Source organism: Treponema primitia, assembly GCF_046533075.1.
GTDB classification, from domain to species: domain Bacteria; phylum Spirochaetota; class Spirochaetia; order Treponematales; family Breznakiellaceae; genus Termitinema; species Termitinema primitia_B.
Genome location: NZ_JAJQRB010000045.1, coordinates 111,729 through 166,748, shown reverse-complemented (window position 1 = coordinate 166,748; position 55,020 = coordinate 111,729). Strand labels below are relative to the sequence as shown.

Genomic DNA, 55,020 nt, shown 5'->3' with positions numbered 1-55,020 from the left:
CAGGGTAATAAAATCGCTGAACATAATCTCCACAATGGGGATAAGCCCGGTCATGGCGGCGCCCACGGCGCAGCCGGTGAATCCTAATTCGGAGATAGGGGTATCCTTGACCCGTTCGTCACCGAATTCTTCAAACATACCCCGGGAGACGCCGAAAGCCCCTCCATAGACACCCACATCTTCACCCATAAGGATAATCCGGTTATCCTTCCGCATTTCTTCGCTCATGGCCTCTTTAATAGCCTCGGCATAGGTTATTTCGCGCATATCCTGGTTCTCCTTACTGATCCCGGCTACAGGACAAACCCGTTTTTGGGTTTTTGGGTTCTAATATCGCCCTCGGCGTAGACATCATCAAAAATATTTTCGATCTTGGGCTCCGGGCTGGCATTTGCAAAGGCTACCGCCGCAGCCACATCGTCCTGGGCTTTTTTGTCAAGGGCGCTAATTTCCGCCTCGGTAAAGATCTTTTCTTTGATCAAATGCTCCCGGAAACGCTTAATGGGGCATTTGAGTTTCCACTCATTAACCTCTTCCTTGGTACGGTATACCTGGGAATCGCTCTTGGAGTGACCCATCCACCGGTAGGTGTTTAAGACCATAAACATGGGGCCGTTTTTAAGGATATATTCCCGGGCCTTCAGGGTTTCCTCATGGATCGCCAAAATGTCGTTACCGTCCACGTTGATGCCCTTCATCCCGTAGGACGCGGCCCGGGAAGCTATATCGGTGATATTCATCGACTTACTGATATGGGTGGACATACCGTAATAATTATTGGTACACACAAAAAGTACGGGCAATTTCCAGACCGAAGCGAGGTTTAAGGATTCGTGGAAAGCCCCCTCGTTGGTAGCCCCGTCGCCGAAAAAACAGACCGTGATATTGGGCTTCTTAAAGTACTTCTGGGACAGCGCCGCGCCGGTGGCAACCGGGATACCCCCGCCCACAACGCCGTTAGCCCCCAGGCTTCCCACGGAAAAATCGGCTATGTGCATACAACCGCCTTTTCCCTTACAGTACCCGGTTTCCTTTCCTAAAAATTCCGCCATCATCCGGTTAAGATCCATACCCCTGCCTATGGCCTGGTTATGCCCCCGGTGGGTCTGGGTTATCATATCTTCTTTTTCAAGGGCGGAACAAACGCCCACCCCGGTTGCCTCTTCTCCGATACAGAAGTGGGCGGTACCATGAACCTTGCCCTCCACAAATAACCGGGCGGCAGTTTCTTCAAAATTCCGGGTTTGGACCATTTTTAGGTACAAATCACCGTACAAGTCCTTGGATAACTTCATCCGAAAGTCCTCCTAATAAGTCGGTATCAATCAGAGCATATCGCTAAATTGGTTTCTTGTCAAATGTAAAATAATAAAAAAATACCTTTACATTTGATCGACAACCGGAGAGCGTTTGTTCTCAAAACCGTTGTAAAAAATTATAGAAATTATTTGACAAATGCTAAAAAATAGTTAATACTGAGTGGGAAATTGTGAATATGAAGGAGTATATTCTTAAATATGAAAATTGATGATATTTTACGGCAGGATTGTATTATTGAAAATCTTGTTGCGGACACTAAAGAAGAGGCCCTTACGAAAATGGGTGAAGTTTTGCTGGCGAAGGGATACGTTAAGGAAAGTTTTATACCCGCTATTCTTGAACGGGAAAGGAATTATCCCTCAGGGCTCCCCATGGAGGGTCATAAGATAGCCATCCCCCATACGGATTCCGAACATGTAAATCAATCGACCATATTTTTTGCCCGTTTAGCGAAACCCCTGGAATTTTCTTCCATGGGCGATCCGAACGAGAAGATCCAGGTTCAGCTTATCTCTATGTTTGTCTTAAAGGAAAAGAAAAAGATAGGGTATATCCTGGAGGTACTCATCAATACCTATCAGGATAATGCAACCCTGGAAGCGATACTTCAGGCAAAGTCGGTACAGGATATCTATGCCATCCTTCGAAAGGCGGTTGGCGCTAACATGACGGAGACAGAAGAGGAATGAAGGTTCTTACCGGCTTAACCGCTTCTCCTGGCATTGCTTCCGGTAAGGTCTACCTTTTTACTGCCCCGGCCCTTGCGTACGATCCCACTCAAAGGGGGTCCCCGGCGGAGGAAGAAAAGCGGTTGGAAGAAGCCTATGCGGCCGCCTTTGGGGAACTTGAAAACATCAAGAATACCCTCTCCAAAAGTTTGGGCGAAGAATTTGGTCACATTTTTCGGGCCCAGATGACCATGCTGGAGGATGATGATTTTAAACAGGAGATCGCCGATAGGCTGAAAGAAAATACCCTCTGCGCCGAAGCGGCGGTGGAGGCGGCCTACAGTACCTACGGCGAACTTTTTGCCGAAATGGCGGAAGACTCCTACAATATTCAGCGTTTGGCGGATTTAAACGACATCTGTAAAAGAATTTTGCGTAACCTTTTAGGAGTTGAAGAGGTCAGTCTCTCATCCCTTCCTCCGGGCAGCATCGTAGTGGCGGAGGAACTGTTCCCATCGGATACCGCAATGATGGATCGCGAGAATATCCGGGGCTTCGTTACCGAAAAGGGCGGCCTTACCTCCCATGTAGCTATTTTGGCCAAAAGCCTTTCCCTCCCTGCGGTGGTAGGAACTCCGGGGATTTTGAACGAGCTTACGAAAGACGATACCCTCGCCTTGGATGTCCGGGATTTTGAACAAGCCCTGGTTTATATAAATCCCGACAGCAAAAAACGGGAAGAATTTGCCGCCCTGGAAAGGGCCTATTATAAGCGCCGGGAAGAGCTCATGGTGATGAAGGACCTCGAACCGGTAACCCTGGACGGGAAAAAAATCACCCTTTCCGCAAACATCGGTTCTGTTGAAGACCTGATAAACGCCCAAAGTTACGGCGCCAAGGGGGTCGGCCTTTTCCGAACGGAGTTTCTCTTTTTAAGATCCGCCACGCTTCCCAACGAGGAAGAGCAGTACAAGGTCTATGCCGAGGCGGTAAAAAAGCTGAACGGCGGGATGCTCATTATCCGTACCCTGGATATAGGGGGTGATAAGGAGGTCAAAGCCCTGGTTTTGCCTAAGGAGGAAAATCCTTTTTTAGGGCTCCGGGGTATCCGGCTCTGTCTTAAGCATGAGGATCTCTTTCTCACCCAGCTCCGGGCGCTTCTTCGGGCGGCGGTTCATGGTGATATTCGGATCATGTTCCCCATGGTCTCTGCGGTGGCGGAATTACGGCAAGCCAAGGCGCTTATAGACCGGGCTGCGGCGGATCTTAAAAGCCGGGGTATCCCGCATAGACCGGACCCGCCCTTGGGGGTTATGGTGGAAACTCCCGCAGCGGTGTTTTTAGCCGACGAGTTAACCCGGGAGGGTAGTTTTGTCAGCATGGGTACCAACGATCTTACCCAGTATCTTCTTTCGGTGGACCGGGGGAATGAGGAGATCAGCGCCTACTACCGGACCTTTAGCCCAGCCATACTGAGGGCCATAGGTATGACCGCACGGGCAGCCCGGAAAAACGGAAAATGGGCGGGGGTCTGCGGCGAGCTGGCCAGTAATCCCCTGGCTATTCCGGTGCTTATCGGCCTTGGGGTTGATGAGCTGAGTGTTACCGCCCAGTTCCTTCCCCAGATCATCGCCCAAATCCGCAGCCTTAATTACAGCCATTGCAGGGAATTAGCCGAAAAGGCCGCTGCCATGGCGACCCAGGAAGAGGTAAAAGTGTTTCTCAAGAAGGAAACCTATACCTGAGGAATTTCCGGGCTTCCCGCTTCGTTCTTCATTATATTCCAGGGTAATATCGGTCTTTTATCTACCCCGGGCTTTGTGGAATCCCAAGCCCGCGCTTTTATGGAATCCGGATGGGTTTGGTATTCCAGCTTTAAAAGAAAGAGATACAATTCATCGGAATCATTGAATTCCTGCGTATGTATCCAAAACCGGCCCTTAAAAAAACCGGAATTATTAACCCGTAGAAATATTTTTCCGGATCCACGGAAGTCCTTTGCACGGAAGGATGTAATTTCACTAAATCGATATTTGGTACGGTGTCTAAAGGACTCAAAAGAAATACCATCCTCTTCCAGAATAACCTTACCCGGATTTGAACCGGAAATAAAAGTATTCCACACCGTATAAGCCGCCACACAGGCAATGAGGAGAAATATCTCCCAACGATTATTAGTTATAATCATGTAAAGGGATGCCATAAAAACAAGAATACAAAATAAAGCAGTAAAAGTAATTCTAATAAAATATGTTTTGGGGTTATAGATATATTCTTTTTTCATGGTTTTAAACACTTCTCCCAAGCCCGTAGAAAATCATCCATCCCTATACATAGGGATGGATGTGTATACTAGGAGTGAAGAGCCCTGGCTTCCTTAACAATCCGAACGCGATTAATAATAGCGAGACCAACCGCAATGATAGCCACAATACCGATACCAATATATCCAATACCATGGAGGCGTACAATAGCCCAGGTCAAGGGATTTGCACCATCACAAATACTGGAAATCTGATCCGCCCCGGTGGGAATCTGGAAACTGGCATTGATAGCCGCTTGGGTGATCATGGGCGCCAAATCGGTGGCTATCCAAAGACCGATAACCAGGGTTATAAGCCCAATAATAAGAGCCCGGAATCCGTTGTTCTTTACAATTGGAATGATCAGCACAAACATCCAGGGGATAACTGCGAGATCGGCAAAGGGAAGTACCCTGTTTCCCGGGAGGATTACCGCCAGGAATACCGTCAGGGGTACCAGTACCAGGGAGACCGCCAGGGTAGTAGGATGTCCGATGCCAATTGCGGAATCCAGACCGATGTATATCTTGCCGCGGTTCCGGAAATTTTTGGAAATAAAATCAGAAGCCGCATCGGAAATAGGGATAAGCCCTTCCATCAGCATGGCCGCCATCTTGGGGATCAGCACCAATACTGCGCCCAGGGTAACACCCAGGCCAAGAACACCGGCTGCATCTTTTCCCGCAACTATACCGATGATAAGGCCAATAACCGTACCTACCAGCATGGGTTCACCGAATACGCCGAACCGCTTCTGAAGCGTGGACATATCGATTTCGACTTTGTTCAGTCCGGGGATAATATCAATAAGCTTATTGAGTATAATCGCTCCGGGAACAAAGGCGGTGGTAAACCCGTGGGGCAGGGATATACCCGGAAGATCGTTGTATTTTTCCAAACCCGGCGCCGTATAGTCGCCCAGGACAAGGACGATAATTTCATTGAGGACAGCGGCAAGAATCCCAATACCCTGATTCCCGGTAAGAATAGCAACCAAGGCGCCGGTAAAGGCAAAATGCCAATAATCCCAGATATCAATATCAATAGTCTGGGTTGTATTGGTGAGCAGCATGATGATATTCACAAACAAACATACGGGGATAATTATTGCACCGACCCTGGACGCAAAGGCAATCGCCGCGGCGGCAGGCCAGCCGACGTCAAGCACCGAAAGAGAAAGCCCGAATCTCTGGGACATTTCTTGAACCGCAGGGCCAAGATTACTCCCCATCATTCCGATAACAAGGTTAAGACCTATAAAACCCACACCGACGGTCAATCCCGCTCTTAAGGATTTTCCAACGCCTGTTTTTAGAAGAAAGCCCATGATGAAAATGATAATGGGCATTACTACTGAAGCACCCAGTCCTGAAATAAACCCGAAGAAGTTTACAATACCTCCCCATAAAACATCCATAAAATACCTCCTCAAAAAATAAACCCTTCCCAATGGAAAGGTTATGGTACTCTATACGCTATTTTTCCAATTCCTTGACGATCTGTTCAATAACCGCTGCAACATTAATACCGGTTAAAAAGGGAATACCGTTTATTACAGGACATTGCGCTTCTTTGGGAACCTGGGTAGTGGCGACGCAAAAATCAAAGAGCGATGATTTACCTACAACCTCACCGATCTTGCATTGGGTAATTTTGTACTTACCCTCCCAACCCCTTTCGTTCAGGGCTTTGGTAAGTTTTACGTTTACCGCCGTTGAAGTGACAATCCCGGTACCGCACGCTAATAATATGCTTTTCATCCATTGGCTCCTTTTGATAATTATCAGTCTAGTGTAAATGAGGTTTTGGCATTTGTCAAATAAACGATTACAAAGATAAAAAAAGATAAACCATACCGGTGTACCTGCTTAACCGTACCCCGTCATTTGACAAAAAAGAAGAAACCCCCTATAATATCCCTAGTATTTCTCGGGTAGTTCTGGAATATTACGGTACGTGGAGGATACTATGAAAGAATTAACGTTTACCATCACCAACGAAACAGGGCTTCATTCCCGGCCGGCGGATGTGTTTGTCAGAACCGCCAAGCTCTATCAATCGGATATTCAGATAAAAAAGGGCGCGAAAACCGCCGGTGCAAAGGCTATCCTCAAGGTAATTTTATTAAATGTCTGTGAAAATGATGAAATCATCATCACCGCCGACGGTCCGGATGAGGACGCCGCCTTGGAGGATCTCAAGACCCTGATTGAATCGGACTTTACAAAATTGAACCCCAAGATTGAAATCTGACCACAGGTTAGTGAATTCCTCCTATGGTATGGCTTAAGAAATTGTCCTTGTCAGATCCTTCGGCATGGACGATTTGCCCTGTCCATAATATTTAAAGATTTCCACCGCTTGACGGGTTTGTTCCGGACTCAGGCACGCTACCTTATCACTCATACTATGGGCATAAACGTAGGTTTTTGCCGCCTCTTCGAGATAAATACAGGAGTACAAGGCCTCTTTCAAGGTGGCTCCAATGGCCATGACCCCATGACTTTTTAAAATTACCGCCAGGGAATCGCCCGCATTTTCTACGGTTTGTATCCCCATATCAATGCTGGCGGCGGATGAAAAAGGACATACCTTAACCGGTCCTTTAGTAGCATTAGGTAAGGTAGTAACAATGCAAGGTAACTCGTCGGTAACCAATCCTACCGCCGTTGCAAAAGGCTGGTGGGTATGGATAATAGCATTGATATGGGACATTTTTTTAAAAATATATAAAAGAGCCTCCGTATCTACCGATGCTGCCCGTTCACCCTCAATAATCTTTCCGTCAATTGTCATAACCAGTACATCGGAGCTCACCATGTCTTCGTAAACCATCCCCGAAGGGGTTACCAAAATTTCCCCCGAAGACATCCGCATACTCACATTTCCGCCTGAAAGAGCAATAAGCCCATATCGATCTAACTTCGTACCGGCCAGTCTAACCTCTTCCCGCTCTTTTTCAAACATCAGTATTAATCCCCCGTAATAAAAAGACGCTATGATGCGCAAGCGCACTTTTCGGTAATAAAAGTTTGGGCCGATTGCCGTGCCTTGGCATCCGCTTCAAGAATTGAAGGAAGATCCAGACACGGACATGGCCAGGCCATGCTTAACACATTTTCAACGATACGGGGTATGTCAAGGAATGCGGCGCCCTTTGCTAAAAAGGCGGCTACCGCTATCTCATTGGCAGCGTTATACACCGCCGGAGTTATCCCGCCGCTTCGTACCGCTTCATAAGCCAGGGGGAGCATGGGGAACCGTTTATTGTCCGGTTTTTCAAACTCCAGGGTAAGGTCATCAAACCCAAGCCGTCCAAATGCACAGGGGACACATTCGGGGAAATTCAAAGCTTCGTGAATGGGAAGCCGTATATCGGGTTTAGATAACTGGGCATATACTGCCCCGTCCGTAAGGCGTATCATCGAATGGATAATACTTTGGGGATGCACCACCACCCGGATTTGATCCACCGGTATATTAAACAGCCCCACCGCTTCAATTACCTCAAGGCCCTTATTCGCCAAGGTTGCTGAGTCAATGGTTATTTTAGGTCCCATCTCCCAAGTGGGATGAACAAGGGCTTCCTCGGGACTAATGTTCATCAGCGCTTCGGCCGAATGTTTTCTGAAGGGGCCCCCGGAGGCGGTTAAGAGAATTTCTTCAACCCGATCTATTCCGTGGGCATTAATCAGGTTGAAGATTGCGGAGTGTTCCGAATCTATGGGGATTACCCGCCCGCCGCCTTTGGCCGCCGCATCGAAAACTAAGGGCGCTGCCATTACGATGGTTTCCTTATTTGCCAGCGCCAGATCCGCTCCGGATTCCAGGCTCACCAGGGAAGGGACAAGCCCGGCCGCCCCGGTAATACCGTTCACCACGATATCCGCTCCGGAATTCCGAATAGCCTTGAGCAGATCCTGGTGACCGTACTTCAGACCATGTTCGATACCCTGATTTTGTCCGGACAATATTAATAAGGCGTCAGGAAATTCCCTGCCAAGTGTAAGGAGTTCATCACTGCTGGTATGGCTTGAAAAAAGGATAGGTTCAAATCTATCCCTTTCCGTACGAATGACCTCCAAAGTACTTCTACCAATTGATCCGGTGACCCCAAGAATCGCCACTCGTTTTTTCATATTGTTTCCTTATAAAATACAATCAAAAGAGAATCCAATAGAGGACATAGAACACCGGCGCAGCCAGGGCTATGGAATCTATGGTATCAAGAATACCGCCCCTGCCGGGAATAATGGTCCCCGAATCTTTAATATTGGAACTCCGCTTCATCGCCGATTCCCCCAGGTCGCCCAGGGTTCCGGCCAGACCGGAAATAAAGCCCAGGATAATCCCCGATAGGACCGCGGGAAGCAGCCGGGCGGGGAAGGTTTCGGGGGCAAACTGTACCGCCCCAATACCAATGAGGATTGAGGCAACAAAGCCGCCGATGAACCCGGCGACGCTCTTATTAGGGCTCGCCGGTATTATCCCCCGGTTCCCCTTACCAAAGAGCAGACCCACCGCCCAGGCAGCTGAGTCATTGGCAATAACCATAAGAAGAAACATGAGGATCACCACATCGGACCGGGAAAACAGACTCATCCGGATAACCCAGGCCATGAAGAGACCGGGGTAGATTATCACCGCAAAACCCGAGGAAACCCGGCTTATGATCGCTTCAAATTTATCCGCAGGGGAAAAGATCCGGGAAACCAGAAGCCAAACAGCCCCCAAGATAAGCGCTATGGAGATGGACTGACCGCTAAAGCCGAAGCTGACCATTAATGTCATGGCTATAGGGACCAGGCTGCCCAGAATAGCCGCTTCCCAGCGGGGTAGGGCGGGCGTCTTTTTTCTGAGCATATCCGAAAATTCTATTGCCCCCAGGGCGCTGAGGAGAATAACCACGACATTGACGACGATATGGTTCTTCTGCGGCAGGTATAGTACCAGGCAAACCGTGAGGGGCAGTCCAATAAAAAATACTAAAAGCCGCTGAACAAGTTTTGTCATCATTTGATAACACCGCCGAAGCGCCGTTCCCTCTTTTGAAAATCCGATATTGCCAGCCGAAGATCTTCCTCGGTCCAGTCAGGCCATAGTATATCAGATATATAATACTCCGAGTAGGCCGCTTCCCAAAGGAGGAAGTTACTGGTCCGCAATTCTCCGGCGGTCCTGATAATAAGATCCGGGTCCGGTATATCGGGATTGTCCAGATATTGGCTGATAAGATCCTCGGTGACCGCGGCTGCCTCGCCCGAAAACTTCGGTTCCCGGGCCATCCGCCGGACCGCCCGGCATATTTCGTCCCTGCCGCCGTAGTTCAGGGCAAGGATCACCTGGAGACCCGTAAAGTCTTTCGTATCCTCCAGGGCTTTTTGTATTTCCTGCCCAATATCCTCCGGCAGCCCGGGAAAATCCCCGGCGTGGCGAATGCGGATACCGTTCTGCCGGTAAAAATCCATCTCTTCGATCAGGTAACGCTTTACCAAACCCATGATGAACCCTACTTCCTCGGCGGCACGTTTCCAATTTTCCGTGGAAAAGGCATAGAGGGTAAGGTAGGCGATGCCCATATCACTGGCAGCTTTGACAATCCGCTTGGCAGTTTTAAGCCCCTCAAGGTGCCCCTGGGTACGGTTCTGATTCTGTTTTCGTGCCCAGCGACCGTTCCCATCCATGATAATACCAACATGGGCGGGAATAGAGTTTGTTGTTGTATCTAATTTGTCGTCCCTCAAAGCCAACCTTTATCCGGGAGCCTAAAACAAAATTGCGCGCAATTCTGTTAAACTTCCATTATTTCTTTTTCTTTTTCTTCCAGTACCTGATTGATCTTCGTGATGTAACTATCGGTTACCCTTTGCAATTCCTCGGTATGCTTGCTTTCCTCATCCTCGGTGATATCCCCGTCCTTGAGCAGCTTTTTGATCTCCTCGTTACCATCCCGGCGTATATTCCGCACCGCCACCCGGCTTTGTTCGGCCTGGGCTTTGGCCAGCTTGGCCAGTTCCTTCCTCCGTTCTTCCGTAAGGGGCGGCACTGAGATACGAATCACCTTGCCATCGTTGGAAGGGTTAAGTGAAAGCTCTGATGTACGGATAGCCTTTTCTATTTCCCCCATCAGGGCCTTATCCCAAGGCTGGATCACGATGAGCCGCGCCTCGGGGATGGAAATATTGGCCACCTGATTTAGAGGGGATTTTTCCCCGTAGGCATCTACCTTAATCTTGTCGAATAACGCTGCGGAAGCCCGGCCGGTTCTGAGTGACCCAAAACTATCTTTTAGACTCGTAACCGTTTTTTTCATCCGTTCTTCGGATGAAGAGATGGCGCTATGCATACTACTGGCCTACTTTAAAGTACACATAGTCATTTACCGTAATTGCCGCCCCAAGCTGCTTGCTCTTTTCGGCCAGGGCCTGGGCTACGGTCTGTTTCTCGTCCTTCACAAAGCCCTGATCCAAAAGGCAGATATCCGCCAAGTATTTGCTCACCTTTCCCTTAAGGATATTGTCCAGTACATTGGCAGGTTTCCCCTGGAGTTTTTCATCCTGCTCAAGCTGCTTGCGGAAGATATCCTCCTGTTCTTTCAGGAAGGCAGGGTCAACCTTGGTCTTGTCCAGGGCCACGGGGTTAAAGGCGGCGATATGGAGGGCCAGATCGAAGGCAAAGGTTTTCGCCTCTTCCTTCTGCAGGGCCTCTGCCTTATCCGCCCCCAGCTTTACCACCACGCCGATGTTACCGTCTCCGTGAATATAGGAACTTAGATATTCATTGGCGCCGGATTTGATGACCCTGATCCGCTTGAGGCTCATGTTTTCACGGATCTTGGTGGCCAGATCGGTAACCAGGCCGGCAAGCTCGCTATTCGGCTCTGTGTAGCCCTTTTCCAACACCTTGTCGGCGATGACCCCTCCCAAGATGATGAATTCGGGATTCCGGGCGACAAAGTCGGTCTCCGACGCCAGCTCTACCAGGACTGCGGCATTGTTCTCCACCTTAATGAATATCTTGCCTTCGTTGGTGGCCCTATCTGCGCGTTTTTCTACCGCAGCAAGCCCCTTTTCTTTTAACAGTTTTTCGGCCTTGGTAAAATCCCCTTCGGTGCTTACCAAAGCATTCTTACATTCCATCATTCCCGCCCCGGTTTTCTCCCGGAGTCTTTTAACATCCGATGCACTAATTTCCATATATATACCTTCCAAATTGTTTGAGACAAAAAATGAAACTTTTTGTCATTCTTCCCCAAAGACTTTATCTACGTCCACAGGAAGCTCGTCTTCCTCTGCAACTGGTTCCGCCACAACCGGCGCAACAACAGGCGCTTCCCCGGTATAGGCTTCAATGTCGACTTCCCGGTCTTCTTCCCTGATGGAGGCGTCGGTTAGGATATCTTCTATATCTTCGTCGCCCAGGGTTTCGATAATCTTGAGTCCCGCTTCGTTATCCGCTTCCACCACCGCATTGGCCACAATCTGGGTAAAGAGGGTGATCGCCCGGATGGCGTCATCGTTTCCCGGGATGGGGAAGTCGATGCCCTCGGGGTTACAGTTGGTGTCCACCACCGCCACTATGGGGATCCCCATACGTTGTGCTTCCGCCACAGCGATAGCTTCCTTTCGGGTATCGATGATAAAAAGGATCCCCGGAGGGTCCTTCATTTCCTTGATGCCCCCAAGGTTCTTTTCGAGCTTAGTCCGTTCTTTCCCCAGGGAAGCGATCTCTTTTTTGGTAAGATTTTCGAAGGTCCCGTCCACTTCCATCTTTTCGAGCTTCTTAAGGCGGAGCAGGGACTTCTTAATAGTAGTAAAGTTGGTAAGCATACCACCAAGCCATCGATTGTTCACAAAAAACATGCCGCAGCGTTCGGCTTCTTTCTGGATAGCCTGCTGGGCCTGCTTCTTGGTACCCACAAACAGGACCGTTTTCCCGGTTGTTACGGTTTTTCTGACCGCATCGTAGGCATCCTTAATAGCCTGGATTGTTTTTTGCAGATCGATGATGTGGATCCCGTTCCGTTCCGCGAAGATGTATTTCTTCATCCGCGGATCCCAGCGCTTGACCTGATGGCCGAAATGAACCCCGGATTCAAGCAAATTCTTCATGGTAACTACTGCCACAATTTCCTCCCGCGTCCGCTTTTCTAAGCTATCCCGATAAACCACTCCCGGCGGGGTATACCCATCCGAAAAAGAGGTGTAACCGGGCGCCGGATGCGACGCCTTCCCTATATCTCACCACCCACAAAAGGGGCGGCGGAATGTCAGTGTCCGGCCGTTGAGCTAAAGCCCTAAGCCTGATACTGCCTTATGGTTATGAAACCCCGTAGGAATAACCATTCTCTTTTAACATGACATAAAATTCGTGCATTGGCAAGCCCACGATGCCGCTATAGGATCCGTTTATCCCGGACACAAAACAGCCCGCCAGTCCCTGAATCTTGTATGATCCGGCTACCCCCTGCCATTCCCCGGTATTGAGGTACCATTCGATATCCTCTGACGGGATAGGGGCAAAGGTCACGGAACTGACCACGGAACGGCAATCAATATTTTTTTCCTTGCCGCTATAGAGCGCCATGGCAGTTATAACCTCATGATTCCGTCCCTGGAGCTTGGTCAGCATCTTCCGGGCATCCTCCCGGTCCTTGGGTTTGCCATATACATCCCCGTCCACCGAAATAAGGGTATCCGCCCCAAAAATCCAATTGGGAAGACGGCTGGAGAGAAGTCCGATGATGTTATTGACCTTCCGAACCGCTAATTCCTCCGCCAGTTCCCGGGGTTTTAGGTTTCCGTGATCCTCTTCGTCGATCCGGGCGGGCATAATACTGAAGGGTAAGCCGAGAAGTCTGAAAAATTCCTGCCTCCGCAAAGATCCGGACGCTAAAATAATAGGTTCCATATATTTCATAATATACTACCAAAAAGCGTAAAAAGTTACCACCCATTTAAGGATTTATCCGGTCCTGGGGTTTCCGCTTGACACCGGTTTTGAAATCCTGTATTCTGATATAGTTGTATTATAGAATTTATGAGAGATTAGCTCATCTGGATAGAGCGTCAGCCTCCGGAGCTGAAGGTGGCACGTTCGAGTCGTGTATCTCTCAAGGCCGTAAGTCATTACGGGGAAAGTAATTAGCGAGCCCATGGGGACGCGCAGGAAATAGAAAATTCTTGAAAACCATAACGAAAACCGTAACTTTTTTCGGATATGGGAAAAGGAGATCCTATGCGCGCCCCCTATGTGCTCTATCGTGAAGAAACCAAGTCCGGCCTCATCTGGTATGTGAAATTCTGGGACCCCGCAAAATCGTGTTATTCCTCCTGCCGCTCCCTGGGTGTCCCTGTTGAGGGTAAGCGGGAGCGCCGGAAAGAGGCTGAGGAAAAGGCGGCCCAACTATTCCGGGTCGAGCCCACCATCGACGCCACCGCCCCCCTGGTCCAGTACGTCACCCGCTTTTGGGCTGACGGCAGCGATTACCTCCGGGAAAAGGCTGAGGTGAAAAAAACGCCCCTGTCATCGGCGTACCTCAGGAATAACCGGGATATTATCCGCATGTACCTTGAGCCCTGGACGGGCTTCTCCGGCGTTACCCTGGGGAATTTTTCCCGCCCGGTAATCAGATCCCTCATGCTCTACCTCTCAGGCCTCGGCCTCTCCGGGCGCCGTATCAATGCGATCATGCAGGTTATCCGCGTCCCCCTTGCCGACGCCGCCGAAAACGAGCTGATACCCGCTTCCCCCTTTCGCAAAGCAGACAAGGCCTACCACAAAAAACGGGATAGGGGGATCCTCACCCCGGCAGAAGTACAGGCCCTGATAGACGCCCCGGCCGATGATATCTATGCCCGGATTTCCGTCCTTCTGGGCTGCCTCTGCGGTATGCGCCGCGGGGAAGTCCGGGGGCTCCAGTGGGACGATATCGCCGATGGACTCATCACGGTACAGCATAACCAGGTGGACGGGGACGGGATGAAATCGCCGAAAATCAAAGGGGGGATGGTCCAGGAAAATACGCGCCATGTCCCGCTTCCCGCCGACCTCTCCCGGCTCCTAGACAGGGTTCGCCCGATTAAAAAATCAAAGTATGTGATTGAAAGCAAGTTCCGCCATGCCGACCCGGTAAGCTCCGCCTATTTTAAATTCGCCCTTCAGCGGGAGCTTGAGGGTATCGGGATAACGGCCGGGAAGGTAGCGACGGAAACGGAGGAGGCGGTGCCCAGTGAACAGAAAAGCCGGAACCTTGTGTTCCACAGTCTCCGGCATACCTTCATATCTCACGCCCGCTTCCGGTGGGGATGGACGGACCTTGAAATACAGAAGGCGGCGGGGCATAGCGATATTGAGACCACGGGGATTTATACCCATGACGAAGTGATAGACTTTGCATCCATGCGGACGAAGCAGGAAGCGGGCATGGCTAAAAGCGGGTAGTTATGCGGTTATTATGCCACCATTGCATTGTCTGTTATCCACGTTGCACCCAAAATGATAGCCGACCCATTCGGGATAGCACTACTGGACCTAAGCACACCGTTAGAGAATATCTGGAAGTCAACTATCACGCCGTTTACAGAACCTTTAACCCAGATTGAATCTTCATCTTGTGTTGCGATTGAAGGCCTGTAACCTGTTGGAATGGTGACCAGTGTATCCCAGGATGCCAGAGCGGCATTGGTTGCCCTCCCGCTACATTGAGCGAACACCGTATTGCCAGAGCGTTGAAACGAGAATATTGCTCCCGTACCCATCGCTCTACTTTTTGCAACACTAGGCGTCCGATTTGCGGTTACAGCCTGAGACGTTATTTGAATACCAACTGATTCACCCGTTGCGTAGTCGATTGCCAAGCCTTGGAAATATGTTCCGTTTGCGTTGAATACTACGCAAAGGAAGCTTGAATTGGCTATCGTTCCCAATGCTCCAGAATAGCGGAATATTAGAGCCGTGCCAGTTGCAGGTGCGGCGGCTATCAAGGTAGCATAATTTAGCGTGGTAATCGCCGGAATAGATTGTGCAGCATAACTCAATGACCAGTTCACGCCATTGTCTGTTGAGGTTCTCCAAGTCAAAGCCCTGCCAGTTGCACCGTTTGTCTCAAATAGCATTTGAGCGACATTGTTGGCGGAGTTTCTAAACAAGAAACCAAGTTGCGTGGCAGTGTTACGGATAGGTGTTATACCAACTGTTCCAACTGTTAGCTGTCCGCCAGCTCCAGGGTCAAAAGTTTTTATACCAGTTACTTCCTGCGTCCCTGCAACCTGCACAAAATCGCTTATCGCCTTCGTTCCCGGCTGTGCGCCCGCATTAGCCGGGGCGGTGAGTAAATTGGTATTCCCGGTAGCCGTAAGGGCCACCTGTGCATTATCCGCCTTCGTCCCCTGCGCCGCTGTAGCAAAATCCGCGATAGCCTTAGTCCCCGGATTTCCCCCAGCCTGCGCCGGAGCCGTGAGCAGGTTTGTAGCCCCCGTGGACGTAATCTTCCCCTGCTTGTTGTCCAGGGCGTTTTGCGCTGCACTGGATATCGGCATATCAGCAGGTGCAAGGTTAGCCACATTCTCAAGCCCCACCTGCAACGCAGTAACACTGTGCGGGTTATCAGTTCGCCCGATGTGCGTGGTAAGCTGCTGGATTACATACTTGAGGTTGTTGCGGTATACCTGCAAGGTATCGCTCACCGTATGCTGCCCCACCGCCGGGAGCGCATCGGTAGCCGCCCCGTCCGCCAGAATCACGGTGATGGCTGCGGTCATGTTGCTGGTAGGGCTAAACGCCGTAGTCCCCCCGTCAATGCGCCAGCTATCGCCCGGCTGAACGCGGGTCCATGTCGGGGGTATTATGTCGTCGTCAGTAAAGGTAACATAGGCATAGCGCCCGGTTTCCGTCTCCGGGTACGCCGCCACAAAATCGGCGTAGGAACTAAACGGCGATCCTTCAAGCTCTGTAGATGTAAGCAATGCCGAAACCCGGTTATACAACGAGTTAATGGCATTAACCAGGGATGATTTGTCCTCGGTGAGTAATGCGGAAAGTAAGCCGGATCTTTGGTCAAAGTCCTGCATGTCAAACCAGCGATACAGGAGATTGATGTTTACCAGGGGGCCGATGTTTTCAGTTATGAAGAATTCATCGGTGATAATGTAGTTATCGTCGAGTATTTCGCCCTCATCCACCAGGATATGATCGGCCCCCGTTGCGTCGGTATATACCAGATCGTTGTTAGTCCGGGTGAGCTTCACATTCCCGGCGGTTAAGAGCTGCCAGTCGCCATGATAATCAAACGGGGCTTTGGGCTGGATGTGGATCCCCTTTATGTTGTTGCCCTCGGTAATCCCCTGCGCCAGCCGTATAAATATATTCGCCTTACTTTCAAGTATTTCGTTGATAGTAGCCGCCAGCGCCGCTACAGCATTCACAATACTTTCATCAATCGGCCCGCTGCTGATCGCAATCTCGTTTTCAGAAATCGCTTCAAACCCCAGCCGGGTAGATGAAATTGTTTTTACTTTTGAAGTCGCTTCCCCGGTTTCGACATCAGAATAAAACTCCTCAATGGAAATAGAAGCGCCATCCTCCGCTACCGTTTTCACGCCGACATCGGTAGCCACAAGCCGCTTGTTATCCGCGTCAAGGCGTATATTCTGTATCGCTACCTTCCCGGCGATAACGCTTTGGAGACCCGCGACATCGGCAGTAACTTCCCCCCGCAGCGCGTCAATTTCGCTGTTTATGAGAGAGCGCAGTTCCTCAAGGGCTTCCAATGCGCCCCCGATGTTATCAAGGTTATGCTGTGTCCCTGCAAACTTTTCCGAAAGCTCCGTATGCGTTGGTATCCTCGCCAAAGGGCCTGTATATTTATAAAGTTCGCTCGGGCCGATTCCTGTATATCCTGACATTTATGCTATCCTCCTGTATCGGTACACCACGATGAACGGCTGCAAGTTATTCACCGCTTCCGCTCCACCTGTTGACCCGGTATTCGTTGCACTGGTACTGTGGGTATGGTTCGCGGAATTATTCCCTGAACTTCCGCTGTAGGCGTTACCTCCGTAGTCGGTGGGGTCCCCGCTGATGTACTCCCGGGATTTTACTTGCCCGGAAGACCCTGAGGCGAAAGAACGATACCCGTTGAAGCTGTGACTGTGGTTAATGGTATGGCTGTGGTTTGCCGATTGGTTTCCCGTGGTTAATGCCGGAATACTGTGGGTATGGGATGGGAGGTTCGCTGTTGCAAGCGTAATAGATTTATTCCCGCCCGTTTTACCGATGGCGTTAAACTCCGTTTGCCCGGTGTCAATAGCCACAAGCGCCCGCCCTGCCCCAAATGCTTCCCATGTACCAAAGCCAAAATGAGTAGCGATACTCGCGGGGGTATTCAAATCGGCATCGGTGGTTTCGTAGATTGCGCCAACGGTGAAAATCCTTTCAAGGATATTCGCCATTGATAACACGCCACCTTCATAGGATAGTCCGTTGGCTTGCTGTACGCTGGTAATGGGGACAATCGAATCAATGATATTCGCCCGTTCATCGGTAAGGTTGTTATCCGTATGCACATAAAACGGGTCTTCAACCTTCGACTGCAACGCCGCGAAAAGTGGGCCACTCTGGAGGTTTACGGTAATCACGCCGTCGATGATAGAAATACTGTCAGAATCAGAATAGTTACTCAAATCAGAAAGCGGGATTGCGCCGATGGGAAGCGTCTTGGCAGCATCGGCGTAGAACACAAGGTTTGCACCCACCACACCCACGGCCTTGACGCCAGCAGCGGCGGTTATAAGGAGGCCGATTGCATCGTCAACTCCAGTTATGGTGTCTTCAAGAAGGTCAGCTGCCCGGTTGGGGTCGGTTCCGTCTGATAGGTTATGGCGGGGCGTGATGTTTGTATAGGTTCCCCGGGTACGGACCTGTAATGAGCTTAAACCCCCGGATATCCACGCGCCGCCAAGGGTAGATCCAATTTCGTCAAACGAAAAGTTTCCGATGTTTAGCCCTGAACACGCGCTTGAAATAGAAATCGTGTTGTATACCTGGTTAGCACCCGGCTGTACGCAGCTTCCGCCCTGTATGTCCACTATCCCCGTGGTGGTGGTTACCAGACCGTAGAACATCGTATTTTTTGCCCGGAAATTGCCCTGGGGTACATTCGTATACAGCTTTGAGGAATCGCTGATGGCCAGTGAGCAGTTGGGGTTCTGGTTTACAATCGTCGCGGTATTGCGCCCGTAGCAGTTTTCAAAGTAGGCGGAGAACGCGGCGGTGCCCTGAAGGGTAACGTTGAAAAAGAAGGTGCAGTGATAAAACGACATCTTTCCAACGGTGTACCCGGATACACTACCCTGGACAAAACAATCCTTGAACTCGATGTTTGCAGTCCCGTTAATGACCACATTCCCGGTAACGATAAACCCTGAAATCCGTATGTTCCCCGAGCCTACAATGGTAAGGTTCCCGGAAATGATTGAATTGATAACGTCAGTACCACTATCTGCCTGTAATGCAAGGTGCTGGATATTCGCAAGGGTAATCGCCTGGTTAATATCAGACCCTTCGGTAACATGGATTACAACATCATCATTATACCGGCTGCTTGTCTGCAAATCCGCGAAAGATACATAGGGGTTCAACGACGATCGGTTACTCGGCATAAACGATTCGGCATTGGTGTCAAGAAACAAATCCTGCGGTTCTGAATTCTTCGCCTGAGCATACCGGACATTCACGCCGGAAGTGTCGATGTTCCCGACTTCATCGGGCGTCACCCCGTCAACAGCTTTCGTTCTCCCCCGCAATGCCAGCTCATCCAAAAGCCCGGTAATCGCCTGCATGGGGTGAGCATCTTCCTCATCCCGGCCCGGTAAATCCCGGTGCATCACAAGGAGGTCGTCGTCCGTCCTGTAGTCCATCCCGGGAACAATCCCGCCCGCTTCTTTCAACTCCATTAACTCAGCGGTACTCATCTGATCACGCGTTTTGACATCTTTGGTATCGGGGTCCGGTAAAAGGCCGTCAACGGAGCTGACATCACCGCCAGGGCCGGGCGGAATCGGGGCGGCGTTTTGCATCTCGAATTCTACGACTAGGTTCTCATTCATGTGACGCGATCTCCTGACAAATAAAATCTGCGGGGTGGTAAAAGGGGGTTACGACAAAATGGCCGTCGATGGGGAATCCCGTGTCGTCAAGTACGGCCTGGGTGTAGATGGTGAAGTCCCAGCAGAAGCGGCCTACGGGGATGGCTTCCGATTCGGTGTTGGTCATGGCGAAGGTGAAACGGTTGTTGGTAATTTTACTGGCGTATTTATACAGCTCTTCCCCGCTTTTATCGCGGATACTGAGGCGGATATAGTCGTGGATGGTGAAGGCATAGGGGGAGCCGTCGGGGTACTTGGCGTCAAGGATGATGGTGAAATCAAACGTGTTGCCGAAATTGAGGCGGATGTTCCCGTGATCAAGTGTAACCATTCATGTTTCCTTACGTCATCACGACGTTAGTATTACTGTTGCGCTATCTACGCATATTTCGCTTCTATCGCAGGCGCCTTCTCCTCATACCACGCCACCGCGTCAAAGGGCTTCCGCTGTATCTGGTTGCGCCGTTCAAGCCGGGTCCCTTCATCCGCCAGCGCGTCAAGGGCGTTCTGCTTCGCGGCGGCTCTCTGGGCCGGGGTAAGGGCTGCAATCCGGTCCCGCTCGGTCTGGGCGTTTATCTCATCGTGCTGGGCGACGCTCAGGTCATCGGGGAGTATGGCGCCTTCAGGGAGCGGCCGGCCGGGAAGGTCAACGGCTACCTTTATCCACACCTCATGGATCTTGCTCCAGTACTCCACACCATGCCAATCGGGGATAGTCTCCCCGGTAACGGTAAGCTTCTCATGCTCGCCCAGGGCGTCAAACTGCGCTTGCAATGCAGCGGCCTCCTCATCGGTGATATGCTTCTGGCCGGGGCCGGGGTTTAGGTAGCAGGGGTTATCCAGAAAGATCTGGTCATGCGCGGCGCGGTGGGCGTCGATCAGGGGCTGGAGCTCCTCTTGCAATGCGGCGGCCTCAGCCTGGGCGGCCTGGTACTTTTTGGCGTACGCCTCAGCCTGCTTGTCCTTCCCCTCATTCAAGGCCGCTTCCCCGGCGGCGTAATGCTCCCAGGCTGTTTTCATGGCGGCGTAGATTTTCAGCCGGGTACTCTTTACGCGCTCGGCTTCGGGGCAGCAGTCCACCAGCGGGGCAATGGCGGCCTTGGTGGCCTCGGGGTCAACGGTGGCCTCCCAGATGTGGGGGCGGTAGACTTCATACTCACAGGGCGTTCCGTCGGCGGTGACTCCGGGGATGGTTTCGGTTACGACTACTTTCATGGCTTCTCCTTCCGCCTTCCCGGCGGTATTGGATGGGGCGGGACTCGAACCCGCGACATAGTGGTTATGAGCCACTCTAGCTACCAACTGCTCTACCCATCTTGGTAATCGTGGGCTATCGGTTTGCTAACGTCAATAGGGCGATTTTGGGGGCGGAAAAAGGTGAAATATTTTTAAAAATAATCGTAAAAACCGCTTGACAAACCTAACAGTTAGGTTTATATTATAAACATAAGGAGATACGAAATGAAACAGTTTGAAGTTGGCAAGACATACAAGACCCGGTTGGCGGGGGACCATAACCTCGAAGTTACAGCGGAAATCCTGGGCCGGACTCCCTCGACGGTGATAGCTCTTATTGACGGCGAAACAAAAGGGCGGTTCAAAATTTCCCTCGACAGGTTTTCAACTGAGGAAATGATTCGCCCCTTCGGTCGGTATTCCATGGCCCCCATAATATCAGCATAATCTATACCGTCCCCGGGCGGTTAATCCCGGGGAAAGGAAGTGCTATGAAAGAGATACTTTGCCCCCATTGCGGGAAGCCCATCAACATCGGCGAACTTATTGGTAAAATCACCAGCGAAAAGAAGGCTGCCAGCTCCGCCGCTAATGGCAAAAAAGGCGGAAGGCCGCGAAAGAAACCGGAAGCGTAACTCAGTCGGAAGCGTACACGTAAGAAAACACACTAAAACTGTCTCATAAGGCCGCGCGTCCTTAAAATATTTTTAAGGAGAAAACTATGAAAATTGCAGACTACTCAACGCTCTTTGCCCTCGGTGGGTCATGGAGACAGAAACGCGCCGAGAAGCGGCTGACTTACACGGACAAATCCATGCGGACCCGGCAGGCGATGATGGTAAACTACATCATCCCTCTGTGGGGCAGCTATAACCCAAAGCGGCTGACGGTGGATGTGATCGATTCTGCCATGGCCGGTGTGAAATCGAAGTTTAAGAAAATCAAGAACGCCGACGAAAAGGCCCCCGTGGAATATGTCCCATTGGGCAGCGCCAGCCGGAACCGGATACTGTCAGTGTTGTCGGAGCTGTATATGCACCTGATGCTGATAAAAGTTGTGAAATACAACCCGGTCCGCGACGTGGTGCGCTGCCGCCAGGAACCGGATCACCCCCGGGCTGCGCTGAGTGTAAAGGACATGGGCAAGCTGTTTCCTAAAACGCATGAGGAACTCAAGGCGCTGTATGTGTCGCAGCGGTACATTTGTGCTTTCATGATACTCAAGGATACGGGTCTTAGGCCCGGGGAGTTGGTGGCATTGAAGTGGGAAGATTGGTACCCGGAGGAAAAGTTTTTCCCCATACTTAAAGCTATCGAATCTGGGACCAGGGGAAAAGAAAAGGGTACAAAAACGGGCGCTACGAAACCGGCGATCATCACTGATCAAACCGCTATGGAAATTGAGGCGCTTAGGAAAAAAGTGAAACCTAAACCAGGGGAGTATATCTTTGCAAATTGTTATGGTATCCCCTATGATACCCACCGCTTGTCTTATGCGTTTCACCGGGCGGTAGACAGATCGGGGATAAATAGGCCGGAGCTTGTGCCCTATAATTTACGTCACACTTTTGTAACTGTGATGTTAGAATCCCTGCCGGATAAAATGATGGACTCACTATCGGGCCATAACACAGAACGGATGAAAAAGTTTTACCGACACGCGGGGCTTGAATCGCTGAAACGGGAAGCGGCTAATATCAGGGCGGAGGTGAACGCAGCGCGGTTGTTCTGAGGAGCATGCGCCAGGGAGGGGGCGCTGAATCCATTCCTTATGATGGAATGGGGATAGGGCAGTTTCAGGGTGACGCGATCAGGAATATTACAGGAAGCTTCAAAAGCCTAGGGCAGAGTATGGATGACAATGGCTTCATTCGTGCAGGAACTGGTGCTTTCGGAATAACAAATACAGATGATGAAGACAGGGTAGCATCTATAATAGTCGCTCCCGCCGCTAGGCACCAAAGTACGGCTTCATTTAACGCATCTATTGTAGTCCCCACTACTTATGAAAATCGACCTGCGTCTTTATCTATCCTGATGTATATCTCCTATTAGCTATTCTTTATGATGGAATGTCGATAGGGAGTTACATCGGGGATGCGATACGGAATATTGTAGGATATATAGACACAGGGAATATTGCTCTATTTGCATCACAAGTCGGTGTTTTTATAATTGATCAGTTCGATGGATTAGCATTACAAGAGACATCACCACAAACAGTACGATCCTCACGTTTAAAGATCGATGCTTCAATCTCCGTTCCCACCGATACCAACGTTCACCCGGCTTCAATTAGCGCCTCTGTTTACATATCCTATTAGCTATTCTTTATGATGGAATGGGGATAGGGGCATTTCTTACTGATACAATGCGAAATGTTACGGGGTCTATGGACAGCAGTGTGGGATGCGGCACAGACGGTGGATTTAGAGACGGCGTTGGAGCAATATCTATAGGCAATACGGGCAATAGTATTTTTTCATATTCCCCATCCTTTGTTGCCGGTGCGATAAACAACAAAATTATATTTAATGCATCATCTTCCGTGGGTAGCGATCATGTATCATCAGAAAATCGTCCGGCGTCAATATCGGCAAGTGTTTATATCTCTTATTAACCTTTCCTTATGATGGAAAGACGATTGGGGTTTTTTTAACAGATACAATTCGAAATATTATTGGATCATATAACTATAGCGATCGTGGTGGAGTTCCATCAGATCATATCACCACATCAGGAGCTTTTACCACAAGTAACGTAGGAAATAGTTACGCGACAAACGATCTGTTGTGGACCGGGCCACAACAGCTTAATTTCAATGCGTCACTTTCCGTGGGTGTCGATCATGTATCAACTGAAATACGCCCTGCGTCTATATCGGCAAATATTTATATCTCTTATTAGCCATTCCTTATGATGGAATGGCGATTGGGCAGTTTATTGGTGATGCGATACGGAATATCCAATCTAGTAATGGAGTGGGATCAGTATTAGTAACTACTTAAAAAGATGATAATGGCCCATTAACCTATACATGGGCAGACTCAACCCCTTTCCTGTACTCCGGATCGGCTCTCGGATATAAGCTATTTCTGGGATTTAATGCGGCTCTCGCCTCTGGAGTACTTACTGCTTACGAAAACCGTCCAGCGTCCCTGTCGGCTTGTATTTATATATCCTATTAGCCATTCCGCCGAAGTAAATGATTAATAAGATATATAAATGTTGCTAGATATTGATGCTGGGTGAATATTTGTATCAACAGGAGTACCTCGAGATACATCAAAATTTAAAGCGGATGCTTGGTTTGTATTTTGTCCTATCGCACTAGCGTATTCGACAATATTGGCACCGGATTTATAAAATACTCCTGATGCATCTGTCCATATAGGATAACCATTAAGGCTCTCATTTGATAATACTCCTCCTATAAAATTACGGATTGCATCGCCTATAAACTGTCCAATCGCCCCGCCATCATAAGGCGTGTCGTTGGCCGCCTTGTATACGCTGTTCTGCCCCGAGTTCCGCACAAACAGCCCCCGCGCATCCGGCAGCACAAAGTAGCTACCCCCCGGGTCACGGGTATTCCCGGCAGCATCACTTGTCCGGTAAAATCCTGCGAGGGCCGTGTTGCCGTTCTGGTCGGCGCCTACCCAGGTGTTGCGGGTCATCTCGGCGTAGGCCCCTGAGTTGTACGGGATTACGCCCCCGGTGAGCTGGAGGAGCCGGCAGTTTGCAGCAGCGGCAGGGTTCATCGCGGTGTGTACCAGCATCCCCGGGGGCAGTGCAACGCCGCGCTTCAGGGCTTCGACGAACTGCGAGCTTCCGGCGGCTTCGATTACACCGTTGGGGGTGAGGCCGGCCCGATTGAGAACGTCCTGCATAAAGCCCCAGATTTCGCTGACTAAGTTGGCGTCATACGGGGTGCCGTCCTGTGCGACGGGGCCACTGGCGTTTTTGGCTACGATTGCGGGGAAGGCTCCGGTTACGAGCGGGCCATAGAGAGTTGCGAAGTTTTGCATTTTGAAGCTCCTTACGTCATCACGACGTTAGTAATACTGTTACGCCCCTACGGGCATTTATCTATACAAATCGACATAGCATGGCTGCCCATATCCCCAGGGGCTTTACCCGGAGGATCAGGCGGTGTAATTCCTGCCTGCGGTTCTGGGGGACGGCCACCACCGGGACACTGGCAATGCTGCCGTCCTCGTTTCGGGTTACCCGTCCACCCACAAAAAAGATGAGGGGCCAGTATATCGGGTTATCGGGGGTGGGCCAGGTGGTTTCGATGTCAATGTACTTGGTGTAGTACCCCGCGCACTGCTTTCCCGATAGTTCATCCGACCCGTCAAAGGCCCGGGCGCATATCTGGCCAGCTTGCGGGTACAGGGGGCGGAAGATGCGCCTGTCGCCATTGACAAGGTAGTACCCGCCGCCATAGCCTGCATGGGCCGTTTCGTTTCCTGCACAGGCCGCCGAGGGGAAGTCATGGGCGGTCAGCGAGTAGGAGGTGTCCACCAGAGGCCCGGGGTTAATGGCAGGCGATTCGTTTTGCGTCACCACAAGCCCGTACCCGCCCTGGCCGAACCCCGCTTTGTCGAGGGCCATCTGGAGCTTCGGGGCGGTGCCGAGACTGGCCCGCTTGTACCGTACTGCTGCCAATGCTTCCCGGCGGTCCTTTTCGCTGAGCATGGGGTTTGCAATCACGCCGAACTCGCGCTCAAGGTCGCTTAGTAATTCTGCGGGGCAGTAGTAGGGGTTTCGGACATACGCCAGCTTTTCGAGGTCGTCCATCACCGCTTGGGTGTTCGCTGCTGCGCCGTCGAGGAGGCGGTCGAGCCAGCCTTTATAGGCGGGTTTCCATGCGATACCCCGGGGCATGAGGGCGTCAGTTACCGAGCGGGCGAAGGTGGTACTCATCTACTCACTCCCTATAGTCATCGTATATCTCGATGGTTGGATTTCCATCTTTTAGTTTGCGCAAAATTATTTCTTTCCCTACCTCTTGCTGCCACTTCAGTAATTCTTCGAGGGTTTTAAAGTCAATATGCCAGTTGTAGTCATAATCATCATAATCTTCCCCATCCTCCACTTCGTTTTTTATCGCTCCAAATCCGGGTTTTTTCCAGCTTGTTCTTCTTACTTCAAATCTCATTTGTCGCCCCTGTGAAGGTGATGCCCGCCAGTTTCGGCTTTTCGTTCGATTCGAGGATGTACCGCCCGATGAATGAGCCGGGGGTGGTTCCGAAAAATACGCTTTCTGCGCTGCCGCCGAAGGTGTCGAGGACTGATTGTACGGCACTCCCGATGATGGAGGCCACGATTTCATCGCGGCGGTCGAAGTCGGCGTCAAGGCCCTGAACGAAGGGGCTAAAGGTTTCAAGGAGGTCGCGGACGGCGTTGGTCACCGCTTCCTCAGCGGCCCCCATGCTCCCGGACTTTATGGCGATACCCTGAACGGTGACATAGATGCCCACGCGAACGATACTGCGGACGTAGAGGGTGTCAGCGGTAAGGCCGAGTATCTCCCGGGATGTGCCATCGGGGGCTGCCAGGCACGCTTGCTTTACCAAATCGAGGAGCGACTGCGGGGCAAGGCCGTCGGGGTTGATAGCGGGCATGGCTTCCACATACACGGTACGCTCGCCGGGGTACGGGTCGCGGACGATATCGAGGGGCGGGCCTGAGAAGGGATAGGCGCGGAATACTCCGGGTACCTCCTGGGCCCACTGGCGGAAATCGGAGCTGTTACCGCCGCCGCCTTCAGCGCGCTCGACATCAAGTACTTTTTGACGGTACTCTTCGATGTCCTCCTGCTCGGTGCCCAGCGCAGTGGTGGCGGTTACCATTGCTGTCCGGGCGGCTCCCTCTATCGGGGTTTGGATGGTCAGCGTGTCGCCTTCGGAGAGGTTGCCGCCAGGGCCGGAGCCTGCGCATTCGATGGCGGCTAACACGCCGGAGCCCGGGGCTCCTTGCGGGGCAATTACGTTGGCGGTGGTTTGGTATTTGATTCCTTGCGGCCCGATGAAAATGGTTCCAAGGTAGAGCGTTTTGCCGTCGGGGAGGATAAAGCGGATGATGCCTTCCCAGATTTTCGCGGGGGTCCGGTACACGCCATAATTCTCGCCTAAGTCCATGAGGTCCGCTTCTGCGGCGGTGAGGGCGAGGTTTGCCCGGGCCCGGTCGTTGGCAAAGCTGTAGAGGCCTGTCCCCTGGAGGCCCTCGACGGTGGCAATGGTGCGGTTGAAGGACTTCTCGGCTGGCGGGGTTTTGACGTTGAGCGCCGATTCAAAACCTGCGATGTTGCGCTGTATCAGCTCATCGGTGGACGGGGTGATGGTGGGCATTTACTTCTCCGCATCCTTTTTATTTTTAATTTTTGGATTAACGGGAATAAAAGAACCCACAATCAGCCGGAATGTAAATATTACCACGAACCACGATGTAAACTTATCGGCGTGTTCATACACCCATGTGGGCCATGGTATGTCAATTATTTTCATAACCGCCGGGAAAAGAAATTGCAGCAAAAAAGCCACCAGTACCGAAAACCCAGCACTTACACAGTAAGCGTAAAATAATCCCACGATTGTTAAAAACACTATTGCGATACTCATTTCCCGAACCTCCCCGCCAAAAAGATGATGATTTTAACGGCATTGAGGGCAAGGTCAAGCAGCAAGCTGATTGCTACCAAAACTGCGCCTATGCCGTGTATTTCAAGTGTCATAGATCGTCCTGATCATCAACAACGGTGCCACATTTTGGGCATACCACATCGGTATAATCTCCTGTGTCCGCAAAAGATACGCCGCCATCACAATCTTTACTGCTTCCTTTCCACCCACATTTTGGGCAGATTGCTTTCCAATATTCCGGCTCGCTCACTTTGTCCCCTCCGCCTCTCCATCCTTGACTAGGCATTTGCTAACGTCAATAGGGTGTCTCACTTCCCCGCCCCCTTTGCTTTCTGGGCTTTCCACAGGGCCCCTTCGCGGGTGAGGGACAGCGCGGGTCCGGGGGATACCCTGATATCAACGCTGAGGTGGTCCCCGGTGGGGTTGCTGACTTCGGCCTGCACTTCCGGGAATGTGGCGGATGTCAATGCCCGCTCGGCGGAGTTGGCGATATCGGCGAGCTTTGACAGGGTGATAGTCCCGGAGGTGGTATCTTCGTAGTCCGAGCCGATGCGGTTCTCCGGCGGAAGGAAGATGTTCCCGGGCCAGCCTGGCTTTGTAAAGAGCGATATCAACGCCACGTTGTCTACGCCCTGCTCCATCACGGGTTGCCCGCCCTGGTAGTCGAGGTCGGCGCCGTTTTCGGTGATGGTGATTTTCGGGTCGCCTCCGTAGCGGTCGATGGTTTCTTTTGCGGTGGGGGCCGTAAAGGCTATCCAGCGGGCGTAAAATGATCGGTTCCCGGTGCTGCCTGCGGGGATGCCGGGCGTGGGGGTGCCGAAAAAGCCGGCGTTATCGTACCACGCCACAAAGCTGTCCCGTTCCCGGGTGGGGGGTTCCAGCAGTATATCTGCGTCCTCTATGGTGTAGGTTGCGGGGTTTTCCGGGGAGTTGGTGCCGCCTGAGAGGGTGTAGTAGATCTGGTACTCTATCACGGTCCACTTGGCATAGAGGTCCACGTCGCCATGGCTTCCGGCGGGGATGCTTGCCACGGCCTGCCCGGAGAAATCGGGGGCGGCGAACCAGCCGGCAAAATCGTAGCCTTCGCGGGTTGCGGGGTACAGGTGGAGGGTAGATGACATGATGGCGTAGTCGGGTTGGTTAAAGGTGGAGTTTATGCCGCCGTTTAGGTGGTAGGTGATTGGGTATACGTTGAGGGTCCACTTGGCATACAGGGCGAGGTTTCCGGTACTTCCGGCGGGGATTTGCGTCACCACGGCGCCTAAGAATTCGGAGTCCCGGAACCAGCCCGCGAAGGTGTACCCGGTGCGCTCTGGGGCGCCCAGGGTAATGGTGGCATCCTCGATGGTGTAACTGGTCGGGGTCATGCCGCCGGATCCGCCGTTGGGGGTGTAGGTGATGGTGTAGGTGTTTACTGTCCACTTGGCGTAATACTCCCGGGGCCCGGTGCTGCCCACCGGGATGTTTACGGCGGGGGTGGTAAACTCAGCGTCGGTGTACCAGCCGCCGAAGGTGTAGCCCAGCCGGGAGGGGGCTGCGAGGGTTATCGTGGGGGTGATTACCGTATAGGTGGTGGGGTTGTTGCCGTTCGTGCCGCCATTGAGGTGGTAGGCGATATCGTAGGTTATCAGGGACCACTTGGCGTACACCGTTATGTTTCCGGTGGAGCCTGTGGGTATCGTGGGCTTTGCCGTGGCGTAGGCGGTGTCAGCGTACCAGCCGTCGAAGGCATAGCCGGCGCGGGTGGGCGTGGCCAGCAGTATGTCTGCGTCCTCGATGGTGTAGGTTTCCGGGTTGTCCGGGGAGTTGGTGCCGCCGTTGAGATAGTAGGTTACCGTGTAAGTGATCGGCGTCCATGCGGCGTACACGGTGAGGTTATCGCCCCCGGCGTAGTCAGCGGCGAAATCCCAGGGGGTGGCCAGGGCCGGGTCGGCATACCACCCTGCGAAGGTGTAGCCGGTGCGTGTGGGCGCTGCGGGCTGCGGGACGTGGTGTCCGGGCTGGACTTCGGCGGGGGCTACGGATGAGCCGCCGGATGAGGCGAAGGTTACCCAGCAGCGGGAGGCTTGGGAGGATGAGGGGGAGGCTTGGGCTTCTGAGGCGGAGGGGTACTGGCGGGCTATCATGAGAGGGTACCCGGCCCTGTGGTGGCGCCTGTCTGCGCCGTGGCACTACCCGCGGTTGATACAGGGATTCCCGCGTTTACCTGTGCGGTTTTTATCTGAGCGTCAATGGCGGCGGCGAGCTGGTTGGCGTATTCAGCTTTGGACATAGGGTTTGCTTTTGCGGCGTTAAATATCGCCAGTAATGCTGCGGATAATACGCTGTCTACCAATGCCATGTGATACCTCTCATTTTTTAAACACCTTCGCGGATTTTTGTTGTAACGGGGTGATTTCTGATGCCGCCCACGCTTTCGCGGTATGTGCTACCGGGTCTCCCTCGCTGTGGAAGTTATTCAGGGCGGTGTATAGTTCGTCAAGGATTCCCCCGAGGGTGGCTATAGCATTACCAATTTCTACAAGGCTGTCCCCTGATGATTTTAGCGTTACTGTTTTTCCGGTGATTGATTCAAGGAGTATTTCTCCGGTATCCAGCATCACGATACGGGATACCTTCTCCCCCTTCGCGTTTCTGCCGTACAGTTCCCGCTCGCCGGGTTTTAGCGATGGTTCAGCGCCGTCCCAGATGTTGGTTGCGATAAGGATACCGCCTACGCGATCTACCACTACGATATCGCCCTTTACCGGCCACGATTCGTTTCCCGGGCCGGGGAAGTACATGACGGTTCTCACGTCATCTTCGCCGGAAAATCGGCATTGGAGAAAGAGGGCTTTTTTTTCGCCGTGTTTTACGGGGGCGATTTCCGGGTCTGCGGAGACTTTGCCGATCATGCCGCGCATTACATACCCACCTTGAGGTTGCCGGAACCGTCCACCGTCAGCGGCGGGACCAGGGAGAGTACTGCGCTGCAACCTGTGGCGGACCATGCGAATTCGGCTTGGCGGATGATAAACTGCTTGGTATCCGGGATGTCCAGGACCGGGCTCTTGGCGGTAACGATGGTGTTGGGTTTCCACAGGTGCCCGCTGTCGTCGTACCAGTCCGATACCGGGAAGGGGATGCTGTAGGCTTCGAGGGCTAATTTCAGCATGCGCCACTCGGCGGCGTCCTGTATGTTCCCGGCGTCCGCTTCGTTGGCGTCAAAGAGGAGCTGGCGGACTTTAGGGACTTTGGGGTCGTAGGCGGTGGCGTAGATGGGCTCGCCGTCTCCGGCCTGGCTCCCAGCTATGTACTTGGCGTAGCGGGTGCGGTCATCGAATTTTGCGCGGTACTCGGTGGCGGTTTTGCCGCCCCATTCGAGATGGGCTACGGGTTTGCCGCTCTGGATGGCTTTCTGGAAGATGAGGGTGCCTGTGGGGTCGGTGGAGATGAAGAGGCCGCGCTGGGCGGCGAGGCGTTGGAAATATTTTGCTACGGTTTCTACGCCCTGCCGCTCGATCACTTCAAACGGGGCTCCGGGGGGGTCGATGAATTTCACGGGGATGTCGTTATCGGCGAGTACTTTTTCTGCGATTTGTTTGAGGTCGCTGTCGCGGATTTCGCTGAGGGCCGGGAAGAGGCAGGAGTCCACGAGGTCGGCGGTTTTGCTGTAAAACTCTAGCTGCTTGGTTATGCCATTGGCGGTGATGATGTTCTCGCGGGTGTAGAGGCAGCCTGTGCCTACGAGTTCGCCGCCGAGGGATAGCTCACTGTCGGCGAAGCTGCCCCGGGCGGTGGATTTGTCGAGGGCGCTGTCTTTGCCGGGGAACCAGGCGATTTCGGCATTCCAGAGGGAGGCGAAGAGGTCGATGCCGTAGGCGAAGCGGCCTTGCATGGTTTTTACTTCGCGGCCTTCGATTTTCAGTTTTATGGTGCCTTTGGGGTTAAGCATTGCGTACCTCACTTAGCTGGGGCTGACGATATGCTTCCTTTATCCGCCTACAGGCTATATCAAAATACTCCTGCGATATTTCAGACCCTATGTATTTCCGCCCGGTGTTAATACAAGCCACTCCGAAAGCTCCTGAACCCATGAAGGGGTCATAGATGGTGTCGCCGGGGTCTGATATGAGGGCTATGATACGCTCGGCAAGGCGGACGGGTTTTTCCGTAGGATGTTCATTTTTATAGTGATCTGCACCTATTTCAAGGATTGATTTTTCACTATAGTGGATTAAAGATCGTTCATTCATTCCACCGCTTATGCTTTTAATGGTTGCATTTGCCCTATCCGGGTGTAATATCCCCGGCTGCTGTGATACGCAATGTTTATCGGTTCTATTGTCCTCGGTAAAATAGTTTCCGTTTTGTAAATAATCTTTAATTTTATTCAATCCCGCTTCACTATTTATTGCGCTTTTTATGCGCTTAATATCATTGATAATGGATTCAAGGTCAAACTGTTTTTGTTCAATATACGGAACCTTACTACGTCGTATCTTTCCATTTTTCTTGGTATGAAGTGATACCGTTTCATGTATCCGGGATAGGGCTATGCAGGGGGCCGTAGTATATCGCTTGTCCCAAACCAATTCTTCCTTGAAAACAAACCCCATGTCTGCAAGGCAGGTATTCCACCGATAGAAGGATGTCCCTCGGCCAAACAAGGCAATAAAGCCGTTATCGGGGAGTATGCGCTTGGCGTTTTCAAAGAGTAGTTGTTCGTCAAACTCTTTGTCGAAATCATGGGTTTTAATATAAAGATAGGGTGGATCACTGAAAATATGATCAAACTGGATGGTAGGGATCACATCTTCCATTTTGCCATGATATAAGGTTGCATCTCCGATAACTTTTTTAAGCATAGATCACCACCTCGCGGCCTGCTGGCAGTAATAGTATTTCACGACCGCTTAGGTTGTTGGTACGCAAAAAGAGGTGGTAGTAGTAGTCAAAGTTTCCGGCGGTTGTTTTGTACTCGGTGCACGCGATTTCTATGGGGCTGCGGGGTCGGTCGAGGGTGATCCGCTTTTCCACTTTTAGGTTGTATGTGATGTCCATTAAGTACCGGGCCATGGCTTTGCGGAGGCGGAGCATGGGTTCGCGGGTATCGGTGCGGGCGGAGGCTTGCTGGTCGATGGGGAGGCCGCTTGTTTTTTTCACGGCATTGTCGAGGGCTTTTTCGGAGCTGTCCAGGAACGCGTTGAAATCACGGAGGAGCGCCATGGCCTGGGCGCGGGTTTCGAGGGAACCGCTGGATGAGGTGGAGGCGCCGCTAGTGGCCGGGGTGTCGGAATCGGCGGGGGTGTCGTCGTCGGCGGTGGTTTCGGCGGGGGAGGATACGGGGGCGGCGATTATGGTGGTGGCCATTCCGGCAGAGATGGTGGAGAGCATGAGTTTGTTGAGGGCTATGGTGTTGGCCATGGAGGCGGTGGAGCTGCTGCTGGGGAGGGCGCTGTCTTTTCCGGTGGCGCCCATGGCGGCGGAGAAGTCGCGCTGGAGGTCTTCGCCGAGTTTTTTGTAGGCGGCGATCTGGTTGTTAATGCTGCCCTTAAAGAGGCCGGGGAGCTCCAGGAGGGTGATGATGGCCCCGGCTAAGCTGCGGACTAAGCCGCGGGAGCCGTTGCCGATGGCGACGATGATGTTTTGTACGGTGTTGATGGCGTTGTTTACCGTGTTGATCACCTTGCGGATTTTGCTGACTACTTTTTTCACGCGGTCGGTGAATTTTACCTTGTCCGCCACGGGGACGCTTGCAAATTCATCTATGGATGATCTGTTCACATCCCTGACGGCTGCCGATACTTCCGCTGCTGGGTTTTCGATGCTGGGGGAATCGTCGATGGGTTCAAACCATTCGCTGCTGATTTTTGTCGCGTTCGCCATTTCTATGGGCTCTGATGCGAGGGTGGCGGAGATGGGCTGGAGCTTTTTTAGGCCGTACTGGGGGTGGATTACTTTCCAGGGGCCGGACTCTGAGAGGGTCCGCATAAACTTGTCGGCGGTTTTATCGTGGTCCGCGTCGGTGAAAAAAAACTCTAACGGGTACGAAAAGGAGTTGAGGCCCATGTCCTGGGAGGTTTCGCCATCGACGCCGGGGTATGCATAGCGGCCTATGCGCTTCTCCACAGAGATGTCATTGCCTTGCCAGGCGGCGCGGAAGGTGGTGCCCTCGGGGCTGGTGAGTTCGATGTGATCGCGGAGGCGGTTGATCCAGGGCATCACATACCGTACCTTTGGGTTTCGAAGAAATCTTCCGCTCCGGCCCCTGCAAAGTTCAGGGCGCGGGCGGAACCTTTGCCGGCTCCTTTTAGGCCGTTGATGGCGCCTACTTCATCCTCTTGGCCTTCGAGTAACTTCCCGAGGATATCTTTCAGCTCCGGGTCGAGTTCCAGAGTTGGCTTCTCCCCTACGGCTTCGGCGGCGGTTTCTTCGCGGGCCAGTTCTGCGGCGCGAGCGTCGCGGTAGGGGTTACCGATACTGGTGAAGTCGTCGGTGCGGAGTTCGAATACGTCCTTGAATTTATCCTGGTAGCCTTCGATGGCGCTGTTTACTGAGGCCATTTTTTCGCCGATACCGGGGATGAGGCCAATTACGGATATGAGGCCCTGGACGACATCCATCACAAAATTGATGGCGAGTACCAGGGGGGAGATCAGCGTTTTTATGATAGCCTTCCCTACTGCCAGGGCGGTAAATCCGATTACTTTGAGGGCATTTCCGAGTCCGCCTACTTTTTCGGATAGCTTGCCGATGAGCGTGATGAGTAACGTTATGCCCGTAACTACGAGGGTAATCACAAAACCGATGGGGTTGGCAGCGATTACGGCGTTGAGGGCGGCGAAGGCTCCGGTTGCCCCGGTGGCGGCTACCCCTGAGGCTGCGGTGGCGGCGGTGTTGATACCTGCGGCGATGGCGGCTTTTTTCTGGGCAAGTTCATAGGCTGCCATTGCGATGGTTACGCCTTTGACGATGGCAGTGGTGGTTTTCCAGGTTTTGAAGGCTACGGCTACGAGGAGTACGGCGGGGCCTATCAGGGATATGTGTTTTACTATCCAGTCTATCGGGGTTCGCAGTAATCGGATGATTTTGAAAAGGCCTGCGACGAAGCCCTGGATTTTCGTGGCGATGAGTTCGCGGTTTGTTGCGGCCCATTCTTGCAGAGAGGTGATAAGCGGGAGGACGTGGGTAACTACGGCGCTGCGGATTACGTCTCCGAAGGATTGGATCATTGCCTTGGTACGGGTTATCGTATCGTCAAACTTTATAGCAGTCTCGATTGCTGAGGGAGGGATGATGTTTCCGTATTTACTCGCAGCAGCCATTTGTTCCTCAAGGTCGCCGAGCATGGGGACTAATGCGTTGCCTGATTTCCCGAAGGCTGACATGAGAACGGCGGTACGCTTCCCGGCATCGCCTTCATTTTTCATGGCGGTAGTGATAGTGCGAAACGCTTCGTCAACGGTCCGGGCGCTTTTCACCTGTGCGGAGAGGCCCTTGTCGATTTTATCGAGGGAGGTATACAACGCGCCGTTGCCGATTTGTTTGGTCATGGTCTGAAATGCAGTCGTAAGGGTGCCGCTTTCAACATTGGCGATGCTTGCGGCATAGCGATACCGCTGAAGGGCGTCGGTTGATAGGCCGAGCTTTTGCGAGCTTTTCCCGATTTCATCGGCCCTTGCGGCATATTCGGGGATGCTGGCGATGGTGCTTTTGAGCATCTGGTATGCTTTGCTGAGTCCCTTGACCGCGAGGGTACCGATGGCTACTTGTCCCGCTACGGAGCTGAGCATTTTACCGAAACCGGATGTCGGGGGAATAATAGAGCGGAACGCGGCATTTGTGTCGACTTTAAACTTGTTTACACCGCCCTTCATTTGACCTACGGCCGGCGTAATTTTATCTACGACACTAAAAATTGTGGGTACTGCAAAGTTTGTCATAGCGTTACTGCTTTGGCCGCCTTGGCCCATTCATAAAAGTTTTTAATATCGCCGTACCCCATTTCCAGGAGCGCGGAGATATTCGCGAAGTTACTGCGGATGGCGAGGGTGCCGATCATCTTTTCGAGGCGGCGGCCTACGCCGTTACCAACAAAAAAATGAAAAACAGCCTTTCCATTGCCCGGAGGTCGCGGGGGTCCATTTTGAGGATGCCATCTTCACCGAGGCCACAGAGGCGGCCCATGAAGCTGTATGCCTTGGTATGGGGTTCCCCGTCGCCGAATCGGTCCATAAACTTCCGGTCGCCTCCGGTGATAGAGCGGTAGGTGAGCGTTTCCCCTGATTTCAGTTTCTGTATCACATCGAGGCCCTTCTCCCCCATGCGGTTTTCAAAGATTCCCCGGCGGTAACATAACGTCAGCTCGGTAAAGTTACCCTCGACGATTTTACCGTCGGGGGTTCCCTCTTCGGCGATGATGTTTACATCGTAGTAATCCAAAAGCTCTTTGATGCTGTTCTCTGCGGATTCCTGCGATAACACAAAATCCTTTTCGTTGATTTGACGTGTCCATTTTCCCATATCATATCTCCTTGTTTTCTGTTTACCCGAGGAACGGCGTCCAGTCGTCGTCGGGGCTAAGGGTTAATTCTACGCTGCCATTGGCAGCGGAGGCCGTGTCGTAGGTGATTTGTCCGTTGCAGCGGTAGCAGTCCCCGGCGCGGTTGTACCATGCCATAGTGAAGCTCTGCGGGCGCTCGGCGAGTTCTTTCAGGATTACCAGTTCGTCGCCGTTCGCTTTGATTTTGTGCCCGGTAGAATCGGTGTCCTGACGGATCATCTGGTGCATGGTTCCGCCCGTGTGGACGATGGGGTTTTTTGCCCACTTCGGTTTACTGTGAGCGGGGTCCGCGTCTGATATGTAATAAAATGCTTTTCCGTCGAGGACCAGTTTGTCCGGGGTTCCCGGTAAGTCTTTTGCCATTTTGTGTTTCCTCCCTGTTATGCCGAAACGGCAGTAATAGTAACGTGTTTATATGCACGGCCATTTTTAATCGCCTTTACATTGGAATAGGCGATTCCATATTTTTTCGATATGTCACACATACGTTCTCCCTTTTCAATATCAGTTTTTATTTTTATTACAAGTTCAACTGGATATTGAAATGTTTTTAATCTTCCTTCCCATAATGCCTTTTTTGTACTTTCGGGCATTGTCCTACCTTTTCCGGCTTCGCTGATTTTCTTTTTTGCTTCGTCGGTATGTTTTGTGCCCTTCTTTGCTTCGCTGATTTTCCGGCGGGTTTCATCTCCAAAATGTCTTCCGAAATTAGGAGCATTTTCTCCGGAAAATATTTCGCGAAGATGCTGTTTTACTTCTTCGGTATGATGCCACCCGCTCCTTCTTGTAATACCAGTAAGTGTCTTTCGCCTTTTTTCATTTGATTCAGGAGAAGGCTTTATACCGATATGAGCGTCACTAAGTTTTTTACAATGTTCAGCGGACATTTTCTTTCCGGTATTCCATGGTAGTATTCCTTTGCGAGAAATGCTTATTCTGTTTTTTGCTTCTTCGGTTAACTTTCCATGAGAACCACCGCTTCTAACGTTATAGCCAAATTTGTTATCACAAGAATTCGCTATTTTTATCCACTGTTCTTCTTTGGCATCTAATTCTTCTTTGCCCTCGGCGGTATCCAGTATCATCCAAACAAAAGCATCAAACCCATGTTTACGGATTGCATTTTGAAAGTGCCCGGTTTTAATTTTTGCATCTGATTTATGCTGGGCCTTTCGTTTTTCTATCGGTAGAGTTGTCTGACCAACATACACCTTTCCGTTAATAGAGTTTGTTGCTTTGTAGATGATACCGTATGCCATGGTTCCCCCTATATTCCGAGAATAGAGAAGGCACAATCGACGTACACGATGGTGTCGGTGATGTTCCCTTCGCCTGAGTAGATCAGTTTTATGGTGTTATCAAACCCGGTTCCCCCGGCGCGTAGTTGTACTGCGTCCGGTTTCTTGAGTTCGCCGATACTGTAGCTGGTTTCAAAGAGCCAGCCGCGAGCCATGAAGGCGTTGATGAGGGCAAGGAGATCGTCCTTGACCATCCCGATGTCCCGGGCCTTCGCGCGGCTTCGGGCGTTCTGAACGGTCATCACGTCGGCCACCACGGTGAAATTTTGCCATTTCCCGGAGCTGAACGTTACCTTTACTGCATTGAGGACGTTCTGCGTGATGCTGATGTCCCTCATGCGGCGGTACATATTCGATACCACAGGGATGCTGGCGGGTCGGTAGAAGCTCACGATGTTCTGGGCGAGGACGCTTCCGCCATCGATGATGGTGGGCGAGATGCCGGATTTTACGGCGAGGTCGCGGGCGGTGTACTCGGTGGTCCAGTCCTGTCCCTGGTCTGCGGCGACTATGCCGGGGTCCATGCCTGAGAGGACCGCGCCTGTGTAGCCTGCTTCGGCGGCATCGTTGTTGACCATGGCCATGTATCCGATGGCCTCAGCCGCGATTTCCTGGGGATGGGTGAGGCTTCCCGGGCGGGCAATGAGGCCGTTGCAGCGATCCTGCAAGCGGGCGTTGGCCAAGGTGATGAGGTTTGCAAGGCCTGCGCTGCCTGAGGCTACACTGCCACAGAGGGAGCGGAACGGGCGGGAGACGAGGCGGGAGTAGAGCTGGACAAAATCGTTGCCTTCGCCGACGTACTGGGAGAGGGCGGAGAGGATGGTCGCGTCGTCGCCGTAGCCGTGGACTACATCGGTGAAGAATTCTTTGTTGGCGCTGTCTCCGGAGCCCAGTGCTTTAGGCAAGTCGTCGGCGAGGTCCGGGAGGCCTGCGCCTCCTGTCATGGCGGCGATGGCGATATTGAGGCCATCGGGGACGGCCTGGTTTTGTTCGAGGCGCTGGTTGATGGCGACGGTGATGCCGTTACCCCAGGGGCCGAGGCTTTTGCTGGTTACGGTTACGACGCCATCAACGTGATCGGCGGTTACCGGGGCGCTGTCGTCGGCGTTTATGGCGGCGACGATTTTGGCGGCTATCGAGGATACGGTGTCGGCCACGATGATGGGGATGGCGTAGAGCTTGGCGGCTACGTAGAGGGAGAGGACTCCGGCGGCGTGGGGGCCTTCGTTGGTTAGGGTGATGGTTCCGGTGGCGGGTGTGGCGGCGCCATTGTCATCCTCAATGAGGAGATACACGGGCACGCTTCCTGAGGAGCCCCGGGTTACGGCGAGGGATAGGCGGTGTGCCATGCCCCCGGCGCCTGTTTTGTCCGCGACATCTTCCGGGCTGAGGACCGGGAAGGGCTTGCCTGTGATCACGTTTTGGACGTGGCTGGACAAGGCGGTACTGATAATAAGCACCTTTCGCGGCAGTACCTCGGCACTGGCGGAAAAAGGTACGTTCTGAATCCCTACCGCCGTTCCGGCAGCAAGGGAGGAACTTCCGATGTTTCCCATACTTTACTCCTTACGCCATCACGGCGTTAGTTTTACTGTTTCCCGGTTTTGAGGCCGGGTCTGAACCCTGTTCCACTAGGCTTTCCCTATCGTGCGGGCAGTCGCTTGTTAAAGGGGCGGGTCAACGAGTACCGTTGCGCCCTGTTTTGCGTCGTCCATTGTTTCCCCGGTGGTGTCGGCGGTCATCTGGGCGATGGTGTCGATTACTTCTCCGGGGACGCCCTCTTCGGATGTTGTATATTCCGGGACTTCGTAGGTCATGGTCATGCTGGCGGGCATGAGTACGATTTCGCCCTGGGTTTGGGGCGGGTACTTTTGCATGGCGGTAATCCAGCGTGCAGGATTATAATCTAGCCCGAGGGTGCGGTTGCCGGCTTGCATGATGATGTCAAAGAGCAGCGAGAGTAACTCATCCGCTTTGGCGTCCACTTCGGCGGTGGCGTTGGTGCTGTTGGCGAGGGCGGCGGCGATATCTGCGGGCGAGGCTGTGGGGCTTTTCAGCGTGGCGAGGTCTACGGTTGCGACGGCCCCGAGGAGGAGCTCGATTTTTATGGTGGCGCTGTGCTGGTACGGGCCTGCGATGGATGAGTGATCCTTGGGGAAGGCGCCTGACTGGTAGTAAACCGTGACTTGAGGTACTTCCCATACTTTTTTAGCATCGGTTTTCCGGTTTCGGACGCCTACTACAAAGTATTTGCCTTGTGATTTATCGATGAGTAGATTTTCTAATGCGTTTTTTACTGCAAAGGCTTCCAGTATCACTCCGCAACTCCTTGTTCAACATACAGTAATGGTAAACGTATCTTACCCAGTGATTTTCCACCATCAAGTGCATGGGTAGTATCGATTTTATATGTGGTATACTCGGCATCTTCGCAAGAATCTTTTGGGCCATCAACAAACCAATTCTCCCCAGTTTCCGGAACGCGAATGAGGTCAGAGCGGCGGAGGGTCAACACGGGGGCGGGTACGGATACCTTTTCGCCGGTGTCGAGGTCTACCGTCGGCTGGGACCAGAGGAAGCGGCCCTTGAGGGGGCGGCCGTCGGCGGTGGTGTCAAAACGGTCCCCGTCGGGGGGTATGAGCATCACCGGGAGGCCGAAGTCCCCGGTCAGGGTTGTTTCCAAATCGTGTTCCGCCAGGGCCCGCAGGTTCATTTTTTTTCGTCCTTTTTCGGTTCTTCCTTTTTTGGTTCCGGCTGAGGGACCGTAGCCTGAGGGCTTCCGCTCCAGAGTTGCAAGGGCTTAGTCTCTGCCTCCTTCAGCTCGGCGATGCGCTTTTCTACTGCCGATTTTATGGCGGCGGGGGCGTTTGCCGGGAGCTCAGAGCCGGGGCCGTATTGTTTACGGCCGATGTAAAAGTCGATGCCATTGGGGATGATCATTTTTTCACCTCCGCCGGCTTGTCAATCTGCGGCGTGTCTGCCCGTTTGGCTACACCCCGATTGATGAGTATTCCCCCCTGTTTTTCGTCGATTTCAAACGGCTTCCCGGGGAGATGGGTAGTGTTTGTGCGGGTTTCGGGGTTCCGCGTTACGATGCTGTGGCCTATGGCTTCGATTTTCATGCTACGTCCTCCGTTACGGTGGCGGCTACAATCGCATCTACTTCGTAGAGCGACAGGAGCGGGGAGAATTCGAGGTGGGTCTCGATGCCTTTTCCTCTGGGGTCATTGTACATCCAGGGGAAACGGGGAAGGCCGCGAAGGGCGTTCATGTTTTCAATGAATCCGTAGTTGCGGTCGAAGCGGGCGCCGTTGCCGACCATGATTACCATGTTTTCGGGGAACAGGGGGCGGACCTGCTTGGTCCAGGGGTCCCGTACCCATTCGGTGTAGCAGTAAATCGGAGCGTTTCCGATTTCCTTGAAGCGGCCCACGTATTCGATACCTTCGGGAAGGAATATCGGGTCGACTTCGCCACGGCTGACACGAACGCTGTTCAGCCCTGCGGTTTCGTCGTCCGGGTCCATTTTCCGGATGAAGGCTTTCTTGGCATTACGGCCCATGATAACAAGGCCTACGGATCGGGTACCGTCGCGGACCAGGAGGTCGGTGTTCCAGTCTTCCATCTGCTCGATGATGTCGTTTTTCTTTACCGAGGGGTCGGTCCACAGGGCGGTTCCGGCGAGGACTGGCTTGTGGCTTTCCCTCATGCCGTAGTCTATTTCGGGGAAGGCGTTGCCGTCCTTGTCACGGGGGATTACTTTCCCGGTGGTGACAAGGTCAACGGCCTGGAGTTCCTCGAGGCGGTTTCCCCGAGTGTCGAGGTCGGCGAAGTCTTCGCTCACTTTTTCGGAGAACTGCTGGGCGGGGGGCGTGTAGTTATACACATTCTCGCCGGGTTCCCGGAAACGGAAATCATCCGGGCCGAGGACTTTGTACTCATGGGAGTACGGGGGCTTATAGGCGAAGCTCACGTAGCCGTCATGTTCGACAAGGTTACCGGGGCTTTTCCGGTCCACGTAGACCGCGGTGTCACGGCCGCCCTTTTTGATGTCGATTTCGATAGTTTTTGTATCGAAGGTTCGGACATTGGTAAAGAGGCGGTTCCGTAAAAACATGGGGACGCCGGGGTTAATGGCGAGATACGGAATCATGGTACGGGTTTCGTATAAGTTTATCAAATTCTGGGGAATGGGAGGCATTGCGTTTTCCTTTCTGTCATCTCGACAGTATTACTGTTAATATGCGGGGTAGGTACGTCTCCCGACGTTCCGCCCGCCCGATTTGTTTATTCGTCGCCGCCTTTTTGCATGGCGGGCCTGATGTAAATGGACTTTGTACGGAGGACATCCTTGAAAGTGATGGGGTCCGTGGCGTCCCCGGTGCTGAGAGCGTTGCTGTTAAACCCACCGGAGAGGGCCACGGGGCAGCGTACCGGGGAGGATGCGGCGGAGGCGTCGATATCCTCCAGGGCTATCACATCGGGGGTTCCGGCGGATACCACAGGGATATTGGCGGCGGTGAGAATTGCGCCCTTGCTAAAGGCGGGGGTTCCGTTGGGGATCATGCGGACATCTTCCACGACGGGAAAAAGGCCGTTGAATAAATCTACGGGGGTAAAGGTGCCGATTAGAGCCATTTTTTCACTCCTTCCTGCTGTGCCTTCGCCTTCGCGAGGATATCAGCGGATGCCGCTTCGATTGCTTTTTCATCGCCACTCTTCCCGTCGGGAGCCTGAGCCGGGACCGGGCCGAGGGCTGAGGATTCATCCTGGGCTTCCTTTGACTTTTCGGACTCTTCCTGCTGGTCGAGGATGGTTACTACGGCGTCGAGGGTGTCTACGCTCTTTTTTCCGGTGAGTACATCCGCGATGAGGCCTGAAAGGGCCTGCTTTTTGGCGTAGGCCGGACTTCCGAGATAGGTGGCGCATTTGGCTTGCAATTCCTGCGCTTCGGCTGTTGCTTCCTTCCGCCCTTCCGCCTTCGCGTCGGCCTTTAAGCGGTCGAGTTCGGCAGCGGCGGAGGGGTTAGCTTTGAGTAATTCGGACAAATCCATGTTTTGTCCCTCCTGCTTTGTTCCCGCCTGGGCGGGTATGGTTGATCCCCCGGACGGGGGCGTAGTGACAGTGTTGGGAACGGCGGGGTATTCCGCGTTTGCATTAAAGGTTCCGCCAATGGCGGCTGGTACAAAAAATGTGCGCGATTCGGAAATGTCGAAGGTTCCGATGGTGGTACCGCTTATCAGGCCGTCGATCATGTTGGCTTTGATGGCGTCGTTGGCTTCGCTGGGGTCGGCGGCTACGAGGAGGCCGCCTTGACCGAAATGCTCGGCGATGTGGGCGCTGGTTACGCCACGGCCGGCGGAGATGCGGGAGTAGAAAATGCGCTCTATGGCGTCGAGCTGGTCCTGGATAACATCGCGGCCTTCCTTTGTGGCGGGGTCCGGGCGTTTGTTGGGGGCGTTTTTGGATACGATGGTGATTTCTTTCAGGCCCATTTTTTTATCGGATTCGGTCCAGTCGTATGTTACGACTACCACACCGATACTGCCGATCATGTCGGTGGGGGATGTGGAGAGTATTTTTCCGGCGGGGGACATGATCCAGTAACCGCCTGAGGCGAGCAGGGATGATACATGGGCTTCGGTGGGCTTTTCGGACCTAAGGGCCATGTGGGCTTGCCATACGGAGTCGGCGCCGTCTACGGTTCCGCCGGGGGTGGAAATGTCAAAGATAACTTTTTTGACGCCGTAATCGGTGCGGGCTTTGTCCATGGCGGCGGCAATCGTCTTGTAGCTGGTGCCACCGTAGCCCCACAGGACATCCCAAAAGTCCGGGCCTTCGGGGGTCATGGGGCCTTCGATACGGATGTGGGCTTCGTCGCCTTCGCGGGTGTAAATCTTGTCTACGGCTTCAGGGGTTCCGGGGTCCGGGAGCTTTGACAGGGAGGCGATGAGTAATTCCTCCGCCGCCTTGAAGTCCTCGGACTTGGCGTTTGCCCGTTCAGTGAGATATTTTTTTGTCCATGCGGGGTCAGCCGCATATAAAACTTCGTTCAGGGCTTCCTCAAACTTTTACCGCGTTTGATTTGCTCCTATATGCCTAATACTTCCTCAAAATGCCATACGGGCAATTCGTAGATGTTTGACAAAAACTCGGGGGTTATATATTCCTGGAGCTTTTCCCAATATTCCCGGATCGCCTTTTCGGTTTCGTTGTCCATACTATCACCTTTGGGTATTATTTTGCTAACGTCAATACCCCATTACACTTATTTCAACAATCCGTATACTATGCCGGCCACAAGGCCCGCTATGCCGATGGTTACGGCGCCTATGGCGAGGTACTTATACCGGGTGGTTCGCTTTTCAAGGCGGACGGTTTCGGCTATCTGTTTCCGCAAAGATGCGTTCGTACTGGATAATGATGCCGTTGAGGTCTGTAATTGTTCCGCCAAGGTCATCGATGTATCCGCCGACTGCTTCGCCTGAAACGATAGCGCCGCCAATTGAAAGTTTAATGTCTCCACCAGTTCCCCGGAGTGCTTCAATTGCGTCATAACATCGGTATAACTCATCCGTAAGCTCGAAAGCGTGCTGCTCTGATTCTCGTAAAGACGACGCAACTGCTCGGTATTCGCTTTCAATGCTTCGTAGTTTTCCCGTGACAGTATCACGGTCTGTTCTTGTGATACCAATAATGCTGACGAAAATAATAGCCAGGACAAGGATAATGAGAATAAAAACAGTATCTTTTTTTGTCCAGGGTTGATCCACAATTACTCCGCTACCTTTGTTATTAATTTTTTGAAGCCCTGAAGGATGATATCGTATCCTATCTGTACAATTGACACTGATAAAAGACCGATGGTGATAAACTGCGGGAGAAGGTAGTAGGCGGCGGTGAGGGCCAGGGTAAGCGGGATGGCCACGATAGGCCATACTTTTTTGGGGTCCTTTGGCTTGATATAGTTTTTCAACAGTTCGATAATGCCGATGGCGGTAAAGGCGATTATCGCCAGTTCTTTGATAAGCTGTAAATCCATGGGTTACTCCTTTATTGCTTCAAGATATTCGTTAAGGCCCTCTGCAAGGGTGGGTAAAAAAGATTTATGTACTTCCATTGCCCTTCCACATTGAGATGAAATAACAATGATATCTTCTTCTGATGTTATTTTCCATTCTCCATTTGAAACTATTACAACAGTTTTCTTTGTTACCATGAGTTACTCCTTAACCGTAAATATGCGGAGGCTGGCGATCTGGCCTTGTGCTACTGTAACGCTATGTACCAGTGGGTCCCAGCCGGCAATTTTAAAGTGGGTGATGACTTGCCCTGTTTTGGTACGTTGCCAGCATTGGACGGCGTACTCATGAGGGGCGGGCTTCAGGTCGGCGCTTTCTACGCGGACGGTTACGGTTTTGCCGATGAGGCCGGAGAGGAAATGGGCGGGGTCGCGGACGTAGAAATTGTTGTTGTCGGTTTCATCTTGCCAGTTGTAGTCGATGCAATGCTTTTCGATGCCAAGGAGCAGGGAGCTTATGGGGTCGAGTTCGTGGCCCAGTATATCCTCGGCTATTTTGATGATACAGAGGGCGTAACAGGCTGATTCGCCTGCTTCCTGTAAAAAGGTCTGGATTCCGTTTTTCATGCGGTTCTCCGGGAGAGTTCTTTTTTGATGTCGTTTATGCCGTCGAGGATGGCTTCCATGCGGGCTTCGAGGTGGCCAAGGCGTTCGCCCTGGGAGTTGCGGGAGGTCAGGAGTTCGCGGTGCTGTTCGTCGTTGCGGGTCCGGTCTTCCTCGAGGCGTTTCTGTACGGCGAGTAGTTCTATTTTTGTGGCGCATTCTTTTATGGCCGTTTCCTGCCGCTCGTTTTCTTTGGCGTTTTCGCCGACTTTCGCTTTGAGGGTAAAATAACTGCCGATAACGCTTCCGATGGATATAACAGCGGCAAAAAATGAAAATAAAAAGTTCTGGTCAATCTGCATTTTTGTTCTCCTTTTCGGTTTCTTTTTCGCCATCCTCTTCAACGGTCACGGTTTCGGTGGTTTTCGTCCAAGGGGGCGTGGGGAGGTCGTCGTATTCTTTGGCGAGCTTTGATCGGTTCGCTTTTCCGCTGGCCCCGCTGTACTCCATGGCGATATCTTCAAGGGTGGTGGCCCCGATTTCTGCCGCAACTTTCGCGGCGTTGATGGACTTTAAGGGGTCGATCACGGGGGCGCCGGAGCCGTTCCAGCGATGCCTCAGCCACGCGGCACGCATACGGGGGTCGGACCAGCCGGGGGCGGTGATGCGGCCGGCGGCGATCTCTTCCTGGAGCCATGATTCGTAGAGCGGATCCAGATGGTAACAGGCGAGATTGTAGCGGCGCTGGACGGCGATGCGCCAGGTGAGGATGAGGGTGGCTCGGGAGGCGCTGTAGTTGTTGCTGAATTTCATCAGCACGGTTTCTACGCTCTGGCCATTGGCTGCGGCGATGTAGGAAAAGTACGCGTCCACGAAGGCGTTGAATTGCACGTCGGGGGCGGTGTTGGGGAAGGGCTTGATCGTTTGCTTTGAGGGCATATTGAAAATGCCGACGCTGCCGGGTTTGCGGACGGTGGTGTTGGGGATCGGGTCGTATACGGGTTCAAGGGATTCGGGGGTTACGTTCTGGGCTCCTGCGGGGGGCGTGGGGGTGTTCCCGAAGGCGGCGGCGGCAGGGCCGGAGGGGACTTCGCCGATGCGGGGGATGCCTGCGAAGGGGTCGGAGGCGGGCTGGTCGCCGGAGGACTCGGTGTAAAAGGCGATGTTACTCTGATTTTTGGCTTTTTCGATTTGGGCCATCGCGAGGTCCACGATGTTTTCGAGGTCCTGGATGGATACCGCAAGGGGGGAGAAGCCGCGGCCCTGTCCGGCGTAGGTATATTCCATGCCGTGGGTCATCATGACCCGGCCCGATTTGCCAATGCGGGGGATGTTTTTCATCTGGACTATGGGGGTTCCGGCGGTTTTGTACCACACTTTGTACGCGGTTTCTTCGCCGTGGGCGTTGCGGATTATTCCATCGGCGATTTCGTAGAGATTTAAAAGTCCCATGGTGCTGATAAAACCGTTTTCGCGGATCTGGTCCGGGTCGATGAGGGCAAACTGTAAGGGGTTAAGGAGGCGCGGGTCGGGGGAATAGGAGTGATGGACGAAACATTCACCGTCGCGGGAGAGGTAGCGTTGCATGAGCCGCTGGGCGGTGTAAAAATTCATGGTGCCCGTGATGCTAGAGAGTTGTGACTGGGCCCATAAGTCAAAACGAGTCGCGACATCGGCAGCCCACGCTTCGCCCTGCTCGGGGGTTATGCCGAGGATGTCGGTCTGGGGTTCGGGTGATAGCATCAACCCACTGTCTATCACTGTGTCAACATCCCGCGAAATCAATGCCGCAGCTTGTGTTGAGGTATGGGATAAAACCCGGACCTGCTGGCGAAGGGCGGCGGCATCGATGTTTAATGAGGGGTGGGAGTTTGATAATCCGCCGGGAAATTTTTGCCCATAAAAATGAGTTGTGCGAACTCCGTCATAGTCTACCATGGCGGTGGCGCGGGGGGCTTGTTTTGCTCGGGGCCGGAATAGTCCGGCGATGGTGGATCGTATACCCATTGGTTCCTTCCGTCATCACGACGGTATATTTTTATGGTCAGCTATAAATTTGCTAACGTCAATAGACTAAATTCGCTTTGTCGAAAAGGTGCGGATACCACCTCCGGATCGATCTAGGCGCTCAAGGGTATCCAGCTCGGCGTTGATCCGGGTGAGCATATCCATGAGTTCGGCGGGTTTTCTGCGGCGGGCGGACTGGGTGCCGTCGGAATCACCGAAGGAATAATTCTCGATCTCGGCGTTGATTACGGCGCCTGAGAGGGCGGTTTCTACTTTGGTTCGCAGCGATTTGAGGTAGGCGATCCGTTCCTGGCGTTCTTGCTGGGTCATGATCTTAGCGTGGGGTGCCCTGCTGCTAACGTCAAGGGGGTATTGACGTTAGCAGATCGCTGGGCAAGGATGATTATAGACTGGCTGTCCAGATTCTCCTTCGGGGTTTACCGCGTCCCCGGCCTCTGTCTGGGCAGTCAGCCTTTTTTGTCTTTCGTGTTTCTGGCGTAGTTTCTGCGCTTCGCTTAATTTGCGCCGTGTTTCTTCTGAGGGGTGCTTTCCAAACATGGGATTTTTTTCACCCCTCAATGCTTCGCTAATTTTCCGGCGGTGTTCCTCTGTATGACCTTCCCCTTTAGCCCAGCCTTTACTATGATTTTTTGGTTTACCCTTTAATGCTTCGCTTAGTTTGCGTTTGGTTTCATCGGATAAGTGCTTTCCCTTGTTGTGTGATGGTAGACCTTTGTGTGATTCGCTGTTTCTTTTTCTCCATTCGGCATTGGGAACAAAAGAAATACCTCCGCTTGTCATATTATAGCCATGCTCCGGGTCGTCGGATTGGTAGTGGGCTATCCAGTATTTTTCCTTCTGGCCCAGCTCTTCCTTGGTTTCGGCGGTGTCGATTTGTTCCCATACAAAACTTTCAAAGCCATGTTCTAAAATGGCTATACCAAAAGAATATCGGCGATCTTTTTTTACAGCTCTTATTTTATGGCCCTTTTTTCTCTCGGCAAACGATTGTATGGTCTGGCCTATGTATACTTTGCCCGTAGGTCCGGTGGCTTTGTAAATGATTCCGTATGGCATGATTAACTCCTTAAAAACATAGTACACTATTGTTCTATGTTTGTCAATAACCTAGTACACTATTGTATTGATTTTTTTTACCGATAATGGTAGCATGGAAGGCATGAATGTAAATGAGATCGGGGCGGCCCTGGGGATACATCCGAAGGCGGCAAAGACACGGCTTAGAACCAAGGGTATAAAGCCCATAGGGTATGATGGTCCTACGGCTAAGTATGATCCCGCTGTGGTGGAGCTTATCCGGGAAGTATCTAAGGGTGGGCGGCCTAAGAAAAAATAGTCTCTACCCTGGGGGAGTGATTTTTTTATCGGGGGTCTTGCGATGCGCCATAAGCGAGGAGCTGGGTTTCAAGGAGGCTTAGTACGGTTTTGCTATTTGTGGTTAGTTCTATGAGGGTCGGGTCTACTCCGGCGGCGCGTCGCTGTTCTTTCGCGATCCGTACCTGGGCGTCGAGCCATGCGTCGGCTAAACAGTAATTATAAATTACGGTGTCCATTACTTCATGCGCTCCGATGTCGCGGAAACTTCCGTCGGCCCTTTTTTCGGAATTTGTGAGCTGGACAAAAAAATCGTCGGCCATGTCGGAGGGAAAATCGCAGTATCCGGGTTTTTGCTGGGGGCCGTCGGCGGGGGGAATGTTGAGCCGGGAGAACAGGAGGTTTTTGTAGTAGGCGGTGCTGATCTCTATCACATATTCCCCGGCGGTGCCAATGCGGGCAAGGCGGTATTTTTTGAAGCTGGCGGCACCGGGGATGTCGGCTTTTTCGCCACGGCGGGCAGTGAGCTGGGCGAAACCTTTGATGGGGTAACAGAAGGGGTTCCACCGCTCGGCGAAGCGGTACACCACGTCGGCCCTTCCATCGGCGGCGTCTCCGGAGTCGATGCCGATCATGCTTATGCGGAAGCGGATACCCTCCCGGCTGTAAAAGGTGCCGTCGATGCTTTTCATCCACTCATACATATCCTCAAAGGCTCCGCTGTATGCGTCGTCAGTTGGGCCCTCAAAAACTTTGTAGCAGATTATCCATGAGCGATAGCCGAGGCCCGTGCCCATAACCGATAACTCGATCCGGGATCCGTTGCCCCGCTCTTTCGCGGATCCTCGCTGTATGTCGCAGGCCATCGTCAAAAAAAGGACGCCCGGGGGGACGTCGCCGGCGGGGTAGGTGCCGCGGTGTTCCAGGACTTTGGCGAGCTTCGGGCGGGTGCCCTGGTCTTTGTAGGGTTGGCCTGCGTAGAGGTTTACATAGCTGCGCATGGCGTCGGGGCCGCCGGCTTCGGCCTTAATATGCTCTTTGTATACGTCCGTAAAGGATACCATGCCGAGGGGGCTGTAGAGGGCGTTGAGGGAGTAGGAGCGGTAGTATTCGTCGGTGGATTTTACGGTTGGCTCCCAGTGGCAGGGGTCCAGTTTTTTTTGCGGGAAGCGGAGGCAGTGGGGGTCTGATGAGTAGAAATCTTTTTTCTGGTGATCAAAGATTGGTTCGCCGCAGTGTTCGCAGAGATAGTATGCGGTAAGGATTTCCCCGGCCTTGGTATCGGCATGGAGGCCGTAGGGCATGGGGTCAATGCTCATCTTGAGTTCCAGGGGTTTGCCGCATATCGGGCAGGGGACGATAAAAACGCGGCGGTCTCCGGCTTCGTATAGTTCTTTGATTTGGGAATTTTCGTCGGTGGTGGGGGAGGAAAAGAAAGCGATCTTTTTGCGGTTTCCCCAGGAAAGGGTATGGCCTTTGAGGACTTCGATCCAGGAGCCTTCCCCGGTGGTGAGCTGTTTATCCAGGCCGTCTACTTCGTCAACCATGAGGACGCGGATGTCTTTTTGGCGCTTGGCGTCCATGGACTGAGAGGAAGCTATGTCTAAACGACCCCCTGCGAATTCTTTATAACGGAGGTTTGATCCGCTTCGGTGCGACTTTGGATTATAGGAATTAGAAGTAATTTTATTTCGGAAACCCAGGGTATCTATAACCTCTTCAATTTTTGTAGTGGACCATTCCTTGGCTAATTCTTCGGTCGCTGTTGAATACAAAATTTTTGTAGGCATTTCTGACATCCAGTAGGCAACGACATTTTCCATGATTGTGGTTAATCCTACTTTTCTGGGCTTTATGATTGCAACAGTTTGAATTGGCGAATAGGGAGAAAAATTTTGCATAATTTCTACGCCGTACGGGGTGCGGGCGTTTCTCCACGGGCCCGGGAAGGGGGTATTTGATGGGAGTATGCGGCGGCCTTCGACGTATTCCGCTATGCTTCGCATGGGGGGATTTTTTGGGATTAGGGATATTTTTTCTATTAGAAACTCGATGTCTCTTTCTATGCCACCCATTTCCAGGCCAACCCGTATTTTATATTTTCAACAATGGAAACTCTTACCCCATATTTCCGGGCAATATCACAATTACGCATACCTTCCGCGATATCGGATTTTATCTGGCGGGCGGTTTCCTCGGTGATTTTAACGCTCCATATTTTATCACCCTTGTTTTTTTCGTGCAGCTTTTGTTTTGTTTCTTCTGAATGTCCTAATCCGTATATCCAAGGCTTATTTCCCTTATTTGCTTCACCGATCTTTCTGCGGGTTTCCTCAGTTACGATATGCCCCTTTCTCGAATCACCCATTTTTTTCCGTTGTTCAGGTGGTAGAATTTTCCCCTTGTGTACTTCTACCATATGCTTACGATATTCAGGATCGGCCCAATGTTTATTTTTTGCCTCTCTCATTTTTTGTAGTGCTTCTGGGGTGTGTTTTTGACCTTTCCTTTTTTCACCACGAATCTTTCCAACTTCTTTATTTACAACTGGCTGCCCTCCTCCGGCAGTAAGGTTATATCCATGGTTGGCATTATTTGATTTATAAAATGCTATCCAGTAGATTTCCTTTTGCTGTAAATCTTCGTGGTCATTGGCGGTGTCGATTTGTTCCCAGGAAAAAGCGTCAAGGCCATATTTACGGATGGCATAATAAAATCTGCCTCCCGCGTTATGAGTTAAGGCATCACATTTATGCCCGTTTATTCTATCCTGCAATTTTCTTGTTGTCTGTCCGATATACACTTTGCCCGTGGGTCCGGTGGCTTTATAGATTATTCCGTAGCTCATAGTTTTATCGTTGCCCAGCGATCTGCTAACGTCAATAGTCATTTTTTCTTTGGGCGCTTTTTCTTTAGGCCCATCTTTTCCGGTAGGTCGCCGCCGATTTCGGGTTCCTTGTACTTTCGTAAAAACTCGTTGATCTCTTTTTCGATGGTGGCCAAAAAGGAATAGTGTTCATCGTCGAGGATTTCCTGCATACGGAGTTTTACGGCGGGGTCAGATACGGCGGCTTCGGCGGCGAGCTGGTCGGTGATTTTGGCGCCCGTGGGGATGAGGATGGAGGTGTGGGCTGAGTAGATGCGGCCGAGGGCTACGGATACCAGGTGGCGGTCGATGAGGGCATCCCGGGCTTTTTCGTTGGCGATTTCCAGCTTTTCGGCGGCGGCGCGGAGCTTGCGGAGTTCAAGGCCTACTTTCGTATTTTTGAATTCTGCCTGCTGGGCTTTGCCTTTTTCGGCTTCGTGGTAGTCGGCGATAAACTGCTGGATGTCGGGGTTGTCGGCGGCGTAGTATTTTGTTTTTCCTTCGGTTTTCACCACGGGGATTTTTTTATCCCGGATCAGGTTTTGGGCTGATGTTTTCGAGGCGTGGGCCTGCTCGGCGATTTCGAGGGCATTGAGGAGCGGGCGCTTCTCGGCGGGGTAGTCGATGATTTTCTTGGGCATAGCTGACGCCTCCCGGCGTTATGAGGTAAGTATGACACTTTATGTGATAATGTCAAGATGAAAAAACAGGTGCGGGAAAATTTTGCGTGGTGGCGAGAGCGCGGGGCCGCGACTTAGGGCTCGTGACATACCCCACCCACCCGTACAGTACCTTGATGATCTGGGATTATTATTCCTGCGATTCTTTCTCTGCCCGGGTCATGATATCCCATGAGTCAACCATACGATACTCTTTTTTGATATCATCAAAGGCCCAGGATAACTCACTGAGCTTATGCCCCATGGCTTTGAGCTTTGATTCAGCTTCCCAATACTCATGCTCCCATTCCATTGCCCGTTCCCGGGCTTCGTCCCGGTCATGGATAGCCTGTTCCAGGGCTATGCGGGGCTTGTCCCGTGAGTCCCGCAGGGCTTCTCTGAGCTGGCGCAGATCACGGGCAGCGTGGCGGTTACGGATATATTCTTCACGGGCCTTTGGGTCAAGTAAAAAGGTGCCGGATTTACGGATTTCGGGGATTACCTCGGTAAATATCCATGTTTTGAATTTTTCCGCTTCTGGTTTCCGGGATTGAAATATCAGGCGGTAAAGGCCGGGCTCGTTGATAATGAGCATTTTTCTGTTTTGGATAGTCCCGTTGGCGGACCTGAGTGGTATAGTATACCACCCAGTTTCACTGTCCGGGAAGTTTTCAAAGGTATGTCCTGACTTTTCTAGGCCCAAAATATCGGCGGCGTCATAGGCGATAAACCACGGGTCATTGTTTTGTAATACCATCCGTACCGGAAAACTCTCAAAACCAAACGGAATAACGCTGTTTTGTAATTCATTGTTTTGTAATGAATTAACCTCATTTTCATTCATAAAAACTCCTCTGTGTGTCCCCGAAAGGACGGAATTTACTCCGCTGCATGCAACACAGAGGAGCATATAATCACTATTCAATGCGAATTTGCTAACGTCAATAGGGCGATTTACCGCTGACGGGTTTGACGAGTTTTAGGCCTATTTCCATAACTTCCTATATAACGCGCGTATATATAAAGTCTTGGAAACATAGGGTAAACCCGTCAAACCCGTCAGGATTTGGGCAAAAAAATACCCGCATTCAGTATGCAGGTACTATTTTTTATTTACATGTATATTTAATCATACATTCCCTTGGCTCTAATACCCATATACCACCACCCATTTACATCATGCACCTTATCCATCCCCTTGCTACTCATCCTCCGCCCGAAGGCTGTCGTAGTCATAGGCCGCTTTTCCCCGCTCTCATAGGCCCACTCTTTATACGCTTTATACAGATCACTCGCCTTTATCCGCGCGTCCTTGTCCCTCATGGTCATCTTTTCGTCCAAAAACTGCTGGATGATATCTTCCCCCGCTATGTAATCCTCGGTAGCCTTGTCAATAGCCGCGCATGGCGGAAACCCGGGCTTTCCCGGGGCCGCCAGGTACTTCCCTGCCTCCCGGATAATCCACGCCAGGATTTGCGGCGCCTCCCGGATGAGTTTGTCCTCCAGGGTAAAATCCTCCCGGCCAATCGCCGAAAAATTAAACGGCACAAACTTGATCCGGTCCGTCGCCGCATCCCCGGTCTCAGGCAGTGACAGCTTGTGGTTACTCGCCAGGGTTACTTTACAAGTCGGCCAAAAGGTAAACGGGTGTTGATATTTCCGCTCCGCTTCCACCGGATCCTTCCCGGTAATCTTTTTAAGCGACGACAGATTAAGTCGCCCGGGTTTTACATCGTCGGCAATCGCCAGCCGTACCCCCAAAAGCGACGCATAGGCATGTTTGACGTTTCCCGCCCGGCTGTCGTCGATTATGAGCTCATCCGGCACTGTCCGGGCGTATCCGCCAAAGATATTCGCCATGGTATGCAGCAATACCCCCTTGCCGTTCCGCCCTTTCCCGTGTAAATCCACAAAAAACGGCGCCGAAATATCCCCGGTAAGGCAATACCCGAACCACCGCATAATCCACAGGGCTAAATCAACATCCCCGCAGGTAATATCCGCCAGAAAATCAATAAAATGCGGGCATCCGTGGTCCCCGGTAGGGTTTTCCAGCTGATCAAAGTCCGGCTGGCACCCGGTCGTCCGCATAAACCGCAGCTCCGGGATACTGGCGTTATACTTCCCCGTCCTGAGGTCCACCGCCATCCCGTGGCAGTTAATCACGTACGGACTCTTGTCGTACACCTCTGCCTTGTCCATCACATGCGGCCGGAGCATCTTCTCCACATGCCGTACCCCCGGCTCCGTATTGAGCCGCTCCACAAAGCGGAAATAGTCCCGGGACTCATCGGCCCCCCGGAAGTCCCACCGTTCCCGGGCGACAATCTGTATGATTTTATTGACCACATGCTCCCCGATATCAGTCCGCCAGGTCCCGTCCTGCCCATCATACGCCGCCCATCCCAATCCCTCCACGTACCGGATAAGCCCGTCGATATACAGCGTCACCGCCTCAGTCTGCCCTTCCTCGGTGGGGTGAAACTCATACACCGATTTTTCCCGCATCTTGTCCCGGACCCGCGCCTCGATAGCCTCAAAAACCTGGGTATAGTCCGGGTCCGGCATCGTAAACCGCGCCACCTCCCGGATCTGCTTCCGCTGGATGTCGTCAATATGCGCCCCATTCCGCCGTCCCCGGATAATCCCCAGCGCCTCCGCCTCGGCTTCCGGCCGGGACATATTCCCGATATCGCTGAGGGTAGCGCAGTGGTTCTCAAACTCCGCCCGTTCCTCGGGGGTAAAGTCGTGGATGTCAGCGGCTGTCATGTATAATTCCCCTCCCTCGGGTTTTTTAACTATTCCGGTAGTGAAATAGGGCATGAAACAGCTTTTATTTTATCCCATCCCCTTTTTATTCTTTGAAAAACAATGTTATGTTTTGCCCCTAGCCTTTTTGACCAGTCGGCAGCACATAGTCGCTCGCCATTGTATTCAATAATTATAGTAGACCCCCTATTTTCCGCTTGTTGCTTCATGCCTACCCATCGACAATTTTCCGGGCAATAGTTTCCATTGCTATCAATACGATCTATTGTCATTCTTTCGTTATAACCATTTGCAAGCGCCCATTTATAAAAAATATCAACATTGCGCCATTCGCTACAAACGGTTATAGAATTATTTTGATACTCGCTGTTATGGGTAGTTAATTTTCCATGACACCTTTGAATCATACCGTTCCAAATAATATATAGCCGTTCTCTGGATTTACCATGCTTTCTGGTTATATTTATGAGATGTTCTCTCTTAACACAACCGCATGATTTTGAACCTTTCCCTAAGCTACCTTTTTCAATAACTGCCTCTTTTCCACAATCGCATTTGCAACGCCAGAATTGGTGACTATTTCTGGTAAATTCATAA

At 52.2% G+C, this 55,020-nt stretch carries 64 protein-coding genes and 2 tRNA genes (2 of these 66 running past the window's edge); 10 read left to right on the top strand and 56 right to left on the bottom strand.

Annotated elements, in window-relative coordinates; translation table 11 throughout:
• Positions 1-267, bottom strand: partial view of an alpha-ketoacid dehydrogenase subunit beta gene (locus LQZ19_RS08950; RefSeq protein WP_411047326.1) — the 5' portion only. Its footprint begins 714 nt before the window's first position; the window shows 267 of its 981 coding nt (coding positions 1-267); its start codon is at positions 265-267; the stop codon falls past the left edge of the window.
• A 26-nt stretch (positions 268-293) separates the two neighbouring features.
• Complete coding sequence (locus LQZ19_RS08945) at positions 294-1,295, bottom strand: thiamine pyrophosphate-dependent dehydrogenase E1 component subunit alpha (protein WP_411047325.1); 1,002 nt, start codon at positions 1,293-1,295, stop codon at positions 294-296.
• A gap of 222 nt (positions 1,296-1,517) precedes the next feature.
• Here LQZ19_RS08945 and LQZ19_RS08940 point away from each other — a divergent pair, with 222 nt between their 5' ends.
• The gene (locus LQZ19_RS08940) at positions 1,518-2,009 is read left to right on the top strand and encodes a PTS sugar transporter subunit IIA (protein ID WP_411047324.1); all 492 of its coding nucleotides are present in this window, start codon (positions 1,518-1,520) and stop codon (positions 2,007-2,009) included.
• Positions 2,006-3,733 carry a phosphoenolpyruvate--protein phosphotransferase gene (ptsP, locus tag LQZ19_RS08935; protein WP_411047323.1) on the top strand — a complete coding sequence of 576 codons (1,728 nt, stop codon included), beginning with the start codon at positions 2,006-2,008 and terminating at the stop codon, positions 3,731-3,733. Before LQZ19_RS08940 ends, ptsP begins: the two co-directional genes overlap by 4 nt.
• Here the strand turns inward: ptsP and LQZ19_RS08930 are convergent.
• The 3 genes from LQZ19_RS08930 to LQZ19_RS08920 all read right to left on the bottom strand — a co-directional run bounded on the left by LQZ19_RS08930 (position 3,724) and on the right by LQZ19_RS08920 (position 6,051).
• A complete protein-coding gene (locus LQZ19_RS08930) occupies positions 3,724-4,191 on the bottom strand; it encodes a hypothetical protein (RefSeq protein ID WP_411047322.1) in 468 nt (155 codons plus the stop codon). The two genes, ptsP and LQZ19_RS08930, sit on opposite strands and share 10 nt — an antisense overlap.
• A 149-nt stretch (positions 4,192-4,340) precedes the next feature.
• Positions 4,341-5,708, bottom strand: a complete 1,368-nt coding sequence (locus LQZ19_RS08925; RefSeq protein ID WP_411047321.1) for a PTS galactitol transporter subunit IIC — start codon at positions 5,706-5,708, stop codon at positions 4,341-4,343.
• Between the two features lie 58 nt (positions 5,709-5,766).
• Positions 5,767-6,051 carry a PTS sugar transporter subunit IIB gene (locus LQZ19_RS08920; protein ID WP_411047320.1) on the bottom strand — a complete coding sequence of 95 codons (285 nt, stop codon included), beginning with the start codon at positions 6,049-6,051 and terminating at the stop codon, positions 5,767-5,769.
• Between the two features lie 208 nt (positions 6,052-6,259).
• Between LQZ19_RS08920 and LQZ19_RS08915 the strand changes: the two genes are divergently transcribed.
• Positions 6,260-6,544: an HPr family phosphocarrier protein gene (locus LQZ19_RS08915; RefSeq protein WP_411047319.1), complete on the top strand. Its 285-nt coding sequence runs from the start codon at positions 6,260-6,262 to the stop codon at positions 6,542-6,544.
• Between the two features lie 33 nt (positions 6,545-6,577).
• Here LQZ19_RS08915 and LQZ19_RS08910 read toward each other — a convergent pair whose 3' ends face one another.
• The 8 genes from LQZ19_RS08910 to LQZ19_RS08875 all read right to left on the bottom strand — a co-directional run bounded on the left by LQZ19_RS08910 (position 6,578) and on the right by LQZ19_RS08875 (position 13,201).
• Positions 6,578-7,258 carry a class II aldolase/adducin family protein gene (locus LQZ19_RS08910; protein WP_411047318.1) on the bottom strand — a complete coding sequence of 227 codons (681 nt, stop codon included), beginning with the start codon at positions 7,256-7,258 and terminating at the stop codon, positions 6,578-6,580.
• A 29-nt stretch (positions 7,259-7,287) separates the two neighbouring features.
• Positions 7,288-8,430: a 1-deoxy-D-xylulose-5-phosphate reductoisomerase gene (dxr, locus tag LQZ19_RS08905; RefSeq protein WP_411047317.1), complete on the bottom strand. Its 1,143-nt coding sequence runs from the start codon at positions 8,428-8,430 to the stop codon at positions 7,288-7,290.
• Between the two features lie 22 nt (positions 8,431-8,452).
• A complete protein-coding gene (locus LQZ19_RS08900) occupies positions 8,453-9,307 on the bottom strand; it encodes a phosphatidate cytidylyltransferase (protein ID WP_411047316.1) in 855 nt (284 codons plus the stop codon).
• A complete protein-coding gene (uppS, locus tag LQZ19_RS08895) occupies positions 9,304-10,035 on the bottom strand; it encodes a polyprenyl diphosphate synthase (RefSeq protein WP_411047349.1) in 732 nt (243 codons plus the stop codon). Before uppS ends, LQZ19_RS08900 begins: the two co-directional genes overlap by 4 nt.
• A 47-nt stretch (positions 10,036-10,082) precedes the next feature.
• Complete coding sequence (gene frr, locus LQZ19_RS08890; RefSeq protein WP_411047315.1) at positions 10,083-10,637, bottom strand: ribosome recycling factor; 555 nt, start codon at positions 10,635-10,637, stop codon at positions 10,083-10,085.
• Between the two features lies 1 nt (position 10,638).
• On the bottom strand, positions 10,639-11,487 hold the full coding sequence (tsf, locus tag LQZ19_RS08885) for a translation elongation factor Ts (RefSeq protein WP_411047314.1): 849 nt from the start codon (positions 11,485-11,487) through the stop codon (positions 10,639-10,641).
• A gap of 45 nt (positions 11,488-11,532) precedes the next feature.
• Positions 11,533-12,417 (bottom strand): 30S ribosomal protein S2, encoded by an 885-nt coding sequence (gene rpsB / locus LQZ19_RS08880; RefSeq protein WP_411047313.1) that lies wholly within the window; start codon positions 12,415-12,417, stop codon positions 11,533-11,535.
• Between the two features lie 193 nt (positions 12,418-12,610).
• Positions 12,611-13,201, bottom strand: a complete 591-nt coding sequence (locus LQZ19_RS08875; RefSeq protein WP_411047312.1) for a Maf family protein — start codon at positions 13,199-13,201, stop codon at positions 12,611-12,613.
• A gap of 131 nt (positions 13,202-13,332) precedes the next feature.
• On the opposite strand from LQZ19_RS08875, the gene LQZ19_RS08870 reads away from it, so the two are divergent.
• A tRNA-Arg gene (locus LQZ19_RS08870) sits at positions 13,333-13,406 on the top strand.
• Between the two features lie 122 nt (positions 13,407-13,528).
• The gene (locus LQZ19_RS08865; RefSeq protein ID WP_411047311.1) at positions 13,529-14,734 is read left to right on the top strand and encodes a tyrosine-type recombinase/integrase; all 1,206 of its coding nucleotides are present in this window, start codon (positions 13,529-13,531) and stop codon (positions 14,732-14,734) included.
• 11 nt (positions 14,735-14,745) lie between these two features.
• Here LQZ19_RS08865 and LQZ19_RS08860 read toward each other — a convergent pair whose 3' ends face one another.
• From LQZ19_RS08860 to LQZ19_RS08840, 5 genes are all read right to left on the bottom strand, one after another.
• Entirely contained in the window at positions 14,746-17,142 is a 2,397-nt protein-coding gene (locus tag LQZ19_RS08860) for a hypothetical protein (RefSeq protein WP_411047310.1), read from the bottom strand.
• Positions 17,143-17,196: 54 nt separating this feature from the next.
• On the bottom strand, positions 17,197-19,398 hold the full coding sequence (locus tag LQZ19_RS08855) for a phage baseplate protein (RefSeq protein ID WP_411047309.1): 2,202 nt from the start codon (positions 19,396-19,398) through the stop codon (positions 17,197-17,199).
• Positions 19,391-19,768: a hypothetical protein gene (locus LQZ19_RS08850; RefSeq protein WP_411047308.1), complete on the bottom strand. Its 378-nt coding sequence runs from the start codon at positions 19,766-19,768 to the stop codon at positions 19,391-19,393. The genes LQZ19_RS08855 and LQZ19_RS08850 overlap by 8 nt, the downstream gene beginning before the upstream one ends.
• Before the next feature lie 47 nt (positions 19,769-19,815).
• Positions 19,816-20,652, bottom strand: a complete 837-nt coding sequence (locus tag LQZ19_RS08845; RefSeq protein WP_411047307.1) for a hypothetical protein — start codon at positions 20,650-20,652, stop codon at positions 19,816-19,818.
• Positions 20,653-20,681: 29 nt separating this feature from the next.
• Positions 20,682-20,754, bottom strand: a tRNA-Ile gene (locus LQZ19_RS08840).
• 144 nt (positions 20,755-20,898) lie between these two features.
• Here LQZ19_RS08840 and LQZ19_RS08835 point away from each other — a divergent pair.
• From LQZ19_RS08835 to LQZ19_RS08820, 4 genes are all read left to right on the top strand, one after another.
• Positions 20,899-21,120, top strand: a complete 222-nt coding sequence (locus LQZ19_RS08835; RefSeq protein WP_411047306.1) for a hypothetical protein — start codon at positions 20,899-20,901, stop codon at positions 21,118-21,120.
• 44 nt (positions 21,121-21,164) lie between these two features.
• Positions 21,165-21,308 carry a hypothetical protein gene (locus LQZ19_RS08830; RefSeq protein ID WP_411047305.1) on the top strand — a complete coding sequence of 48 codons (144 nt, stop codon included), beginning with the start codon at positions 21,165-21,167 and terminating at the stop codon, positions 21,306-21,308.
• Positions 21,309-21,394: 86 nt separating this feature from the next.
• A complete protein-coding gene (locus LQZ19_RS08825) occupies positions 21,395-22,405 on the top strand; it encodes a tyrosine-type recombinase/integrase (protein WP_411047304.1) in 1,011 nt (336 codons plus the stop codon).
• A gap of 660 nt (positions 22,406-23,065) precedes the next feature.
• On the top strand, positions 23,066-23,293 hold the full coding sequence (locus LQZ19_RS08820; RefSeq protein WP_411047303.1) for a hypothetical protein: 228 nt from the start codon (positions 23,066-23,068) through the stop codon (positions 23,291-23,293).
• Between the two features lie 589 nt (positions 23,294-23,882).
• Here LQZ19_RS08820 and LQZ19_RS08815 read toward each other — a convergent pair.
• From LQZ19_RS08815 to LQZ19_RS08660, 32 genes are all read right to left on the bottom strand, one after another.
• On the bottom strand, positions 23,883-24,701 hold the full coding sequence (locus LQZ19_RS08815) for a hypothetical protein (RefSeq protein ID WP_411047302.1): 819 nt from the start codon (positions 24,699-24,701) through the stop codon (positions 23,883-23,885).
• 61 nt (positions 24,702-24,762) lie between these two features.
• Positions 24,763-25,602 (bottom strand): hypothetical protein, encoded by an 840-nt coding sequence (locus LQZ19_RS08810; RefSeq protein ID WP_411047301.1) that lies wholly within the window; start codon positions 25,600-25,602, stop codon positions 24,763-24,765.
• Positions 25,603-25,606: 4 nt separating this feature from the next.
• A complete protein-coding gene (locus tag LQZ19_RS08805; RefSeq protein ID WP_411047300.1) occupies positions 25,607-25,837 on the bottom strand; it encodes a hypothetical protein in 231 nt (76 codons plus the stop codon).
• The gene (locus tag LQZ19_RS08800) at positions 25,827-27,029 is read right to left on the bottom strand and encodes a baseplate J/gp47 family protein (RefSeq protein WP_411047299.1); all 1,203 of its coding nucleotides are present in this window, start codon (positions 27,027-27,029) and stop codon (positions 25,827-25,829) included. Before LQZ19_RS08800 ends, LQZ19_RS08805 begins: the two co-directional genes overlap by 11 nt.
• Positions 27,030-27,299 (bottom strand): hypothetical protein, encoded by a 270-nt coding sequence (locus LQZ19_RS08795; protein WP_411047298.1) that lies wholly within the window; start codon positions 27,297-27,299, stop codon positions 27,030-27,032.
• 329 nt (positions 27,300-27,628) lie between these two features.
• On the bottom strand, positions 27,629-29,446 hold the full coding sequence (locus LQZ19_RS08790) for an InlB B-repeat-containing protein (RefSeq protein WP_411047297.1): 1,818 nt from the start codon (positions 29,444-29,446) through the stop codon (positions 27,629-27,631).
• Entirely contained in the window at positions 29,443-29,661 is a 219-nt protein-coding gene (locus LQZ19_RS08785) for a hypothetical protein (protein WP_411047296.1), read from the bottom strand. The genes LQZ19_RS08790 and LQZ19_RS08785 overlap by 4 nt, the downstream gene beginning before the upstream one ends.
• A gap of 10 nt (positions 29,662-29,671) precedes the next feature.
• Entirely contained in the window at positions 29,672-30,223 is a 552-nt protein-coding gene (locus tag LQZ19_RS08780; RefSeq protein WP_411047295.1) for a hypothetical protein, read from the bottom strand.
• Positions 30,223-31,254 carry a hypothetical protein gene (locus LQZ19_RS08775; protein ID WP_411047294.1) on the bottom strand — a complete coding sequence of 344 codons (1,032 nt, stop codon included), beginning with the start codon at positions 31,252-31,254 and terminating at the stop codon, positions 30,223-30,225. The genes LQZ19_RS08780 and LQZ19_RS08775 overlap by 1 nt, the downstream gene beginning before the upstream one ends.
• Positions 31,247-32,167: a DNA-methyltransferase gene (locus tag LQZ19_RS08770; protein WP_411047293.1), complete on the bottom strand. Its 921-nt coding sequence runs from the start codon at positions 32,165-32,167 to the stop codon at positions 31,247-31,249. Before LQZ19_RS08770 ends, LQZ19_RS08775 begins: the two co-directional genes overlap by 8 nt.
• A complete protein-coding gene (locus LQZ19_RS08765; RefSeq protein WP_411047292.1) occupies positions 32,160-33,524 on the bottom strand; it encodes a DNA circularization N-terminal domain-containing protein in 1,365 nt (454 codons plus the stop codon). The genes LQZ19_RS08770 and LQZ19_RS08765 overlap by 8 nt, the downstream gene beginning before the upstream one ends.
• The gene (locus LQZ19_RS08760) at positions 33,524-35,245 is read right to left on the bottom strand and encodes a hypothetical protein (protein ID WP_411047291.1); all 1,722 of its coding nucleotides are present in this window, start codon (positions 35,243-35,245) and stop codon (positions 33,524-33,526) included. Before LQZ19_RS08760 ends, LQZ19_RS08765 begins: the two co-directional genes overlap by 1 nt.
• Positions 35,246-35,381: 136 nt before the next feature.
• On the bottom strand, positions 35,382-35,825 hold the full coding sequence (locus LQZ19_RS08755) for a hypothetical protein (protein WP_411047290.1): 444 nt from the start codon (positions 35,823-35,825) through the stop codon (positions 35,382-35,384).
• 22 nt (positions 35,826-35,847) lie between these two features.
• Positions 35,848-36,228, bottom strand: a complete 381-nt coding sequence (locus LQZ19_RS08750) for a hypothetical protein (protein WP_411047289.1) — start codon at positions 36,226-36,228, stop codon at positions 35,848-35,850.
• Between the two features lie 17 nt (positions 36,229-36,245).
• Positions 36,246-37,124 carry an NUMOD3 domain-containing DNA-binding protein gene (locus tag LQZ19_RS08745; RefSeq protein WP_411047288.1) on the bottom strand — a complete coding sequence of 293 codons (879 nt, stop codon included), beginning with the start codon at positions 37,122-37,124 and terminating at the stop codon, positions 36,246-36,248.
• An 8-nt stretch (positions 37,125-37,132) separates the two neighbouring features.
• Entirely contained in the window at positions 37,133-38,719 is a 1,587-nt protein-coding gene (locus tag LQZ19_RS08740) for a hypothetical protein (protein ID WP_411047287.1), read from the bottom strand.
• Positions 38,720-38,827: 108 nt separating this feature from the next.
• Positions 38,828-39,481, bottom strand: coding sequence for a hypothetical protein (locus LQZ19_RS08735; protein ID WP_411047286.1), 654 nt, complete (start codon positions 39,479-39,481; stop codon positions 38,828-38,830).
• Positions 39,478-39,876: a hypothetical protein gene (locus LQZ19_RS08730; RefSeq protein ID WP_411047285.1), complete on the bottom strand. Its 399-nt coding sequence runs from the start codon at positions 39,874-39,876 to the stop codon at positions 39,478-39,480. Before LQZ19_RS08730 ends, LQZ19_RS08735 begins: the two co-directional genes overlap by 4 nt.
• Complete coding sequence (locus tag LQZ19_RS08725; RefSeq protein WP_411047284.1) at positions 39,873-40,103, bottom strand: hypothetical protein; 231 nt, start codon at positions 40,101-40,103, stop codon at positions 39,873-39,875. Before LQZ19_RS08725 ends, LQZ19_RS08730 begins: the two co-directional genes overlap by 4 nt.
• Positions 40,100-40,285, bottom strand: a complete 186-nt coding sequence (locus LQZ19_RS08720; RefSeq protein WP_411047283.1) for a hypothetical protein — start codon at positions 40,283-40,285, stop codon at positions 40,100-40,102. The genes LQZ19_RS08725 and LQZ19_RS08720 overlap by 4 nt, the downstream gene beginning before the upstream one ends.
• Positions 40,282-41,364: a major capsid protein gene (locus LQZ19_RS08715; RefSeq protein WP_411047282.1), complete on the bottom strand. Its 1,083-nt coding sequence runs from the start codon at positions 41,362-41,364 to the stop codon at positions 40,282-40,284. The genes LQZ19_RS08720 and LQZ19_RS08715 overlap by 4 nt, the downstream gene beginning before the upstream one ends.
• Before the next feature lie 86 nt (positions 41,365-41,450).
• Positions 41,451-41,801, bottom strand: coding sequence for a hypothetical protein (locus LQZ19_RS08710; RefSeq protein WP_411047281.1), 351 nt, complete (start codon positions 41,799-41,801; stop codon positions 41,451-41,453).
• Positions 41,792-43,012 carry a S49 family peptidase gene (locus LQZ19_RS08705; protein WP_411047280.1) on the bottom strand — a complete coding sequence of 407 codons (1,221 nt, stop codon included), beginning with the start codon at positions 43,010-43,012 and terminating at the stop codon, positions 41,792-41,794. The genes LQZ19_RS08710 and LQZ19_RS08705 overlap by 10 nt, the downstream gene beginning before the upstream one ends.
• Positions 43,013-43,254: 242 nt before the next feature.
• The gene (locus LQZ19_RS08700; RefSeq protein WP_411047279.1) at positions 43,255-43,383 is read right to left on the bottom strand and encodes a hypothetical protein; all 129 of its coding nucleotides are present in this window, start codon (positions 43,381-43,383) and stop codon (positions 43,255-43,257) included.
• 48 nt (positions 43,384-43,431) lie between these two features.
• Positions 43,432-43,857 (bottom strand): hypothetical protein, encoded by a 426-nt coding sequence (locus LQZ19_RS08695; protein WP_411047278.1) that lies wholly within the window; start codon positions 43,855-43,857, stop codon positions 43,432-43,434.
• An 81-nt stretch (positions 43,858-43,938) separates the two neighbouring features.
• Positions 43,939-44,205: a hypothetical protein gene (locus LQZ19_RS08690; RefSeq protein WP_411047277.1), complete on the bottom strand. Its 267-nt coding sequence runs from the start codon at positions 44,203-44,205 to the stop codon at positions 43,939-43,941.
• Positions 44,206-44,208: 3 nt separating this feature from the next.
• Positions 44,209-44,382, bottom strand: a complete 174-nt coding sequence (locus tag LQZ19_RS08685) for a hypothetical protein (protein WP_411047276.1) — start codon at positions 44,380-44,382, stop codon at positions 44,209-44,211.
• A 3-nt stretch (positions 44,383-44,385) separates the two neighbouring features.
• A complete protein-coding gene (locus LQZ19_RS08680; RefSeq protein WP_411047275.1) occupies positions 44,386-44,811 on the bottom strand; it encodes a hypothetical protein in 426 nt (141 codons plus the stop codon).
• Positions 44,808-45,149, bottom strand: coding sequence for a hypothetical protein (locus LQZ19_RS08675; protein WP_411047274.1), 342 nt, complete (start codon positions 45,147-45,149; stop codon positions 44,808-44,810). The genes LQZ19_RS08680 and LQZ19_RS08675 overlap by 4 nt, the downstream gene beginning before the upstream one ends.
• Positions 45,139-46,725, bottom strand: a complete 1,587-nt coding sequence (locus LQZ19_RS08670) for a phage portal protein (RefSeq protein ID WP_411047348.1) — start codon at positions 46,723-46,725, stop codon at positions 45,139-45,141. Before LQZ19_RS08670 ends, LQZ19_RS08675 begins: the two co-directional genes overlap by 11 nt.
• 135 nt (positions 46,726-46,860) lie before the next feature.
• Positions 46,861-47,124: a hypothetical protein gene (locus LQZ19_RS08665; protein ID WP_411047273.1), complete on the bottom strand. Its 264-nt coding sequence runs from the start codon at positions 47,122-47,124 to the stop codon at positions 46,861-46,863.
• A 48-nt stretch (positions 47,125-47,172) separates the two neighbouring features.
• Positions 47,173-47,898 carry an NUMOD3 domain-containing DNA-binding protein gene (locus LQZ19_RS08660; RefSeq protein WP_411047272.1) on the bottom strand — a complete coding sequence of 242 codons (726 nt, stop codon included), beginning with the start codon at positions 47,896-47,898 and terminating at the stop codon, positions 47,173-47,175.
• 67 nt (positions 47,899-47,965) lie between these two features.
• On the opposite strand from LQZ19_RS08660, the gene LQZ19_RS08655 reads away from it, so the two are divergent.
• On the top strand, positions 47,966-48,151 hold the full coding sequence (locus LQZ19_RS08655; RefSeq protein ID WP_411047271.1) for a hypothetical protein: 186 nt from the start codon (positions 47,966-47,968) through the stop codon (positions 48,149-48,151).
• A 25-nt stretch (positions 48,152-48,176) separates the two neighbouring features.
• Here LQZ19_RS08655 and LQZ19_RS08650 read toward each other — a convergent pair whose 3' ends face one another.
• The 6 genes from LQZ19_RS08650 to LQZ19_RS08625 all read right to left on the bottom strand — a co-directional run.
• On the bottom strand, positions 48,177-50,135 hold the full coding sequence (locus LQZ19_RS08650) for a terminase gpA endonuclease subunit (protein ID WP_411047270.1): 1,959 nt from the start codon (positions 50,133-50,135) through the stop codon (positions 48,177-48,179).
• Between the two features lie 56 nt (positions 50,136-50,191).
• On the bottom strand, positions 50,192-51,019 hold the full coding sequence (locus LQZ19_RS08645) for an NUMOD3 domain-containing DNA-binding protein (RefSeq protein WP_411047269.1): 828 nt from the start codon (positions 51,017-51,019) through the stop codon (positions 50,192-50,194).
• Positions 51,016-51,636, bottom strand: a complete 621-nt coding sequence (locus LQZ19_RS08640) for a hypothetical protein (protein WP_411047268.1) — start codon at positions 51,634-51,636, stop codon at positions 51,016-51,018. Before LQZ19_RS08640 ends, LQZ19_RS08645 begins: the two co-directional genes overlap by 4 nt.
• A 169-nt stretch (positions 51,637-51,805) precedes the next feature.
• Entirely contained in the window at positions 51,806-52,498 is a 693-nt protein-coding gene (locus LQZ19_RS08635) for a BRO-N domain-containing protein (RefSeq protein WP_411047267.1), read from the bottom strand.
• A 281-nt stretch (positions 52,499-52,779) separates the two neighbouring features.
• The gene (locus LQZ19_RS08630; RefSeq protein ID WP_411047266.1) at positions 52,780-54,423 is read right to left on the bottom strand and encodes a DNA primase family protein; all 1,644 of its coding nucleotides are present in this window, start codon (positions 54,421-54,423) and stop codon (positions 52,780-52,782) included.
• Positions 54,424-54,452: 29 nt separating this feature from the next.
• Positions 54,453-55,020: the 3' portion of a hypothetical protein gene (locus LQZ19_RS08625; RefSeq protein WP_411047265.1), read on the bottom strand. It continues 56 nt past the right edge of the window; the window shows 568 of its 624 coding nt (coding positions 57-624); its start codon lies beyond the right edge, outside the window — the gene reads right to left on this strand; the stop codon is at positions 54,453-54,455.

Coding starts and splice junctions, on each gene's coding strand:
- LQZ19_RS08815 (WP_411047302.1), bottom strand. CDS start 24,701: ATGCAAAACTTCGCAACTCTCTATGGCCCGCTCGTAACCGGAGCCTTC.
- LQZ19_RS08665 (WP_411047273.1), bottom strand. CDS start 47,124: ATGACCCAGCAAGAACGCCAGGAACGGATCGCCTACCTCAAATCGCTG.
- LQZ19_RS08875 (WP_411047312.1), bottom strand. CDS start 13,201: ATGGAACCTATTATTTTAGCGTCCGGATCTTTGCGGAGGCAGGAATTT.
- LQZ19_RS08900 (WP_411047316.1), bottom strand. CDS start 9,307: ATGATGACAAAACTTGTTCAGCGGCTTTTAGTATTTTTTATTGGACTG.
- frr (WP_411047315.1), bottom strand. CDS start 10,637: ATGCATAGCGCCATCTCTTCATCCGAAGAACGGATGAAAAAAACGGTT.
- LQZ19_RS08910 (WP_411047318.1), bottom strand. CDS start 7,258: ATGTTTGAAAAAGAGCGGGAAGAGGTTAGACTGGCCGGTACGAAGTTA.
- LQZ19_RS08635 (WP_411047267.1), bottom strand. CDS start 52,498: ATGAATGAAAATGAGGTTAATTCATTACAAAACAATGAATTACAAAAC.
- LQZ19_RS08805 (WP_411047300.1), bottom strand. CDS start 25,837: ATGAGATTTGAAGTAAGAAGAACAAGCTGGAAAAAACCCGGATTTGGA.
- LQZ19_RS08845 (WP_411047307.1), bottom strand. CDS start 20,652: ATGAAAGTAGTCGTAACCGAAACCATCCCCGGAGTCACCGCCGACGGA.
- LQZ19_RS08850 (WP_411047308.1), bottom strand. CDS start 19,768: ATGGTTACACTTGATCACGGGAACATCCGCCTCAATTTCGGCAACACG.
- LQZ19_RS08920 (WP_411047320.1), bottom strand. CDS start 6,051: ATGAAAAGCATATTATTAGCGTGCGGTACCGGGATTGTCACTTCAACG.
- LQZ19_RS08670 (WP_411047348.1), bottom strand. CDS start 46,725: ATGGTAGACTATGACGGAGTTCGCACAACTCATTTTTATGGGCAAAAA.
- LQZ19_RS08930 (WP_411047322.1), bottom strand. CDS start 4,191: ATGGCATCCCTTTACATGATTATAACTAATAATCGTTGGGAGATATTT.
- LQZ19_RS08835 (WP_411047306.1), top strand. CDS start 20,899: ATGAAACAGTTTGAAGTTGGCAAGACATACAAGACCCGGTTGGCGGGG.
- LQZ19_RS08725 (WP_411047284.1), bottom strand. CDS start 40,103: ATGATCATCCCCAATGGCATCGACTTTTACATCGGCCGTAAACAATAC.
- LQZ19_RS08940 (WP_411047324.1), top strand. CDS start 1,518: ATGAAAATTGATGATATTTTACGGCAGGATTGTATTATTGAAAATCTT.
- LQZ19_RS08745 (WP_411047288.1), bottom strand. CDS start 37,124: ATGGCATACGGTATCATCTACAAAGCAACAAACTCTATTAACGGAAAG.
- LQZ19_RS08750 (WP_411047289.1), bottom strand. CDS start 36,228: ATGGCAAAAGACTTACCGGGAACCCCGGACAAACTGGTCCTCGACGGA.
- LQZ19_RS08795 (WP_411047298.1), bottom strand. CDS start 27,299: ATGAGTATCGCAATAGTGTTTTTAACAATCGTGGGATTATTTTACGCT.
- LQZ19_RS08810 (WP_411047301.1), bottom strand. CDS start 25,602: ATGAGTACCACCTTCGCCCGCTCGGTAACTGACGCCCTCATGCCCCGG.
- LQZ19_RS08645 (WP_411047269.1), bottom strand. CDS start 51,019: ATGACTATTGACGTTAGCAGATCGCTGGGCAACGATAAAACTATGAGC.
- LQZ19_RS08630 (WP_411047266.1), bottom strand. CDS start 54,423: ATGACAGCCGCTGACATCCACGACTTTACCCCCGAGGAACGGGCGGAG.
- tsf (WP_411047314.1), bottom strand. CDS start 11,487: ATGGAAATTAGTGCATCGGATGTTAAAAGACTCCGGGAGAAAACCGGG.
- LQZ19_RS08650 (WP_411047270.1), bottom strand. CDS start 50,135: ATGCGAAGCATAGCGGAATACGTCGAAGGCCGCCGCATACTCCCATCA.
- ptsP (WP_411047323.1), top strand. CDS start 2,006: ATGAAGGTTCTTACCGGCTTAACCGCTTCTCCTGGCATTGCTTCCGGT.
- LQZ19_RS08855 (WP_411047309.1), bottom strand. CDS start 19,398: ATGAATGAGAACCTAGTCGTAGAATTCGAGATGCAAAACGCCGCCCCG.
- LQZ19_RS08680 (WP_411047275.1), bottom strand. CDS start 44,811: ATGAAAAACGGAATCCAGACCTTTTTACAGGAAGCAGGCGAATCAGCC.
- dxr (WP_411047317.1), bottom strand. CDS start 8,430: ATGAAAAAACGAGTGGCGATTCTTGGGGTCACCGGATCAATTGGTAGA.
- LQZ19_RS08655 (WP_411047271.1), top strand. CDS start 47,966: ATGGAAGGCATGAATGTAAATGAGATCGGGGCGGCCCTGGGGATACAT.
- LQZ19_RS08640 (WP_411047268.1), bottom strand. CDS start 51,636: ATGCCCAAGAAAATCATCGACTACCCCGCCGAGAAGCGCCCGCTCCTC.
- LQZ19_RS08780 (WP_411047295.1), bottom strand. CDS start 30,223: ATGCGCGGCATGATCGGCAAAGTCTCCGCAGACCCGGAAATCGCCCCC.
- LQZ19_RS08865 (WP_411047311.1), top strand. CDS start 13,529: ATGCGCGCCCCCTATGTGCTCTATCGTGAAGAAACCAAGTCCGGCCTC.
- LQZ19_RS08675 (WP_411047274.1), bottom strand. CDS start 45,149: ATGCAGATTGACCAGAACTTTTTATTTTCATTTTTTGCCGCTGTTATA.
- LQZ19_RS08685 (WP_411047276.1), bottom strand. CDS start 44,382: ATGGTAACAAAGAAAACTGTTGTAATAGTTTCAAATGGAGAATGGAAA.
- LQZ19_RS08710 (WP_411047281.1), bottom strand. CDS start 41,801: ATGGCTCTAATCGGCACCTTTACCCCCGTAGATTTATTCAACGGCCTT.
- LQZ19_RS08760 (WP_411047291.1), bottom strand. CDS start 35,245: ATGACAAACTTTGCAGTACCCACAATTTTTAGTGTCGTAGATAAAATT.
- LQZ19_RS08915 (WP_411047319.1), top strand. CDS start 6,260: ATGAAAGAATTAACGTTTACCATCACCAACGAAACAGGGCTTCATTCC.
- LQZ19_RS08770 (WP_411047293.1), bottom strand. CDS start 32,167: ATGCTTAAAAAAGTTATCGGAGATGCAACCTTATATCATGGCAAAATG.
- LQZ19_RS08740 (WP_411047287.1), bottom strand. CDS start 38,719: ATGGGAAACATCGGAAGTTCCTCCCTTGCTGCCGGAACGGCGGTAGGG.
- LQZ19_RS08730 (WP_411047285.1), bottom strand. CDS start 39,876: ATGAACCTGCGGGCCCTGGCGGAACACGATTTGGAAACAACCCTGACC.
- LQZ19_RS08690 (WP_411047277.1), bottom strand. CDS start 44,205: ATGGATTTACAGCTTATCAAAGAACTGGCGATAATCGCCTTTACCGCC.
- LQZ19_RS08720 (WP_411047283.1), bottom strand. CDS start 40,285: ATGAAAATCGAAGCCATAGGCCACAGCATCGTAACGCGGAACCCCGAA.
- LQZ19_RS08700 (WP_411047279.1), bottom strand. CDS start 43,383: ATGGACAACGAAACCGAAAAGGCGATCCGGGAATATTGGGAAAAGCTC.
- LQZ19_RS08785 (WP_411047296.1), bottom strand. CDS start 29,661: ATGGCATTGGTAGACAGCGTATTATCCGCAGCATTACTGGCGATATTT.
- LQZ19_RS08755 (WP_411047290.1), bottom strand. CDS start 35,825: ATGGGAAAATGGACACGTCAAATCAACGAAAAGGATTTTGTGTTATCG.
- LQZ19_RS08715 (WP_411047282.1), bottom strand. CDS start 41,364: ATGCCTCCCATTCCCCAGAATTTGATAAACTTATACGAAACCCGTACC.
- LQZ19_RS08705 (WP_411047280.1), bottom strand. CDS start 43,012: ATGACCCCCGAAGGCCCGGACTTTTGGGATGTCCTGTGGGGCTACGGT.
- LQZ19_RS08790 (WP_411047297.1), bottom strand. CDS start 29,446: ATGATAGCCCGCCAGTACCCCTCCGCCTCAGAAGCCCAAGCCTCCCCC.
- LQZ19_RS08945 (WP_411047325.1), bottom strand. CDS start 1,295: ATGAAGTTATCCAAGGACTTGTACGGTGATTTGTACCTAAAAATGGTC.
- LQZ19_RS08800 (WP_411047299.1), bottom strand. CDS start 27,029: ATGCCCACCATCACCCCGTCCACCGATGAGCTGATACAGCGCAACATC.
- LQZ19_RS08925 (WP_411047321.1), bottom strand. CDS start 5,708: ATGGATGTTTTATGGGGAGGTATTGTAAACTTCTTCGGGTTTATTTCA.
- LQZ19_RS08775 (WP_411047294.1), bottom strand. CDS start 31,254: ATGCTTAACCCCAAAGGCACCATAAAACTGAAAATCGAAGGCCGCGAA.
- LQZ19_RS08765 (WP_411047292.1), bottom strand. CDS start 33,524: ATGCCCTGGATCAACCGCCTCCGCGATCACATCGAACTCACCAGCCCC.
- LQZ19_RS08825 (WP_411047304.1), top strand. CDS start 21,395: ATGAAAATTGCAGACTACTCAACGCTCTTTGCCCTCGGTGGGTCATGG.
- LQZ19_RS08820 (WP_411047303.1), top strand. CDS start 23,066: ATGGACAGCAGTGTGGGATGCGGCACAGACGGTGGATTTAGAGACGGC.
- LQZ19_RS08830 (WP_411047305.1), top strand. CDS start 21,165: ATGAAAGAGATACTTTGCCCCCATTGCGGGAAGCCCATCAACATCGGC.